The following is a 56454-nucleotide window of genomic DNA, read 5'->3' as shown; positions in this document are numbered from 1 at the left end:
CATGCTTTTTTGACGGAACTCTTCACGGCGATAAATATTGCTGATATGAACTTCGATCGTCGGAAGACTGACGGCACTGATTGCATCGCGAATGGCGATGGAAGTGTGAGTATACGCCGCCGGATTGATGATAATACCGTCCGCATCGCCGTAGCACTCCTGGATGCGGTCTACGATTTCACCTTCCAGATTGCTTTGGTAAAACTCGATATCAACACCGTTTTGTGCTGCAAACTCTTTCATCTGCGCATGGATTTGTTCTAAACGCATCGGTCCGTATACTTGCTGTTCCCGAACCCTTAACATGTTGAGATTCGGCCCTTGGATGACGACTATTTTCATTGATAAACCTTGATTTCTGTTTTAAGGTATAGATTATAAGGGGTTCTATATTATAAGGAACTAAATTTCACGATCGCTTAAAGATATTCAACTCGGTTTCGTCCGTTTTCTTTCGCTTTGTACAGCGATAAATCCGCTCTGTGCATCATGCTCTCCTGCGTATCTCCCGAAGCAAAAATCGTCACGCCGAAGGAAGAGGTGACCGTTCCCACATCAGGAAAATGGAGCTGTTCTACCGCCAACCGGAGTTTTTCAGCGACATAAAGCGCTTTTTCCCGATCGACATCCGGCAAAAGACATACGAATTCTTCCCCGCCCCAGCGTGCCAATATATCTCCCGTCCGTATCGTCTGAGAAAAGATATGCGCAACTTCAATCAAAACCCTATCTCCGCTTTGATGTCCGAATGTATCGTTCACCCGTTTAAAATGGTCGACATCGGCAATAATAAGACCGAAGGTCCGATGCTCATCCCAGTGGCGCCGAAGAACCATATTTTCAAACACTTCATTAAACTTATGGCGATTAAACAGTTTTGTCAACGGATCGGTTATAGAGAGGAGTTCTATCCTTTTTTTATCGCTGATATCGTGAAAAATGACGGTATAAGACAATGTATCGCTCTCATCATCATTCAAAGGGGTTACAACGGTGTCGAACCACACTTCTTCACCCGAAGCCAGGACTGCTTTGACTTCGCCTGAAGATTTCTGATGGCGCGCGATCGCATCGCAAATCTGAATCGTATCAAAATCAACCGAAACTTCCCCGAATATTCGAGGAAGGTAGTTTCCGACTACACTTTCCGGCTGATAACCGAAAAAATCCAAAAATGCTGTCGTCGCTTCAATGATTTTACACTCTTCATCCATTTTGACAATCAAAAGATTGGCATCGATAATCATTTTATCTCTATGCAGTTCGCTGTTGAGTTCAGAGATTTTTTTCATTTGGGATTGGAGGGTTAGCTTCAACTCATGCAAATCGCTGATATCGTAAATTGATACCATCACCATCCCGTCTTCTACGATATACGGAGAGATCGTCACCTGTAGCTGCATATTCATTAGCAGAGAGGTCGTAATTTTCGTCCGGGGTATTTCGATAAAACGGTTTTGTACCGATGCGTCGTAAAAAGTCGGGGACTCTAATCGTAACGTTGTCCGTATTTTTCTCGCAAGTACCTTGTAGTCGATCTGCGGATAAAAATCGCGCAGGTTTTTACCGATCATTTCCGATGCCGAATGCGATGTATTGATCTCCAGCCATTGATTCCAGTAACGGACTTCAAAATTCTCATCAATGATCATAACGCCTATTTCAAGGGCATCAAGGAGAACGTTAGGATAAGGGATCGTAACCATTAGGCGTACAGCTCTTCGAGTTTGCGATCAATTAGGGCTTTTAAACTTTCGATCATCCCGTCTTTCGTAAGGATGAAAATATGTCCGTTAATATTTTGATGTTCAAATTCCATCTGCGTACTGATAATTATGATTCGGTGATAATTCATAATATCTTCTTGACTGATCAGAGCATTGCCGTCAATCAGTTCCGTCGAAGGGACAAAAAACTGTACTTTCGTATTCAGCTCTTCCGTCAAACGGCTGATTATCGTCGCACTGAGGATATTGGTCAGTTCAATTACCGCATCCAGTATGTCCCCATCAGACGGGTTGTCGACGTCATAAAGATGGTGTCCAAGATGCAATGCGGACTCTTCCGAAATCACAAATAAAAACTCTCCGCTGAACATCCCTCCGAACAACTGTTTCGTCACATAATTGCGCTGATCGTCGGATATTGTTTGTTGAATATAACTGGCCAACCCTTCCATATCGCTGATCAGAATCTGAGGAATATGCATTTTGCCGAACGCTTCCAATAAATCGGCGATACTCGCCGTCGCATTCCCCATAGCGATATTCATCAGCTCCCGGAGCATATCGAGATGATCGTCTGTAAACCCGTTTTGCTGCATTATTTACTCTTTATATAGAAAGCTGTTGCAGTATAGACAACATCTTTTCGCTGTTAATCGGTTTTGGAATCATCATTTTTGCACCCGACTCCAAAACTGTAGATTGTGCCTGTGCCTGAATGTCCGCCGATACGATTACAACCTGTGCGTTCGGATCAATTTTAATAATCTCTTTTAACGCTTCGTAACCGTCCATTACCGGCATCGTCAAATCCAAAAAAACAGCACTCGGCTTTTCCGCTTTAAATAATTCAACGGCAATGAGACCGTTTTCCGCTTCTAAAATAGCAGCAGTCGGTTCTAATTCTTTTAATGTTTTAATAAGAAATAAACGTGCTAGTTTAGAGTCATCGACAACAAGTATTTTCAATCTGTACCTTTCTTCTCAACACATATTAAAATATTATAACGCAATACACTTTCAATAGGTTTTATTTGAACCGTTTTTCTGCCTATTTCTTCAGCAATATTAAAAAATTTCATTCTATTTCTGAAAAGTGTAATGGTTATATTCCCTATGATACAATTCTAACGCTCATCAAACTCTGATACTTTTGGAAATATACAATATGAAAATCCTATTGGCTGACGCTATTTTTACCGACGGAACCATTTACCGCAATCACGGTATCGTGTTTGACAAAACCATTATCGAAGTCTCCTCCAACGATGAACTTCGTTCCCGCTACGGCGCACAATGCGTCGAACTAGGCGAAGGCTCCGTAATCCTCCCGGGACTTGTGAATGCCCATGTTCATCTAGAGTTCAGTGCCAACCGCACCACCCTGACCTACGGTGAATTTATGCCGTGGCTCTCCAGCGTTATCGCCTCACGCGATGAATTAATCAATGAATGTGACGATGAATGCACGACACGTGCCGTTGAAATGATGCTTTCCAACGGTATCACGGCATTCGGAGCGGTCAGTTCGTACGGGTTTGATTTGGATCCGTGCTTCAAAGCTAGCCAAAAAGTGGTCTATTTCAACGAACTCATCGGCTCTGATCCCGCCATGGCTGATGCGCTGTACGCCAATTTTCAAGAGCGCCTTTTTGCTTCTCAAGAGCTGAAACGCAGTGGATTTTACCCTTCGATCGCGATCCACTCCCCCTACTCCGTCCACCGGATTCTGATTCAAAAAGCGCTCAAACACGCAAAAGAAAAGGATCTGCGCGTAACGGCACATTTTATGGAGAGTCCGGCTGAGCGGGAATGGCTCGATACCGATAGCGGACCGTTCCGTCCTTTCTTTGAAAACTTTTTAAAACAGACCCGAGCCGCCAATACGGCAGAAGAGTTTTTGAGTTATTTTAAAGAAATTCCTACCCTCTTTACCCATGCGGTTCAAGCATCCCACGATGAGCTCTCTGTAATCGCCCAAAACGGACACAGTATTATCCACTGCCCCATCTCCAACCGCCTGCTCGGAAACGGGGTACTCGATCTGAAACCTCTCGAAGATAAAAATATCCCCTTGCTTTGCGGAACCGACGGGCTTAGCTCCAACTATACCCTCGATCTGTTCGAAGAGATGAAAATTGCCCTCTTTATGCACCCTCACGATGATCTTCTTTCCCTCTCTCAGAAGCTCTGGAGAGGAGTCACATCCCTAGCGGCTGCGGCATTGAAACTCAATTGTGGTAAAATCATGTCAGGTTACGATGCGGATATCCTCGTTATGAGGGTCAATTATCCCATTAACGGGCAACTGCCGCTCCATCTGATCAACCAGAAGGGCATCATCGAATCGATCTATATTGAGGGGGAGAGAGTTAAATGATTGAATTTGTCAAAAAGATCGGTTCATGTCTGGCGAGAGGGCTGAAATTTATTCAAGAACATTTCAAAGCGACGGTACTGGTTCTCATTGTACTGTGGCTTATAATCCCCTCGAGCGAAAACGGAATCACTCCCCACAATCTCCAAAAAATAGCCTTGAGCGGTCCTATTTTGGATGCAACTCCAATCGTCGCACAGATTGACGAAGCACGCGAAAATGACGGTATCAAAGGGGTACTCTTCAGTATCGATTCCCCCGGCGGTGCGGTTGCCCCCTCGGTAGAAATCGCGTACGCGATCAAGCGTCTCAGCGAAACAAAGCCGACGGTCGTTTATGCTGCGGGGATAATGGCTAGCGGCGGCTATTATTCCGGTATCTGGGGAAATGAGATCATCGCCAATCCCGGCAGTATGATCGGATCCATCGGTGTCATTATGGAGGGTGCCGATATCTCGGGACTGATGGAAAAAGTGGGGGTTAAAACCCAAGTCGTTCATGCGGGAACCTACAAACAGGTAGGGACGTTTGACAGGGAGTGGAGTGCGGCTGAGCGTGCGGAACTCAATAAAGTGATCGACGGAACCTATTCTATGTTCGTCGTGGATGTCGCACGTGCACGAAAACTGGATCCGCTGAGAAGCGGAGAATACGCCGATGCCCACATTTTTACCGCATTGCAAGCTAAAAAAGCAGGACTGGTCGATAGTATCGGCGTCGAATACGATGCCAAAAAACGGGTAGAAGAACTCAGTAAAGTAAAAGATCCGACTTGGAACAAAGAAGACCCGATGGACCGATTTTTCAAGCGCTTTGCGGCAGAGGGAGCCACACTGGCTCACCTCTATTTTCCGCCCATTACATTGAAATAATTTTCTTCGTCACATCCAAAGGGTACAAGAACCTCTTATGAAATTCCCGCCTACGCGGGAATCCAGCTATTTAATCCAAATACTTTTTCGCTATTTCTTCAACGACCTCTTCAAACATAATAAAATCATCAGCCAGAGTATCCCAAAGCACTTTATCATCCAATCCAAAATAATGGTGCGTTAACACATCTCTCATTTTGGCAATTTCGCTCCACGGCACACTGCTATACTCATCTTGTATCTCTTTGGGTATCTGCTTGACCGCTTCACCGATATTTTCAAATGCTTTTGCCGTCGCATACACTTTTTCAGTATTCTCTGTAAATTCTTCAAACGTGATGTTGGCCGTAAACTTTCGGATATTCTGACACTCGGCGAGAATATCTCTGAGATAAAATTTCCAATCCCTAGACATAAATCATGTCCTTGTAGATATAAGGTTTTAAATCACTTTTGATGGTTTCGGCTCTGACTAAATCTACTTTGTGATTGAGATATTTTTCAAGATCAGCGAGGTATTTGAGATATTTAAACATTGAAAAGGTTTTCCCTTTTTCAATCTCATAGACAATATCGACATCGCTATCACTCTTCTCTTCACCGCGCGAGAAACTGCCGAATAAGCCGACGAGGATCAAGCCGTCTTGTTCATAACGGGGCTTTAGAGTTTTGAGTATTTCAAGAATTTCGTTTTTTGTCATCTCATTCAATTGTATTGATTTTATAGTGATATTGTACACTCAAAATAGTCAAATCGAGAGGGTTGTATCAATCCACATTAATTGACACAATCTCCACCACTTCAGCCCGCACAACCCGCTTATCATTCATCGCTTCAAACCGATCCCCGACACTGAGCGCGTCCAAATCGATCACTTTCCCCTCACGGGCAATTTGGGCGAATCCGCTTTTGTTTTTATTCTTCGGATGATTGGCATTAAATCCTTCGCTGAGCTGAGTAATCATAAACTGTTTTTGCCGCAGTATTGATTCGATGTTTTGGCTCAACCTCTCCATCAGCGGAATAATCTCCCGTCTGCTTTGCTCTAACCGTTGCGTCATTTGTCGATTTAACCGCTCTCTTAGCTCTTTGATCAGCTCTTGCTGAACTTCCAATCGATGCTCTACCCCGTGACGTTTAAACGCTTCCTGCATCGATAGGAGCTGTTCACGTTTGCGCTCCAGCCTCTGAGTTATCATCCCGTATGCACCGTATCGGATCTCATCGATACTTTGAGAGAGCTCGTTTTGATCGGGAAGAAGCATCTGCATCGCCGCACTCGGTGTCGGAGCACGCATATCGGCCACGTAATCGCTGATCACCCAGTCGATCTCATGTCCCACTGCCGAAATTGTCGGAGTTTTCATTGCATACAACGCATCCGCAACGATCTCTTCGTTAAACGCCCACAAATCCTCGATACTTCCGCCGCCCCGACCGACGACGACCGCATCCGCATGTAATGTATCGGCAGTGCGGAGAGCATCGGCTATTTGCCCTGAAGCGCTTGGCCCCTGAACCAGAACGTCCAAAACGATAAGTTTGACCAGCGGCCATCGCTGCGTCGCGACGCGCTGCATATCCTGCAATGCCGCCCCCGTTGCCGAAGTGACCAATACAACTGTTTGAGGAAATTTCGGGAAAGGTTTTTTACGTGTCGGGTCAAAGTACCCTTTTGCTTCCAATTTTTGCTTCAGCTGCTCGAATGCCACCGCCAATGCCCCCGCACCGTAAGGTTCGGCACTAAAGGCGTTGATCTGATACTCGCCGCGCGGCTTGTAGAGTGAAAGTGCCCCGTGCAAAATAACATGCGCCCCCTCTTCGAGGGAGAACTTTAGCCGGCTAGCGTTGCCTTTGAACATGACACATTTGATCGCTGATTCGTTGTCTTTGAGGGTAAAATAGATGTGTCCGCTGCCGTGTTTGGTGACGCGGGAGAGTTCCCCCTCGACGCTGACAAATTCAAAGGAGGTCTCTAAAAGGGTCTTGATCTGCTCGTTTAAAGAGGAGACACTGAGTGTAGAGGCCATGGTATTACTTTTTACGGGCAATCATCAAGGTCGAAATATCCATCGAGAAACTTTTGCTATAGAGCATCTCAAACCCCGCTTCTTCGAGTTCCTGTTTCATTTTAGCCACCGTCAAGAACCCTTCGATCGAATCGGGAAGGTAACGGTATGCCTCGTAATTGTTCGAGATCAATCCGCCGATGCGGGGAAGGACGTTGTTCATGTACCAATCACGCACTTTTCCGAGCATAGAGGGATTTTCATTTTTCATAAATTCCAAAATGACGACCAATCCTCCCGGTTTGAGAACACGGTTAAATTCGCGTAATCCCGCTTGACGTTCAACGACGTTGCGGATTCCGTAGGAAATACTGATGATATCAGCCGTCGTATCGGGCTTTGGAAGCTCGGTCGCCGGAGCGATATAAAACGACATCTGCGGAAATTTCTCCCGTCCGACACCGACCATCCCCTCGGAAGGATCAACGCCCTCGATGTTTGAGACATGCACCCCGTTCTTTTCGGCCTGACGTCTCCAGTATCCCATCATATCTCCCGTCCCGCATGCTACGTCCACGATCGAATCGATTTTCTCAGAAGGGCAATATCCGAATGCCAAATCACACGCTTTACGGCGCCAAAAAGTATCGACTCCCATGCTGAGTACACGATTTGCCCGATCATACGTCGGAGCAATATCGTTAAACATCGATACGATTTTTTCTTGTTTGGTCATAATCATTCCTATTTTTTCTTCATCCAAAGAAGTATGTTATCGGTGATTTTAGCGTGCAGTACCTCAAAATCCTCTTGTATCGGTCCCATGTTCTGTAATCCGCCTCCCAACTTAGGTGCAAGGTAACACAGATACCAGTCGCACGTGTTCTGGCTCGCTTGGAACATGGATGTGCCCCCTTCGATCATAACCAGTGAATACTCCTTAAGACGCTCCAATGACGACTCAACATATACTTTTCTATCCGGTACACTGAACAAAGGGATGCTCTGATCAAATTCCCCCATCTGCGAATAGATCAATACATCCGGCGCTTTTCCGTCCACCAGCCTTGCATCCAACGTGGGGCGATCGTGTCGTACCGTATTGCCGCCGATAACGATCAAATCGCACCGATCACGCAGTGCATGCATATGTTCCCTAGAACTTTGCGAGCTGATCGTTCCGTTATCGATGGTACCGTCGAGACGCTGAGCCCATTTGAAAAAGACAAAAGGGCTCTTCTGCCACCGGATAAACGGCTCAAGGAGTTTTTCCCCCTCTTCTTCCATAATGCCGAAAACACATTCGGCACCGGCGTCGCTTAAGAGTGAAGCTCCGCCAGCAGCGGCAGGATTTGGGTCTTTAACGCTGATATAGACTCTCTTGATTCCCAGATCTCGGATCAACAATGCGCATGAGGGGGTTTTTCCGCTGTGAGAACACGGCTCCAGCGTTACCGCCATCGAAACAGTGTGAAAGATACCGTTGTGACGGGTGCGAAGATAATCGTGTATGCGGTGTGAATCATCACAACCCGCTATCGTCGTATCGCCGGAGAGAAGCGTATACGCATCGCGCAAAGCGTATACTTCCGCATGCGGTCCCCCGGCGCGCTTATGAGTGCCTACAGAGACGACAGTACCGTTATCACTCAGACATACGGCACCGACGGCGGGATTGGGAAAAGTGAGGAGTTGATATTCCCACGCCGCATTTAAAGCGAGGGTCATAGCGTGAATGGCAGCGGTGGTATTCATTACCACTCGAAGTAGGTTTTAGCCTTGCTGATAGAGCGGAAAGGGACGGTGTGCGTCTCTCCCTCTTTGGTTTTTATCGTGATCTCTTCGTTTTCGACCGACACCACTTCACCGTCGAATTTTTCTTTGTTCACGGTCGAAAAAACGACTTTCTCGCCGACCGATTGGGCAAAATGATCGAGTGTTTTGAGTTTGCGTTCGATCCCAGGGGAGCTTACTTCCAAACGGTATTCGCCGCCGACAGGAGGGGTAACGTCGAGTAACGGAGAGATAAGATGGGTCGCTTCGACGCACTGATCCAGACTCACTCCGCCCGGTGCGGTAACGCTCACACGAAAAATCGTATTCTCGTTTTCATTGAAAACAGCCGTATCGTATAAAGAGAGGCCGATCGATTCGACCATTTTTTTGATATCGCTCTCAAGACTCATCTTTCTTCTCCTTGGCGATTTGGGCGAATAACGCCTCAATATTTTGACTTCGTTTGAGGGTATCGTCAAATACGAAGGTCATACGGGGGCTGCGAAACCACCCCTGATCTTTCATGCAGTGCTCTTCGATAATAGGGCGCGCTTTTTCAAGCAGCTTTAGAAATGCCGCCTGCTCTTGCGGCGTATAATCATGCGGGTCAAGATAGACTTTCGCATCGCTTCGTCCGCGGGAGCAATGGACATCAATGACGTCCACTTCACGCACACGCGCATCCGACAACTGAGAAATAGCTTCGGGAATCAACTCTTTGAGAATCGACTCCGTCCGTTTGACTTTGATTTGTGCCGGTGTCACAGGGATACTTTTTTCTCGATTTTGGTAAAGGTTTCGATAACGTCGCCCACTTTGACATCAGTGTATCCGTTAAGGACAACCCCACAATCAAACCCTTTGGTAACCTCTTTGACATCGTCTTTGAAACGGCGAAGCGAAGTAAGGTCACCCTCATGGATAACGACACCTTCACGGATAACGCGAACCATTCCGCCGCGTACAAGTTTACCGTCAACAACCACACATCCGGCGATTGTCCCGCCGCCTTTCGGCATAGGGAACGTGTCACGTACTTCGGCTTGTCCTGTGTTCTCTTCACGGAATTGAGGAGCCATCATACCGGTCAACATCGCCGTAACATCATCGATCAATTGGTAAATGATCGAATAGGTATTGATTTTGATCCCCATCTGTTTTGCCATGGCATTGACGTTCCCCGTAGGGCGTACGTTAAATCCGACCAACATACAGTTTTCGCTGTTGTTTACCAATGCAACGTCATTCTCGGTAATACCGCCGACGCCGCTGGAGATCACTTCAACTTTGACCTCTTCGTTACGAAGTTCTGCAAGAGCGGAGCGGATCGCTTCAAGAGAACCGTGAACGTCCGTTTTAAGAACCACTTTAAGAGCTTTCAAACGCCCCTCTGCGATCAATGAGCTAAGCTCGTCAAGTGTTGTTTTCGTACTGTGTGAAAGTTCGCGGTGACGATCGTACTCGTAGCGTTTTTGAGCAAATTCACGTGCTTCTTTATCGCTCTCCATAACCATCAATATTTCACCGGACGGCGGTACATCGCTAAGACCGACAACGACCGCTGTTTCACTCGGTCCGATTTTTTGGAGCTGTGCTTTACGATCGCTGATCAACGCACGGACACGTCCGTATGCGCTTCCGCACACGATGTTGTCGCCGATTTTCAACGTACCGTTTTGAACGATGACGGTAGCAACCGGTCCGCGCCCTTTTTCCAATGTAGACTCAACAACGACGGCTTTTGCCATGTTGTTAGGGTTCGCTTTAAGCTCCATGATCTCCGCTTGAAGCAAGATCGCCTCTAACAATTCGTCGATCCCGGTCATCGCTTTTGCCGATACGCCGACAAACTCGACATCTCCGCCCCAATCGACAGGATTGAGACCGAGCTCCGCCATCTGAGCTTTTACCATATCCGGATTGGCACCCGGTTTGTCCATTTTGTTGATTGCAACGATAACCGGAACTTTTGCTTCTTGGGCATGTTTGACCGATTCGCGTGTTTGAGGTTTAACCCCGTCATCCGCAGCCACAACGATAACGATAATGTCGGTGAGCTGTGCACCGCGTGCACGCATCGAGCTAAACGCTTCATGCCCCGGAGTATCGAGGAATGTAATCAGTTTCCCGTGCTGCTCTACCGAATACGCACCGATATGCTGGGTAATTCCCCCCGCTTCGCCGTGAGCGACTTTTGCATTGCGGATCGCATCAAGGAGAGACGTTTTACCGTGGTCAACGTGCCCCATGATAGTGATAACCGGAGGCCGTTCTTCAAGGTCCGCACTGTCTTCGTTGTCTTCTTCGTATGAATCTTCGTAATTGAATGCGTCTTTCGGATCGATCGTCGTTACTTCGACACCGAATTCACTTGCCAAAATTTCGATTTCGTCTTTTCCGAGGAAATCATTTTTGGTAACCATCATTCCGAGATTGAAAAGAATTTTGATGACTTCGGAGAGCGGCTGGCGTACTTTATCGGCAAATTCATACACACGGATATCTTCAGGAATTTCGACGTGAGTGATAACTTCGTCTTCTTTCGCGTCACGGGTATATTTTTTACGCGCTTCACGGGAAACCTGACGCGGTTTATTGCGGTTAGCTCCCTGTTTTTTGCCCGCATTGCGACCGATCGGTTTTTTCTCTTTCGGCTTTTGTTCTTCTTCAGGCTCTACTTTGCCACCCAAATCGTTGAAGTCCATCAGTACAACCTGATCTTCTTCGTAGTCCATTGAGATATCGGAAATTCCGCCGCCGAAGATATCAAGGCGAACCCCTTGATCTTTTTTCTGAACCGGGGCATTACTGCTTTGCGCTTTTTTCGCACGTTTGGCTTCCAATTCGCGTTGTGCCTGCTCGCTTAATTTTCCGTAGCTCGACACAGCAATACTCTCTTGGCGTACCGGAGCGACAAATTCCTCTTCTTGAGGACGTTTTTTCTTGACAATCTTCAATCCTGAACGCTTCGGTGCTTCAATATCTGCCGGCGCTTCTTCCGACGGTTCATCTTTAACTTCGGAAACCGCTGCCGCTACAGGTGCATGCTCTGTTTTAGGAGGAACGGTAACAGCCGGAGTTTCTTCAGCCGGGGCAGCTTTAGAGGTAGGCTTTGGCGCTGCGGTTTCTGTAGATGCTCCGCTCATGATATAGTTCATGATTTGCTCGGCTTCTTCGATCGAAACCGAACTCGAGGCAGTTTTCACATTAAGCCCCATTGCAGCCGCTTTGTCCACTACCTCTTTTGAATTAATACCAAGCTCTTTGGCTATTTCATGAACTCTAACTTTATCCATCATTAACGATGATCTCCTTTAACCGATTCATTAGCTCTACCGTCGCACCGCTCTTGCATTGACGGGACAACTGCCCCGGAGTTTTCTTATGCTCGATACAAGACCTGCACATATAAAAACTTCTTCCTTCCTTGCCGTAGGGCTCTAACTTCCCGTTTCGGCATTGAAGTCGCAAAAGTCCGACTTGCGCAAAGCGCTCGCGACAAACCACGCACATGCGTATAGGCTGATGTAACTTTTGCGCCATTATATCCAATACTTTCTTAGTTATCGTTCGACAACCAAACCGTCATTGTCAAAGCCTAAAATTTTAATCTCGAAATCACTAAATTCCGCTTTGAATTTATCGGCCAACATTTTGGCATCCTGGTCATACACCATATTGAAAAAAGTCGATCCGCTCCCTGAGAGAGTAGACATCAAAGCACCGTTGTCGTACGCCATTTTTTGAACGGCAAACAGTTCAGGCAACATTTTCATCCGTACTTTTTGATGGAACCGGTCTTGGGTAGCCAAACGGAGCATCTCCCAGTCTTCGTTAAAAAATGCTCCAACCGTTACCGCAGTGTGGGAAAGGTTGAATACCGCATTCTCTTTGCTGTACGACTTTGGAAGGGTTGTACGTGATTTCGCGGTTGAGATCGGCTTATTCGGGATAACGACGACCGCCTTGAGATAATCGGGAAGGTGTTTTTGCTGTGAAAATACCTTTTGTTTCTCTACCATTGCCGCATTAAATCCCCCCATGACCGCCGGAGTAATATTATCGGGATGGGACTCATAAACCAAAGCATGATTGAGGATACGGCGTTTTGAGACTTTGACCCCTGCGGCTTCATGAGCACAGCTTATGGCACTGACGATGACGGCAGATGAGCTTCCTAGCCCGCGAGACATCGGTATTTGGTTGTAAAACGTAAATTTGAAATTTTGCCGTTTTTGGGTGAGGCGGCGATAATGTTCGTTGAAGATACTGACGAACAGATTGTTCCCTTTGAGACGGGGATTATTCTCCCCCTCCCCTTTAATGGAAACGGCAAAAAATCGTGACGGAACCAATTCTACCTGGTTACGAAGATCAACGGCAAGTCCCAATGAATCAAATCCGGGTCCTAAATTAGCACTCGTTGCGGGTACACTAACGAACAAATAATTTCCTTATCCTACGGCATCTATCCCATAATAAGGGAGAGTGTCCGAATCAAATTTTTTTAAATCGATATTTTCGGGAAGACTAAAAGCGATCAACTCAGGTGATTCGATCGGTTCCAGCTCAATTGTTGTCCTATTTTTAACAAAATAGAGCTTTCCAACTGCTTTGATGGGGCTATTTTGGTTAAAAAAGAAAGCATCTGTTGCCAAAAGGGGGATTTTTAACGTAATGCTTAACGTTTTGAGGAACAAGTAAGTAACTTTGATCCCCATAAAACTTCCGGGACCTTTGGCGTATATAAACGTTCTAAACGTATAACGTTTCAGCAATGACTCGAAAATCTCCGCCAGAACATCCGAGCTCATTCCGTCCTCTCTAATCTCTTCGACCAAAACGCCATCCTTGTAGATGCCGATAAGGATGGGAGAGCTCAGTGCAATGACGAGTGCGTCATGCATACGCTTTTGCCAACTCTTTCGATTCCGCACTGGCGAGTTCGACAACTTCGTAATTTGCCGGATCTTTGAGCAATGCAAGGGTCAATTTATGATTAAGGTCGTGACTGCCGGCATACGCTTCGTAATTACCGATAAAATTCATCCCGATCAACGACATATCGCCGATTGCATCTAGGATTTTATGACGGACAAACTCATCACCGAACCGGAGCCCTTCAGGATTGAGGACTTTTTTATCATCCAATACGACCGCATTTTCCAAACTTCCGCCCAATGCGAGTCCTTTGGATCGAAGGTATTGTACTTCATGGACAAACCCGAATGTTCGCGCGCGCGCAATCTCTTTTTTGTAATTCTCTTTCGTAAATGCGAGTACGTAACTTTGTTTATCGATAACCGGATGCGAAAACTTAATCGTAAAATCGTAATTCATGCCGTTGGAGGGGATCAATTTTACGTATTTATCCCCCTCTTGGACAATCACCTCTTTTTTGATCCGCATAATTTTTTTCGGTGTATCCTGAGCAACGACTCCCGCTTCTTCGAGAAGCATACAAAAACTCATAGAAGAACCGTCCATTACGGGAATTTCATCCGCATCCACGATCACCCGGAGATTATCGATACCGTACGCATAAATCGCCGAGAGCATGTGCTCAATCGTCGAAATGGTAACTCCCTCACGTCCGATGACGGTCGCCATTTTCGTATCAACGACATTCGCGGGGATTAACGGAATCGATACCCCCGCGTCGCTGCGGTAAAAAACGATACCGCTGTTGACCCCCAAGGGTTCAAGGCGCAATTTTACAGGGGAGCCCCGGTGCAAACCGATACCTACGAGTTCAACACTTTTTCCAATCGTTGTCTGCATCATATGAGTGCTTCCCTCGCTCTTCTACATTATCCTGAAATTATACCGAATTTCAGTGTTGGTTAATAATAGCCTTGGCGTTATCGATAACGCTGGTGATGTTATCGGCTATCCACTTGCTGTCCATCCACTCTTCGGGACGTACTTCAATCCCCTGAACCAAAATTCCGAAATGAAGGTGATCTCCCATCGCGTAACCGCTTAATCCGGTTTTTGCTATTTCTTGTGCTATTGCGGCGGTATCCCCCTCCTGCACATGAACTTCCGAACAGTGGCCATAAAGGGTATACAATCCGAATCCGTGATCAATGATCGGCAGATTTCCGTAAATCCCGTTAGGTTGTGAAAACACCACTTTCCCGCCGTTGGACGATGTTATCGGCCCCATCGCGACACTTGCGAGATCCAATCCCATATGGTAGGCTTGAGAGACGTTTTCCTGCCCTTTATAGCTATAAATACGGTGATCTCCGAAATCGGCTACTTTTTGGCCGTTTACCAACGGATAAAACGGTACGGGATTAAAGTCCGTAATCATGTTCTTGGATACTTTCGAGGTAATCCCATGGATAATTTTTTCATTATCGGCACGTACTTTTTCGTTGATAATTCGAAACTGTTCCAACCGGTCATCCACCCCCGCCGTCTGTTCATAGGTGTTTGCCAGTTCGGCAATTTTACCGTCCAAGAACTGATCGCTGAGTTCGATATTGGAAACACGGTAAACATGGTCTTTGAGGCGTAAAGGAATAGCATTTCGCACTTCATTTCCCGCTTTATCACGTGCTACGACCGTTGCGGAAAACGAAGCTTCCTGTACCGGCCATGCAACCAGTGAAGCGTAATATCCCTCTTTCATAAACGGTTGGGCAATAAACGTTTTCCCAAAATTGGTTTGAATTTTCAGGCTCTCCAAATTGGCGTCTTCCGCTTTAAAAATGACAATTGCCGATCCCCCTTTTTGAATTTTATACGAGTTTGCAATGATAGAGAGGACCGGACGGCGCTGATCGATCACAAGGGTATACTCTTGTTTAAAAGTGTTCCCCATAAAAAGGCCCCACAAGCTGTTATCCGTTGCTTCGATTTTTAAAACAATCGAATTTGAATCTACTCTGCGTACCCCTTTTGGCGGACGGATATCAAATGATTTTTTTATCTCATGCGACGGATTATTTTCATCCACAACGACCCACTCGTCGTGAGGCGTTGAAATCGTCGCTTTGTAAGATTTTAATCCGCTTACATCTTCCACATTGACATGAATAGGATCTTGAAAATTCCAATACCCCTCTTGACTAAGGGTCACTTTCGGATCATCCCGTTCAAACACCGGCGAAAATGCCATAAATCCTAAAGCGGCCAAAACCGCTGCTACTAATATCCATCCGACTATTCCCGAATTCTTTCGGCCTCTTCTCACACCAACTCCTTTGTTATCTTCACCATCATCGTTTGGATCAGCTCATCATAATTTTCTTGTTTTAGATACGTTCCGGCACGCTTAACATGCCCGCCTCCGCCGAATTCCGCCATAATTGCCGCAGCATTTACGGTACCGTTGGTTCGTAGCGAGAGCTTTATCCCCTTGCCGGGAAAATGGACAACCATCAATGCGGCTTTAACACTGCGCATTCCCAGTGCTTCATCCATAGCACTCTTGCACTCGGCTACACTGGCTCCAGTCTCTTCCAATAATACAAAAGGGATTTCAAATACAGCCAATTGCCCATCAAGCACAAGTTTCATCTGCTTAAAGAGACTTCCGCGTACCCGCAATGAAGCAAGCGAACCTCGACGATACAGCCATTCCGTACATACCGCATGGTCAGCACCCAGCTCTATCAAAGCGTGTGCCATCGAAAATGTTTTGGCACTGCATTCGGAAGCGCTAAAACATTTAGAATCATCGAGCAGTCCCGCGTAAAGCGAAAGTGCCATTTTACCATTGATTTTTATACCGTTGGCAACAAAATAATCGTACAGTACTTCGGTGGTACTTATCGCATGTGTATTAACAAGATTGTGGGTACCGTAAAAATCGTTACTCGCATGGTGGTCAATATTGATAAGCGGCAGCTCTTTCTCAATCCCTAGACGGCCGTAGCTTCCGCAGTCAAAGCTGATGATACAGTCGGCATTGTCAGGAAAACGGTCGGTTATTTTCTCAAACCACGGCAAAAAAGCGAGATTGGGATTGACTGCGGATGAAGCACAAAAAAGGGTTATTTTCTTTTGGCTCCGAAGTAAATAGGAGTAAAAAGCACACGCCGCACCGAGCGAATCGGCATCGGGATTTTTATGTGCTACCAAAACGATATGGTCGGCGGAATCAATCAGGGATAAAGGCATTAGAGACTCATTAATTGCTGCAAATGCCGAAATTATAACACTTATCTCCTGTATTACTCGATGACGCTTTTTAAAACTCCCTCAAAATCTTTCTGAGCCTGAAGTAACGTCTCTTTTGCCTCTAAGTTATCGACACGTGCACTGCTCATCCAGTTATAGACTCCCGGGAAGCCCATTACGATTTCATCGGCATCTTTTTTCTTATATACCATCAATGTACACGGGGCAAATGCCGCTGCTTCCGGACGTGTCTTGGCTACCGTATAAATTACTTTGAGTTTACAGATAGAATAGGTATCGTAAAAATCAAACGGGCTTTTTTGACCGAGCGCAAAGTTGTAATCGGTAAAATTCGACATCACAAATCCTGCCGGTTTAAGGCCGTCTTCGATCATCATCTCCGTCTCTTCTTTGTCGCTTGCCCAACTCTCTTTGCTGCTTGCTTTGACAAATCGGCTTAAAAGTTTCCCCTCAGCAGGGAGAGAGGTTTCACTCTGAGTTATTTTGGCACCCGACAGCGCTTTTTTGAGAGTAGCAATCGCCTCTTTTTCGATCAAAGCAAACTCTTTGGCCTTAAACCCGGCGATTTTTTCCATCGACTTTGCGGTTAGAATAGAGACATGAAGATTTTTGTCTCCGTTACGTTGGTAGATTCCAAATCCCATCGGAACAAAGATCCCGGCATCAGGATTTGCTTTCACTAATGCTTCCGAATGGGCTTTGTGATACGCGGTTAAAAGGTTGAATTGTGAAAAATCACTTTGTCCGAATTGAATTTTAAACGGCCCGTTCATTTCACTGTTAGCCGAAATGACAAAGCCGTTGGCTTCCAATGCTTTTTCTATAACGGATGCATTGTATTTCCCATCCGCATTTGAGACACTAAAAAGATGCAAATCACCGCCGAAAAGGGATAAAAACCCCGCTAAAATAGTTACAAGTAGAATTTTCATGTTTAACTCCTAAGGTTGAATGTAAAATGCGCCTTCAGTGGCGCGTTCGATCACTTCGGCGATTCCCGCACTGACGATTTCGACATCATCATCGAGCTGATCGGGTGTGATTTTTTTGGTCTCCATCGTATTGCCGCACGCGACAAACTCGACACCGTATTGCTGCAAGGCACGTACTCGTACCGCAATCTCTTTTTCGCTTTTCAGTAAAGTGCGTATCCCGTGATAATACGCGACGATCCGTAAATGAATCTTCTCCGGACCATAAAATTTAAGAACATTATTTGCCGTACTAAGACCGTGATGGATCGATTCATCATCGCCATGGCTAATTCCCATCACAACCTCGCGCGGTTTTTCAATAGAAGGTTCGGGCTGTGCAAAACGAATATCCCCATACGCAAGGGTGGAAACCAAACCCAAAACCATTAGCAGTCGTTTCATCTTCACTCCCATTCCAGTACCCGGTACGAAGATTCGACATTATGACGATGCGTCTCCTCATACAGTTTATACTTTTTATACTTATCCATACTGACCTTTTTAATCGTGTCATCTATACCCAATCCATCGGCAATTGCGGCACGAATTTCTGTCCGCATCTGCGTAAAATACTCCCGTGTCATACGAGCCGCATCTTTATCGGTTCGATTGCCATGCCCTCCGACGACATGTACCGCGTCCAGTTTATCCAGATCCTCCAAAGCAGAGAGCCACCCGTTGATATCCCCGCCGCGAACGGAGGGGAGACGGTCGTTAAACACCAAATCGGCGGCAATCAACACTTTGGATTTAGGTAAAAACACCACCATGTCTTTCGCCGTATGGGCTTTGCGTTTGGCAATTTTGAGTTCCAGCGTTTGATTACCGATTTTGAGGGTCGTATCACTGTTGATCATCTCACTCGGCATCGTAGGGACGGTCTTGGAGTAAGCATCAGCCGAAATATGAGTTTGCATACGGCTCGGAACACTCATATCGGCGTTGACTTTGAAATCATCGGTCCCTACAACACGGATTCCCTGCTCGGTAAAATAGTTGTTCCCCAGCCAATGATCATCATGGATATGGGTGTTTATAACAAGTTTAACGGGGAGGGATTTGATTTTTTTCATCGCTTTGTAGGCAGACTCGGCGTATGCGTATGAGGGACCTGTATCGACGACCACGTACCCCTCTTTCGCATCGATGTAACAGCTATTGACGATGTTGCCGTTGTTGGTTTTATCCATAATCTCCGGTTTGCCGAAGAAGCAATGGATATCTTCACTCACGCGTACAGGCTTAAGTGCGTAATCATACGCACTTAAGCTCGTGACAGCAAAGAAAAAAGAGACCAACAACGTTTTCATCACTCAAGCCTTAGAAGAGGTAGTTGATTTCGAAACGGTATTCGTCGTATGAGTTGTAATCGGTTGTAGCACCTACCGCCGGATCAGCATCGATGGTTGCAAAACGGAATTTGAACTCCGTATTCGGAAGTGATTTAAACGTTTGCCATGCATCGAGATGGATAATATCACGATCGGTAAAACCGGTAGTTGCCGCTTTTGAATCATCAAAATTCATGTTTTCATAATCAGCTGAAATTTTCAATCCAGGGACAAGACCCGCTTTGTCGAAATCATATGTTGCTTTTAGCGCCCAGTTTTTAGTGTTCGCGATCCAATCAACCTGTCCCATTGATCGGGTATATCCGCCCGTCGGGAATCCACGCCACGGAGTTATGAGGTCGGCATCATCAGCAATTTTAGAATATCCCACCTGTAGTTCAAGAGGACCTTTTGCCGCTACCAAGCGCGCCGCCCACATACTCGCATCGACACTGCTAGCATCGCTATACGCCGCACGTCCCGCAGTCGTACCACCATTTACGGTCGTTGCCGCTTTTCCGCTCAAAGATGCTCCACCGATCGCACCGGCACCGTCATCCATTTGACGAAGATAGCGAACACCCGGTGTCAACGTCCAATCATTACCTAATCCAATTTTATAATTTGCTTCGGCAATAACCGTGGAGAAATAACCGTTGATTCCGTAATATTCGCCCTCAAGTTTTAATCCCGGAATAGATTTGTTTTCAGCCGTTACAAGTACCATTTCAGGATCTTTATCTTCTCCTGCTCTTGTGATATTGGCAATTTTAAGCCCTTTGTGTGTAGCAGCATCATCATTTTCCGTCAATGACGCATACGCCAAAATACTATGGAATTCTTGGTGGTTTCTCAATTTTTCACTGGTAATGTACCCTGCACGTAATGTCGTATCTTTAATATCTTTCGTTTCCGCAACTGCCGCCGTAAATGTATTCGGAATCATTTTCGTATCATTCGACGAAAGAAGGGTACTTTCGATCATCTGTCGACCCAATTTTATGTTACTTTTCGAGATTTTATATTCCCCGTACGCTTGGGCTACTACACCCATAGCTGCTTCCGTACCGTCACTACGTGTACGATAAATGTCTTTTCCTTGTTTACCGTAGTTTGTTGTTGAGCCTTCCGGAACATTAGGTGATCCTAGCGGAACGCTTCCGTAGAAACCTGCCGTTGCTCCGAAACCATGGAAAAAACCGGTTTTATAAACCAAACTTCCGCCTAGACCCCAAACATTATGATCTTGCAGAGTACTTTTTTCATTATCAGAATTGTACCAAAACGTATTTGAGCGGAGACGTCCGTAAACTTTCCCCTCTGTAAACATCTCTTTGATTGAGTTTACATCACCCGGCGCTTTTGTATACTCGACAATATTATTCCCTTTGAGATCACGATCTTCTGTTTTAAGCGCGTGCGCCGACGTTGCAAGTAGACATGCAGCTGCTGCCGCCATACTGATTTTCATTATGTTCATAACTCTCACTCCTTAAGTTTTGAAATTGAGCAAAGAGGGCTTAGCACCCTTTCGCACCTTTTTTCGGACATCCGCAATCATAATCTACCAACCGGACATTGCTGTTTCCGCTGATATTGACGTTTTTCTGACGACGGATATAGGCTGACGTGACATCATACACGGGACGGGTTAAGTTTTCTTTTAAATTTGACCCGGCGTTTTGCAAATTTCCTCCCCATGATGATACTTTGTACACTTTTGTGTCACTGAGCGGTTTACCGCCTACCATAATATTCGTAATACGTTTACCGCTGGCGGCACCGACACGAATTTCATACGTAACACCGCCCAAACGGCTCATATCGCCTCCTTGTTGATAAAGCGGATTGGCGTTAAATACGTTATCGGCAATATCCTCAAGCAACGTACGGATATGTTTTCCGGTCAACTCGAACGTATAAACGTTCGGATAGGTAATCGCGGTCATATCATAAACATGATCCATCGTAATCGCATCCCCTTCAAGTACCGTAGTTCCCCAGCGGTATCCCGGTGTAAAAGAGATGTCGGAATCCATCGCATCGATAATAGAGTCATTGATCAACTGATCGAACGTTGAATGGAACGTGTCGCGTTTAAACAGCGTATTTTTAGTAATTCCCAAAACTTCGGAAAGTTCGGAATCATATGGTGAATAGAGCTCTTTAACCAAAGCTTCGCCCTCAGGGTCGGCCGGAATCAAGTTCGCCGCAACAGGGATAAGCTTATACTCGTATCCCTTTACCTTATGGTTTTTAATATCGATATCAAGCCGTCCGATATATTTACCGTGGCTTCCGGCAATCACGATCACCGTACCGTTAATAACGGTCGGCTGCGGTGACGGGTCATGCGTATGGCCGCTGAGGATAAAGTCGATCCCTTTGACCTGGCGCGCAACCTCTTGGTCAACGCTGAAACCGTCATGGGAAAGGACAACGACACAGTCCACTTTTTCTTCTTTACGAAGTTTATCGACATACGTTTGAAGGGTATCCAGCCTTAGGCCGAAGCTCCATCCTTGGGTAAACTCTTTCGGGTTCGCCGTAGAGGTGAACGGGAACGACTGACCGATAATACCGATTTTCGCACCGCCGCGCTCCATAATGGTATACGGCTCGAAAATCAGCTCTTCGAAATCATCGGCAAACGAATCGTCACCGATAATATTTTGAGAGACGAATTTAGCATTGAGCATTTCGATAAGCTCTTTGACCCGTGTTTTACCGTAGGTAAATTCCCAGTGACCGACCATTACGTCGACACCGAGGTAATTTTGTGCTTTGACGATCGCTTCACCTTTGGTTTTCAACGCAACGCCGGTCCCCTGCCATGTATCCCCCGAATCGAGGAGCATGACATTATCGGCACCGCGCTCTTTTTTAATGTGGTTGATGAGGGTTTTCATATGGGCGATCCCCCCCATTTTCCCGAATTTGTGCGCCATTGCGTCAAAATTCATATACGTGTCAAAATAGGCATCCAGACTTTTGCCCTTCATCCCGTAATGTTTCAAAAACGACTCACCGCACAAAAATCCCGGTGTTCCGGTCAAATTCGGCGCTGAAATCAATGTCGATGGCTCACGCCAGTAAAGCGGCTTGAGGTGGGCATGCATGTCACAGATATGCAACAATGTCACGTTGCCCCGTGCATTAAAAGAATAAATGTCTTTTAATCCGACCTCATCAACCCTTTTTGGCCCCGAAGCAGCGGATGCCAATGCCGGAGCTCCTAACCCCAAAGCAGCGGCAATGTGAAAAAAATCTCTTCGCGATAAATCCATAACGAGTCCTTAACGTTTCACGCTAGGAACACTGATATTGTTCCCTTTGGTTTTGTTGGTTACGAATACTTCCAAAGCAACAATCTCTTTCGAACCGAGTGGAATTTCAGCCAAAAGAGCATTTTTCATACATTGCTGCATCCGTTTGTCCAACGTTACCATTTGGCTTTGCGTCATACGGTACGCCGGCCATGTTCCTGCTGCTGCCGTCTCTTTCGCTCCCAAATCAGGTAGCGGCTGCATACGTAGACGCTGACCGACGATATCGGCACTGTGGCAGTTGTTACATGATAGTCCGCGACCGCCTCGACGCTCTTCGAACACTTGCTGTCCGAGTTTCATCATCTCAACCATATGTTTGTTCGCTTTTACATCGATATTGGTTTTTTGTCCGTTTGCGATTGATTTCACATACGCAGACATTTTAACCATCTCATTGCTCTCGAGCTTAGGAACCGGTTTGTCATTTGCAGCAGCTGCCATTTGGATACTCTGTGCTATCGTCACTACTCTTTTAGCCGGCTCAAGGTAACGAGGAAATCCTGCGATGAATTTCGGAAGATCTTTCTCTTTGACTCCCAGCATTTTGGCATAGTTCGCATTCCCGATAAGTTCACCGAAGAGTTGCTCCCCCTCGGCTACATCCATTTCAGCTGGGTTGCTTTCCAAAAGCTCGGCATACATTTTTTTGTCCGCATCCGACATGCTAAGCTTTTCTTCCGCATTCGCCGTCGCTAAAAATGCTAAACACACTAATGCAGCCGTGATTGATAACGTACGCATCGCTTATCCTTTTGGATTAATGGCACTGGTCGTTTCGACACTTTGCCCTTTGTTATCTTTTGCAATAACTTTTAGGGTTCCCGCACCCGGTACTTTAAAGCTGATACTCATAAGAGGGTTCACCGAGAGAGATTCCCAGATCACCATTTTGGTAATCAACGTATCGTTGAACATAAATTTTACTTCATCGATATATTCAGCCGGAATCAATGCTCCCGTATCTTTGTTTTTACGCATACCGGTTTCCATCGGGTGCATCGCCATAAAATCGATTTTAACGATATCGCCCGCTTTATAATCTTTCGGTTTGATTTTAATCAGTGTTTTCATATTATTAATCCTTTATCAATTTTTATTAAACGTTATAGGGCTGATCAAATCAACCGCATCCGCCGATGGTGACTTTTACATTTTGCTTTGCACTAAGAAACGTCCCGTCGCTCATCTCGGCAATAGCTACAACATCCTGTGTTCCGCCGAGTTTAATACGAGTACCGAAATAGGCTTCGCCGTTTGCCGGTGTTAGATAGATATTCGCACAACGTACATTTCCGTTTTTCGATGCAAGAATATGAATCGCTTTCACGTACTCTTTTGCGCTCATCGGGCTATCAACGGTTACTTTAACCGGTACAACTGCACCGTTTTCTGCAATTTCAGGTGCTTCCATTTTGACTTTTGCAGAAGGAGTTAACGCTTTACCGCCGGTAATAGCCGCTACTGCCGTCTCAAAATTCATCTCATTCGGACCGCCAGATTTTTTCTCTTCTGCCGCACTAGCCACATGAGGCAATGCAATCGCACATGCTGCCGCTGCTCCAAAACCTTTTAAAAATGATCTTCTTTCCATAGTGTTCTCTCCTTGAAATTTATTTTTTAACTGCTGTGATATAGGATACCAAATCGCACACTTCACGCTCGTTCATCAGGCCATTCGCCAAATTAACCGTCATTGCCGACTTTGGATTATCCAAACGCGGATCTGCGATTTTTTGGTACATAAACTGAGGATTGCGAACGCCGCTATCCATATAAAGTTCTTTGTAGTTTGTCAAATCAGGGCCGATATTTCCGTACCCTTTTGCACCTTCGATATTGTGACAGGCAACACAGTTACCCATTTGTTTCTCTTTACCGTTAGGAAGGAGTCTGGTAAGTCCCTCCGGCGGATTCTCTTTTGCATCTTTTCCGTTTAGGTTATGGAAGATATAGCTTCCACGTGCAATCGCTTTAGGGTCATTGCTGACACACCCCTCAGGCATAACATACGCTTTAGCTGCAGGCAAGGCATCTTTTTTCAAGATAGCCGTCGCATCCGGGCTTTCAATTACCTGCGATAAATCGGCTGCACTTAAAAAAGTAGCAAGTCCGAGCATAATCACTTTTCGCATTGGCTCTCCTAGTATCTATATTTCAAGATGCATTGTAAGGTAGGAATGTAAAATTAATGTAAAAAATAAAATAAAAAGTTAAAGGATGAAGATCGGAGGAAAAAATGTGTAGCTAAAAGTAGTTCCTTTGCCGTAAATAGAATCGATATGAAGTTCAATACCGGCCTTATCGATAATCGATTTTACAATGTTCAGTCCGATTCCGAAGCCTCCCTTATCGCGATTTTCGCGATAATAGCGTTCAAAAATCCGCTCAACGTTCTCAATCCCGACACCGTAATCTTGAAAGCGCATCACACAGATATCACCGATACGCTCTAAAATTACTTCGATTTTCCCCTCTTCATGGGAATATTTAATCGCGTTGGAGAGATTATTATCGATTATTCGCTGCAGCTGCGTCGGATTAAACTGTATAAATATGTCATCTTCAATCCGAGATTCAACAGCAATATTCTTTAAAGCCGCAACTTCATAAAAATAATCGATCCGATCTTGAAGATAGCGGCTTAGATCAATCTCTTCGTATTCAAATGAAAGGCGTTCATTTTTGATCAGATAATCCATATCGTTATAAAGAGTCGCGAGGGTCTTCGTCGCCGCCTTAATCCGCTGAAGATATTTGTTGGGGGGATTGGAGCGGTTATAAAGATCAATGTTGACATTGATGATCGAGAGCGGCGTATTGATTTCGTGCATCGAATCTTTAATGAATCGGTCCAGCCGCTGATTCACCCGCTGAAACGGCAGTGCGAAACGGTCCAAGAAAAAGAGGGATAGGACGAAAATCAATACGGCAATCGAAAGGAGAATTATTACCACATCCTGATAAATCCGTGTATAGGAGAGTTCCCCTCCCACAACGAGATAGGATGCCCCGAAATAACGATGTTCGGGTAACGAGATGACAAGATAGCCGTAGCCGTTATCGACGTAATACCCTACTTTTTGATTCTCGATCGGATATTCGATCAATGAAAACATCGGCTTGAAATGCTCGTCATATAATCCTGACTGGAATGACCGGAAGCGCGGGTAATCAAACACCTGTTTCTCTTTGACGTCAAACTCTTCCATGGAGCGAAGAATCAGATGGGATTCGCGTTTGAGTTTAAACTCGTACTGAATCTCGTAAACGTATTTCATATACGCAACATACACATAGGTGGGTACCAGCAAAAGTACCGCCACGAGCATCGTATAGATAAAAGCGTTTTTAAGTGCGTAGAGTTTATCGTTCAATGATGTATCCCAAGCCCCGACGGTTTTGGATAATGTCGAGAGGCAGTTTTTTACGCAAGTTGTTAATCTGAACCCGAATATTTGCGGGGTCGACGTATTCTCCCCAAATCTCATCCTGGAACATCTCGACGGAGACGATCTGATTCGTATGTTTGAGCAATACGGCAAAAATCTCTTTTTCGGTTTTGGAGAGAGCTATCGCTTTATCGTTGTGGTTCAGGCTGAAATGTTCCGTATCGTACACCAGCCCGCCGCCGAAATCGATGGTATTCTCACCGTCGTGATAATGGCTTTTAAGGGCATGCATGATCCGCAGCTGCAGTTCGGTCAGATCAAACGGTTTTCGGATATAGTCGCAGCACCCCGATTTATACCCCTCTTGCAGATCGTTGACATTAACCATCGAGGTGAGAAATATCGCCGGTGTTTTATTCCCCTCTTTACGCAATGCTCTCAATAGCTCAAACCCGTTCATCCCAGGAACATTCACATCGAGGAGATACAGATCAAACCGGGTTTCGTAAATCGCATCGTACGCTTTTTCGCCGTTGCTGAATCCGGCCACTTCATAGCCCAGTTCTTCCAAAAATTCGGTGATGCTTACACGCAGCATATACTCGTCTTCGAGCAATAATACTCTCATCGTATCTCCCCTTTAATCTCTTTGGTTACCTTGTAATTTAGCATGATTCCGATCAATTCCTCTTTTGAATACGCATCGAGGCGTTCATGGGCCTCTTGCACAAACAGTTCCCGATCTTCAGGGGCAACCGTATCTTTGAGGTAGAGCAGCTCTTTATCGTATACGCTTTGAAACAGTCCGTCATCCAGCGATTTTTTTATCATCACATCATAAAGTTCGTTGCGCGAAAGGTGGATAAGAAACGAAATATCCTCTTCATCGGAGTGGGCATAGGCATTGATCTGCTTCGGGGAGAGGGAAAAAACGAACGCACCGATCGTCTCCCCTTCCCCGTTTTTCATCGGTTCGAAAAATAGATATCGCCCTCCGCTGAAAACAACGTGCGTATGTTTCAGCGTTTTAAAGTCGATCCCGTTTAAAAGTTTCAAATCGCTCTGGGTGTACTTCGGATTGGCAAGAATATACTCTTTTGCGATGGTAGGGTTTTCCTGCATAAACACCGCCGTATCGTAAAATCTCACATCCATCAGGACATACATATCGATCCCGAGACGGTCAAAATACTCCTGCGTCGATTCGAAAAACGATACAACCTCCACAAATCCGAGCATTTTGTCATCTCGATAGACCGGAACCGTCGCTTTAACCCCCAGCTTTCGTCCCACTTCGATAGCGGAGCGGGGGTTTTTATGGTTTTGAAAATAGAGCAGATCGGGACGGTGAAACTCCAGCGGCATCCCGGCATACGAATTATCCCAGCTGCGGGCGAAAATCACGTAGTCGGAGGTAATAACCTGAGAGCGGATCAGTGAGTCGGTATGCACTTTGATCGATTCCATCCCCTCCGAGAGGATTTTAAATCCTTTATCCTCATCGTCTCGTTCCAATGCATCGCTCAGGGCTGTATTTTGAGAAAGGATCAATGCATAACGCAATGCGCTGGAGCGCTCTTTTTCAAGCTGATTGTTAATGGCCAAGGAGAGTTGGTCACTCAAACGTTCCAGTGTCTGCGAAGTTACCTTTTTCTCCAGCTGCCACAATACGATTCCCAATATCGCCATAATGACTAAAAAGACGGAAGCAATGACTTTTTTATTGGAAAGAAGCCCTACCCAGCGTTCCATCAGCTATTTCCTTTCCGTTTTTTGCCCATTTTATAGACATATGCAAGGACCTCGGCAACGGCGGCAAACAACATATCGGGTATCGGATGATCGATATCTACCTCTTTGTAAAGAGATCGTGCCAACGGCGGATTCTGAACGATGTGGACACCGTTTTCTCTCGCTACCTTTTTGATTTGAATCGCCATATTGTCCACCCCTTTGGCTACTACTACCGGAGCATTATGCTTGTTTTCATCATACACGATCGCCACCGCGTAATGGGTCGGGTTGGTAATAACGACATCGGCGGTCGGTACCGAAGTCATCATCCGTTTTCTCGCCGCCTGCATCTGGATCTGACGGATCTTCGCCTTGATATGCGGATCCCCTTCCATATTTTTCATCTCGTCTTTGATCTCTTGAAGCGACATTTTCAATTTGTCAAAATAGTGTTTCCGTACCAAAAAAAGATCGATAACGGCATAAACAAAAATAATGAGAAGCATGACCGAAGCCAGAACGATCGCTTTGTCCCTAAGCCATCCCATCTGATCTTGTAGCGTAAACAGCGCAACGGTGGGAAGTTCTTCAACGAAATACCAAAAATAGAGAAATCCGATCCCGAGTGCCGTAAAAGACTTCAATGTTATTTTGATCGACTCAAGCCCTTTTTGGAGGGTAAAAAGGTTGGCGAATCCTTTGATCGGATCGAGTTTGGAAAAGTTGGGTGTCAGAGGTTTTGTCGTAAAATTAAATCCGATCTGGGCTACCGTTCCGAACACTCCCGCAACGGCTACGATGATTGAAACAGGAAGTGCCATGATGAGGAACTCTTTCATCGTTACTACCGCCAAATCAACCATCAATTCACGGTCCAGAGGCTGACGCATCAAAGAAAAATAATACTGGGAAAGATGAAGCATCCGATCGGCGATAAACGTAAACATCATTAAAACCGCCAAAATGGAGACAAAAAGGACAACGACCCCTACAACATCCTGACTTTTGGGGACGTTCCCTTCGGCTCGGGCATCTTCGAGCTTCTTGGCGGTGGGTTCTTCGGTCTTTTCTTGATCGTCTGCCACGGATTAATCCATTTTCATGGACATATCAATCCAATTCGCTTGATGGATAAGAGCACCCGTACTGATCGCATCGACTCCGCTCGCAGCATACGCTTCGATCGTCTCTAAGGTGATATTTCCGCTCGCTTCGAGTAATACGCCGCTGTGGTGTTCCCATTTGTATTTAACGACTTCAGTAAGCTGTTCGACGGTCATGTTGTCGCACATGACGATATCGGCGCCGCAACGCATCGCATGGGCCGCCATCTCGAAATCTTCGGCCTCGATCTCGATTTTGGAGGTAAAGGGGATTTTTTTACGCGCCTCTTCCATAAAACTTTCCAAATTCGTGATCGTTTTGAGGTGGGTGTCTTTGAGCATCAGCGCATCGTCCAGCCCCATTCTGTGGTTTGTCGCCCCCCCGATACGGGTGGCGTATTTTTCAAAATTGCGCAAGAGCGGACGGGTTTTACGGGTGTCGAGGAGTTTCGTCCCGTACGGTGCGATCAAATCGACGTATTTGCGGGTCAGTGTCGCAATGGAACTGGCATGAAGAAGCATGTTTAGAAGAGTCCGCTCGATCCGAAGAAGGGTATGGGAATCGCCGCTCAACTCCATCAATACCTCCCCTTTTACAAATCGATCGCCATCATGCTTGTGCCATATGATGTTAAATTTCTCGATCTCCGCCAATACCTTCAGATATGCTTCTCCCGCAATCACTCCGTCACTTTTGGCGATAATCTTCGCACTGGCGCTCACCGCATCGGATACCCGTGCGTATAGATCCCCACGCCCTACATCTTCGGCCAAGACTTCACGGATAAATTGTTCGATCATAACGCCATCATCCTCTCTAACGCGATTTTTGCCCAGTGTGCCGTATCTTCGTCCACCTCGATCTCATTGATCGGCGCACCTTCCTCGATCGATTTAAGAACCGCATACAAATCTTCCAACGTCGTCTCGTTCATCGTCGGACACTCCGGTTTCGTCGATGAGAGGATATAGGTATTACTCGGACGGAGGCGATTGACCATATTAAACTCTGTCCCGACTGCCACTTTTTGATTCGCCGGAAGTTCCGTGATGTATTTGATCAGCTGAGAGGTAGAGCCGACAAAATCGGCACGCTCGCAGATAGCGGGATCACACTCGGGGTGGACGGCGATCAAAATCCCCGGATATTTATTGCGATAGAACTCGATGTCCTCTACACTGAAGAGCTGATGAACGGAGCAGAACCCGTCGTAGCAGATGATATCGGCTTCTTTGGGGTCGGTTCCGTCTCCGATGACACACGATTTCAGCCCCATCTGACGAGCGATATTCTGCCCCAGACAGCGATCGGGGACGAATAAAATCTTTTTCCCCTCACCCAGCGCCTTAGTGATAATTATCTTCGCATTGGAACTGGTGCAGACCATCCCCCCCATTTTCCCGACACGGGCTTTGACGGCTGCATCGGAATTGATATAGGTGATCGGTAAAATATCGTCCGCTTTGATTCCTGCTTCTTCTAGCTTAGCGATCGACTGGTCGTAATAGAGTCCGTCGATCATTTTTGCCATCGCACAGCAGGCGACTTTCGGCATCACGACCCGTTTTTCAGGGCTGAGGATTTTGACGCTTTGTCCCATAAATCCCACACCGCAAAATACGACGAACTCTTTATCATCCGCCATAGTGCGCTTGGCAAGCTCAAGCGAATCGCCGGTAATATCCCCCATCTCGAACACTTCGTCGCGTTGATAGAAGTGTGCTACGACCGTTACACTGAGGCGATTTTTTAAATCGATGATTTTTTGTTTCAATTCTTCGGTATTCAAACCCATAATCCTTGTTATGCTGATAAGAGGGTTATTATAACCTACTCAGCCCACCCGCTTCTTGAAGCGCAAATTTCCTTCAGCACTTTTTTAGGCAGTTGTAACCATCGGTGATTTATAATAGCGCTTCGTTTATCCACAACAAGGACTCAAATGGATTTTTTATTTAATCTCAATGTTCAATTTTACCTCGCCGCCTATCTTTTGGGCGGGATCCCGTTCGGACTCATTTTGGCAAAAGTGTTCGCCGGAGTCAATATTACCGAAGCCGGATCACAAAGCATCGGAGCTACGAATGTTTTGCGCGTTGTCAAAGAGACCAACCCCTCTCTCGCGAAAAAACTGGGTGCGGCAACCCTCGCACTCGATGCACTTAAAGGGATTATTGTCGTCCTGGCCGCCAAATACTTCGAACTCAGCGACAGCGCCCAATGGCTTGTTGCCGTCTTGGCGGTTGTCGGACACTGCTTTAGCCCGTATATGTGGTTTGAAGGGGGCAAAGGGGTTGCGACGGGGATGGGCGTTATGGCAGTCATGCTTCCGGTCCCGACGGTAATCGCTCTGGTCGTATGGGCGGTTGCCGCCAAAACAATCCGTATCTCATCACTTTCTTCGATGCTCGGGCTTGCCGCTCTTGTCGTCTCCTCATTTATCCTTTATCCTGCGATGTTTCACGCTCCGGTACTTTTTATCGCTTTTATCCTTTTTTATAAACATATCCCCAACTTTGTCCGCCTTGTCAAAGGGGAAGAGAAACGGGTCGCATGAAAATATTAATCGAGAATCTTACCTTCGATGCGATCATCGGGATTCTCGATTTTGAGCGTACCGACCCACAACAGGTGCAAATCGACTGCACTATCGACTATACCTACACCGGCGACAATTTCATCAATTACGCCGACATAGCCTGCATGATTGAAACAACCGTACAAACGGAGCAATTTGAGCTGATTGAAACTGCTCTTGAGGTTCTCGCAGCAAAATTAAAGCTCTCTTTTCCGTTAATCGATGCCCTTTCACTTACCTTCCGAAAACCGAATATTCTTCCAAATTGCACCGTCGGTGTTCAAAAAAATTTCATTTTTTAAAAAAAATTGAAAAAAAGTTTAAAAAATTCTAAAACTGTGGTATCATTTCGGCAAAATTTCCGTAAATGAGGAATCTGAATGCGTATTCTGATCATTGAAGATGAAGTAACCCTCAACAAAACCCTTGCAGAAGGGCTCAAAGAATTTGGTTACCAAAGCGACGTCGTTGAAACGTTAAAAGACGGCGAATATTATCTCGATATCCGTAATTATGACCTAATCTTGATGGATTGGATGTTGCCTGACGGTAACAGCGTCGATATCATCCCAGACATTAAAAGCAACACGCCTAAAACCGTAGTAGTTGTTCTCTCGGCACGTGATGACAACGAAAGCGAAATCGAAGCACTTAAATCGGGTGCCGATGATTATATCCGCAAACCGTTTGATTTTGACGTCCTTGTCGCCCGTATCGAAGCACGCTTACGTTTCGGTGGAAGCAATATCATCGAAATCGATGATTTGACGATCAATCCTGAAGAGGAAAAAATCATCTATAAAGAAAAAGAGATCGAACTTAAAGGGAAACCTTTCGAAGTATTGACTCACCTTGCCCGTCACCGTGACCAAATCGTCTCTAAAGAGCAATTGCTTGATGCGATCTGGGAAGAGCCTGAACTCGTTACTCCGAACGTTATCGAGGTTGCAATCAACCAAATCCGCCAAAAAATGGATAAACCGCTCGGAATTACTACGATCGAAACTGTACGCCGCCGAGGATACCGCTTTTGTTTTCCAAAAGAAGCATAAGACGACGCTTTCTCTTTCAACTCATTGTCGCTTCGGCGGCATTGGTTATCCTTTTTTCCTCCTTTTTGTATCTTTTTATCAAACAATCGATTTACGACGAAAAACAGGCTGAGCTGATCGGTTACGCCGAAAATATCTCCTCGTATAAATCCCTTTTATCCACCCAGCAGAATAATGCCGATACTATGATGGGACTTACGGTAGAGCTCATAACCCTGAGCCAAAACGATGAACACCTCGATTTTTACGAAACAACCCATAAAGACAAAAGCACGACGCTGACGCTCATCTACCCGTTTGACTTTGAACACTCGTCGTATCTGAAAGTGAGCCGTGACATCACCCCGACCAAGCGGCTGCTCCGAAAAATCATGAACTCGATTTATCTTATCAATGCCGTCGGTTTTGTCGTCATTATCCTCTATGCCATCGCGTTTTCAAAAATGCTGATCGCTCCGATCAGTGCACTGAGCCGCCGGCTAGCCAACATGAACGAGCATTTGATCCGCCCTATCAAAGTCGAACAGCTCCCTGATGAATTTGAACCTCTGGGTGAGACTCTCAACCGTCTCATTGCCCGTATTCAAAACTTCGTCAAATACCAAAAAGAGCTCTTCATCGGTGCGGCACATGAGCTTAAGACCCCTCTCGCCGTCATCAAACTTAAAAATCAGGTCACGCTGATTAAAAAGCGGACTCCCGAAGAGTACATCGAAGCCATCAAGATTACGAATCAAAGTGTCGATGAGATGAATAAAATCGTCGCCGACATCCTCAATATCGGGCGTCAAGAGGGGGCACAACTTGAAATCCCGGTGCAAACCGATATTATCCAAATCCTAAAAAAATGGGAAGGTGATTTCAAGCTCTTGGCAAACAGCGAAAACAAAACGCTCCTCACCCGATTTGAGCCCGATGCTTTCAGTGCCGTATTGCAAGTAACCCTTCTCAATCAAATTTTGCAGAATTTCTTGCAGAATGCTCTCAAATTTACTCCGGAGGGAAAAACTATCCTTTTTCAAAGCCATATGAACGGGGTAGGGATCGTTATCGAAGTGATTGATGAGGGATGCGGTATCGATGAGAGTGTCGATCTATTTGCACCGTTTAAACGCCAAGGAAACAAGTCGGGTGTAGGGTTGGGGCTCTTTTTAGCCAAAAGTGCCGCAGAAGCGATAGGAGCTACTATTACTTTAACAAATAGAGAGGACGGAATCGACGGCACATGTGCCCGCCTTATCCTCCCCTCGAAACTGTGTTGCGTCATTCCGCAACGATAAAAGCAAACCGTTTAAAAATGCTCAAAGGTTCGTTTCGCTATAAATCGCGCAACCACCAATATATAAACACCGAGGTTTAATCTATGCCACTACTAATAGTCGATGAATGTATCGCATGCGACGCATGCCGTGAAGAGTGCCCGATGGATGCAATTGAAGAGGGCGACCCGATTTATATCATCGATCCAGACCGCTGCACCGAATGTGTAGGAACCTACGATGAGCCTGCTTGTATTGCCGTCTGTCCGGTCGATTGTATTATTCCGGATAAAGACAACGTCGAAACGATGCAAGAGCTTCTTTATAAACACAAACAACTGATGGAAGAAGAGGAGTAAATGGCAAAATGTACCGCCGTCATCGATATTGGAAGCAATTCCATGCGCCTGGCGGTATTTCAAAAAACAAGCCGTTTCGCCTTTCATATCCTTCACGAAGTTAAGAGTTCCGTCCGCATCAGTGAAAACGCCTATAAAAACGGCGGATATCTTCAATCTGATGCGATGGACCGTACGGCTCTAGCACTGGGCGAATTTTTATCCATTGCCAAATCTTTCGATGCGAGAAAGATTCTCTGTGTCGCTACTTCGGCCGTTCGCGATGCCCCTAACGCCAATATTTTTCTCTCTCGGATACGTCGGGAATATTCATTGTCGATCAAAGTAATCAGCGGTGAAAAAGAAGCCTATTTCGGCGGTGTAGCCTGTGCCAATCTTCTCCCTCCGACCCTCGAAGCGCTCAGTGTCGACGTCGGCGGCGGATCAAGCGAATTCGCACTGCTGCGTAACGGTAAAGTAGAACAGCTCTACTCTCTTAATATCGGAACGGTACGGATAAAAGAGCTCTTCTTCGATACCGATAATATTCCCGGTGCAATCGCCTATATTGACGAAGCGCTAAAACAGCTCCCTAGCAGCCTCTCAACCGAAGCCCTCATCGGAGTCGGAGGGACCTTTCGTGCCCTCTCCCGTGCGTTAATGAAGAAAGAGTCATATCCTCTCAATAAACTTCATGCCTATACGACCGACAGTACTGCATTTTTGCGTTTTGCAGGCCAAATAATGGAGGCCGCACCCAAAAAACTCAAATCGCTGTTTATCAAACCCGATCGTTTCGACACCATAAAACCCGGAACCCTTATCTTGGATCGTATCATACGCCATATTCAGGCCAAAACATTGATCTGTAGCGGGGTCGGTGTTCGAGAAGGGGTATTTTTGAGTGATATGCTCCGTAATTCCGGGGACACATTTCCGGCTAACTATAACCCGAGTGTCCGATATCTTCTCGATACCTACGCCCAGCACAGTACCCACGCCCAGCAATGTGCCCATTTAAGCAAACGGCTTTTTGCACTGCTGCATATTCCTCTGGAAATCGATCCGTCCTATCGGTATGAGCTTGCCATTGCCGCAAAACTCCTCTCTATCGGAATCGGGATTCGTTACTACGCCTATCAGCGCCATAGCCACTATCTAGCCATGAGCGCACTCGATTACGGTCTCAGCCATCCGCAGTTGGCTTTGATCTCCCATCTTCTGCTATTTAAAAAAGGGGCCAGTTCCTCATCCTTGATTCCCAAAGACGGTTATGGGAAACTTTTGCCCGACAACGCTACGCTCGATACCCTAAGTTCCCTATTGTGGCTCTCGCATATCCTGTTGGCGGCACGGGTCGATGCTTCTGAGATTGAACTCAGCCTAGAGGGCAATCAATTAATTATCGGCGGAAAATCTACCTACCTGGCACGCGAGCAGCTCAAAAATATCGTTCTGCCTAAAAATCTGTCGGTGGTATTTGCTTAAGTTAGAAGGTTATGAAGTAATTGCTTTAAAATCACAAGTGATTTTGGGCCTACTGCCGAAGTCTTAGTGCCACGAAGAGGGTAAAACTTAGCGTTAGCGTACAATCGGAGCTCACGTGCCCTTTATAGGGTATGGCTCCGATGATGTTATAATCTAAAATCTCTGCCCGATTGTAAATTCGAAGTGGGCGATATCATCGTGCTCTTTATCGCCGATCGGATTGGCGAATACAAGCTGAAGCGGTCCGACAGGGCTGAACCATTCTAAAGAAACCCCGTAACCTCCGCGTTTGATCTCGCTTATACTGCTCTCACCGATCATACCGTAATCGATGAATGCCGTTGCCCGCATTTTTGCTTCCGGAACCAGAGGGACACTGAACTCAAGGTTATTGGAAAACGTTTGAGTTCCGCCGATTTTATACGGATCTCCGTTTCTGTCAACCCCTTTTGTCGGTGAAATGGAGTATGCTTGATATCCGCGAACCGAACCGATCCCCCCCATATAGAATTTCTCACCCAGCGGGAGATAACCGCCCCCTTCACTGGCATAGTTAAAGCGGGCTTTATAGCGAAGGATCAGGTCAAAATCGGTCCATTTCTGAAGCCCTTGATAGACGCCGAAAGTGGTACGGCTTTTCCAAAACTCCGCATCCCCGCCGACCCCGGCCATTTCGATACTCTCCGAAAGTGTCATCCCCTCACGCGGAACGTAATAGTCATCGGTATTGTCAAACGTCGCCGAAACGACGACAGAGCTTTTAGAGTAGCTTTCGTAATAGCGTGGATCAAGCGTTGTCGTATTAAGATCAATATCGCTGTAGCTGTTTTGTGAATAGTTGTACCCCACATAGCCGTTTACAAAACGGTTAAAGCGGTGTCCCGTTCCGACACTTATCCCTTTGGAATCGGTGCTATAGCTATCGTATTCGGTCGAACTGTTATAGACGGAAAAATTGCCGCTGAAATCACTGTCGTTGAGACGCGGGTTGGAAATATTGAAAGAGTAGTTGCTGGTACGCTGAGATTTCTCAAGATTGAGCCCGACATTGATCCCGGAACCAAAAATATTGCGATCGCTCACCGCCACACTGACCAAGATACCGCCGAAGCTCCCGTATCCTCCACCGAGCTGAATATTCCCTGTCGGTGCCTCTTTGGTTTGGACGATAAGATCCATCGTCTCATCATCAATCCGTTTCTCTTCAATCGTATTACTCTCAAAATATCCGGTACGCCCGATCGCATTACGGGAGTCTTTGAGGTTTGTCAAGCTATAAAGATCGCCCGGTGCCAAGAAAAGCTCACGCCGGACTACACGGTCCAGCGTTCGGTTATTCCCTGAAATGATCACTTTACGGATATGTACTTTTTTGCCCGGGATAATGCGGTATACGACATCAACGCTTTTCCCTTCTTTATCTTTTTTCAAATCGGGCTGTACCTGAACGTAAGCGTATCCCAAATCGGCAATTTTTGTCTTGATCCGCTCCGCATCCTCACGGAACGTTTTGATATTGAACGGTTTGTTTTTTTCCAAGGTGATGACGTCCAGAAGCGCCTGATCGTCAATCACTTTGGTATCTTGAAACAGCAAAATATCGGATACGCGGTAAACATCCCCTTCAAAGATGTTATAGCTCATCTGGGCCGTATAGTGATCAAAATCGACCGCTACAAACGGCTCGTCGATTTTGGCATCGAGAAAACCGCGCTGCATATAAAAATCGCGGATTCGGAGCGGGTCGTACTGCAACTCGGCCACTTTCATCTTACCGTCGTTACGTCCCCACATCCACCCCATAAACTGCTCTTCTTTATTGGCGATCATGCTGTCGAACTCTTCGGAATCCTGTGTTAAAACTCCCGCGTAAGTGAGCTTTTTAATGATAATTTCCTGCCCTTCATTGGCAATAAAGGTAACACGCATACTGCCGTTTTCAAGCTTTTCGGTCTCGATTTCGACCACCGAATCAATTTTACCGTCCTGGCTCAACGCATCGACAATCCGCTTTTTGGCTTCTTCGACTCTTTTAGGATCATACAGAGAACCTTTATCGATTTGAAGCAAAGCTTTTTTTGCCTCTTCATCGTTCTCTTTATACCCTTTCAGCTCGATTTTAGAGATAGTCGGTTTCTCTTTGAAATGAAAAGTGACTTTCCCCTCTTCTTCCTCTGCCCAAACATCTTCAAAATAGCCTTGCTCGAAAAAGTTTTTAACCGTTTTATCAACGGCGGCAGCATTTAAAGGCTCACCGACTTTAACCTCATTAAGCCGCTTTGCGACAGCTTCGGAAATATGAACCATTCCGTCATAGTGGATCGATTGGACGTTTTGCGCAGATGCGTGCACTAATGCACTTGCGACTATCAAAGAGAGGGTAATTGTTTTCAAGCCAAAATTTCCATTGCGTTAAAATAGTCTCCCATTCTATCACTCTAACGATTAATTGGAGCGTAAATTAAACTTAAAAGGGCTAAAATAGCACTATATTGCACAAAGGGGAATCATGAAGATCGGTATTGTAGGGCTAGGATTAATGGGAGGTTCAATGGCACTGGCGTTGAAACACCTCTCTTTTATCTCTTCTATCGTCGGGTGCGATCATAATGAAGAGCATCAGAAAATAGCGCTGCAACGGAAACTGGTCGAATCGTTTATGAGTTTTGAAGAGCTGAAACAAGAGTGTGATGTCATTTTCCTGGCCATCCCCGTCAACGGTGTTATCGAATTCTTGCAAAAATCGACCGATTTGGCCGGAAGCGATAAAACATTGATCGATTTGGGAAGTACCAAAGCCCTCATTGTCGATGCCATTCCCCCTGTTATCCGTTCAAACGTCGTCGCCGCCCATCCGATGACGGGAACCGAGCAATTCGGTCCGAGCGCCGCATTGGAAGGCCTGTACGCTGAAAAAGTGGTCGTATTGTGTGATCTGGAGCACAGCGGAGCTACTCAGCGCGATACGGCACTTCGTATTTTTCAGGCGATCGGGATGCAGATCCGCACGATGGGTGCCGCGCAGCATGACCGCCATGCCGCCTTTATCAGCCATATGCCCCACGTCATCTCCTATGCACTCGCCAATACCGTATTGGCACAGGAAGAGAAAGAAAACATCCTTACCCTTGCCGCAGGGGGATTTAGATCGATGAGCCGATTGGCAAAAAGTTCTCCGGCGATGTGGGAGGATATCTTTCGCCAAAACCGTGAAAATGTCCTCGAAGCGGTCGAGCTCTTCGAAGTGGAGCTGCAAACGCTAAAAACCGCTCTCAAAAATGAAGATTATGCCGAATTGCGCCGTGAAATGAAAGGTGCCAATAAACTCTATGAAATTTTCACATAGGATAAAGACGCGTCTTTATCTCGTTAGGACTCTTTTTCGGTAGTGGCTGAATTTCGTGTGAAATCGGCTCATCCCGATCCCTTTTTTGGTTTTCACCGCTTTTGCTCCCGATATGGATCTTGGCTTCGCAAAGAGAGAGGTTATAGGCTGCTTTTTGCGCTAAAAGCGGGTTGCTCGTATGAACCTGCCGATACCAATACAGTGCTTCCCGATACGCTCCGGCCTTATAAAGGGCATTGGCAATGTTATAACGTATTTCAGGAGAGTCGTGAGCATTTTGGTATGATTTGAAATAGTGTGCGCTTTGGAGGTAATCGCCTTTTTCGTATGCTCTATATCCGCTATTGAGTATTTGAAAGTCCAATATCCCCGCATGCCCCGAAACATTCCCTATACTAAGCGCCATTAAAATCGCGGCGGCGGGGACGCTACGCCGTTTACTCATCGAAGAGAGGGCTATCCAAATCAGCACCATCGCCAGTCCCAGAGGATAGTAGAAAAGGGGTACATGAACATAAAGGCGCTGAGCGGTTTTGATTTTTTCTATCCTCTCAATAATCCCGGAAAGCCGGGTATTATGCTCATTTGTCGGATCTCCGATAATAATTATCATCCCCTCGTCGGATCGGAATTTATCTAGCGCTGAGCTATCGCTTTTAAACTGCCGCATGACCTCAGAATCCAACCCGCTGACCAATGCCGCCGCCATTTCCGAATCCGTCGTGTAGGGAGTGATACGATAGGGCCGTGTATCATAGCCGAATACGGCGATATTCTCCCCCTTAAGACGTCGGATCGTATTGATCGCCGTTCGTTTCTCTTCTTCAAATGCTTCAAGCGACTTTTTGGAGAGATCCAAAGCGATCAATACGTCTGCCCTCCCCTCCGATGCCGCTTCGTCCTGAAGTATCACAGGCTGTGCCATAGCAGCGATCAGCAAAAGGGCGGCAATCAAAAACAAAATATTTCTGGTTCGCAGCCCCATCGTAATTTCCGGCGCATGCAGGCGGTTAAAAACGGCTTCGCCGAATACGGCGGAATGGGGGGACTTTTGAGTCTGCCAGAAATAAAACAGTACAAGAACCGGCAGAACCATCCAGACAAAAAATTCGGCATGCAAAAAACTCATCGGATCCCTTTTTGATTGCGTCCGTACAAATACGCCAGCATCGAAAGAAATCCTAAAAAGAGGGGATAGACGTAATAGTAATCAAAATATCGATGAGATTGTTTAACCTTATAGGAGGGATAGGTTCGGTTGAGCGTATCTGCCCACTGCGGTTCCTTGAGTGGAGAGATCATTGCCGTTTGAATCCCGATCGGCAAAGTAGTGAGAAAAGATTTCGGATTTTCTGAAAATATTATGGCGACTTTATGCCCCTCCTGCGACGTAGCGAAAAAACGGCTGATATTTAGGGTAGCTTCTCCGGAAGATTCAGGCACAGGAGTCTGCTTGAGGATAGAAATAAGGGCTTTATGCTCATACGTCAAAGGGACAATAGTGTTTTCAGGGACCCAAAGCGCTATCCTCTCGTCCATGCGTCGATTCATAAATGAGATGATTTGCGGAATCGCCGCCGTACCTGTCAATAAAGGATCGACAATCAAAAGTATATCCCAGCCTCTCTCATGACGGGCAGCTTCGCGATCGCGCACGGGAGACATCAATGCAATAACTAAAAACGCAATCATCGCCCATTTGGCGATCCACAACCATATCGGCGGCTTTACCCCAACTTCACCGAATAAGATGGGACGGGGGAAATAGAGGGGATTGGATCGAAGGGGACAAAGCGCTTCACAGGCGAGAAAAAAAAAGAGGAGAAAGGCCAGTTTCGGAAACTGAAAATAGATCCCCTCAAACATCGATGATCTCGAGGTAAAGACGATAGTATCCGACTACCTCTTCGGTAAACGGTTCTACTTTAGGAGCATATTTGTACGGTTCCAGACGTTCAAAAAGATTGTGATAAGCACGCTCGGTACGTTCATTATCGGCAGAAAATATCCTGCCGAGTTCGCTGATTTTATACGCTGCGCGTTTAGAATCGGAGAGATCGATCGATCCTAAAAGGTGATAGAGACGTTTTCGTTCGCTGAGCCGGCGAGCGCGCCATTTTTTGAGAACGAACAGAATAAGGCTCAAGGTTATGACAAATGCAATCGTCACAGAACCGCCGAAAAGGTAAATTGAATAATCGTGAACCTGAACGAGCGGTGCGATGTCATTCACGGGAATGTCTGCCATCTGGCTCATACGCGCCCCTCAAATAATCTTCGCAGTACCACCGAAACCGAAGCATCGGTATAGAGTTTTGCCGCTCGGATTCCATCACGCCGCAGCCGATCAAACAGTCCCGCATCGTGTTCACGGACTTTCTCATGATATTTACGGACACTGCGGGCATTGAAATCCCCCTCCAACACCGCACCGCTTTGCGGGTCAATCAGGGCGCTGAACCCCATCGGGGAGGGTTTCTCTTCGAAACGGTCACGCACGACGACGGCCACGACTTCGTGTTTCTTTGCCAGCAGCCGCAAATCGGGAATCTCGAAAAAATCGCCGATAACGACGATCAAGGAGCGCCGTTTTAATCGGCGGTAGAGCGATGATGCCATCGCATTATAATCAGCACGGTGCTGCAGTATCGGCGTATCCATGATCCCCTCGACGCTCTGCGCTACGGCAAAACGTTTTTTGCTCGCACGCACCTCGTTGCGGAGGGTTTCGGAAAAGTCGATATGGGTAAAAAGATCCCCGTTAGCCAGAGCCGAATAGCCGATCAATGCCACCGCTTCGGCAAGCGCATCAATTTTGAACCGCTCCTGACCGAAATGCAGACTCCCTCCGAGCATCGCCACCGTTACGACGGAGAGTTCACGCTCTTCTCTAAAAACTTTGATAAACGGACGCTGCATTTTGGCCGTAATGTTCCAGTCGATATGGCGGGTATCGTCGCCGCTGACGTATTCGCGCAATTCGATAAAATCGTACCCTTCCCCCCGAAACATGGAGGGGTTATTGCCGATACGATCACCGATAATCTGGCGTCGAGCTTTGAGAAGAATATGGCGGCTGTTTTTCATAGTTACGGAATCGGTACCGCTTTGATGATCTGCTCGATCAAATCATCGACCTTAACCTCTTCGGCTTCCGCCTCATAACTCAATACGATACGGTGCCGCATCAGCTCTTTGATGATGGAGGCAATATCACTCGGGCTGACAAACTCTTTTCCGCGCAAAAAGGCAACGGCTCGCACCGCTTTGAACATATCGATACTTACGCGGGGGCTGGCACCGAACTGCAAATACCGCTTGATCGATTCAAGTCCGAATTTTTCAGGTTCACGGGTTGCCGTTACAAGGGCGATCATGTACCGCTCGACCTCTTCATCGATATGGATCGTCTTCACCCTCTCTTTGAGGGCATGAAGCGTATCCGCGTCGATCACGGCATATATCGCCTCGGCCGTTGAGGATGCGATACGACGTGCGATAGCGAGTTCCTCTTCGGCAGTGTTGTAACCGACGGTAATTTTGAGCATAAAGCGATCCAGCTGCGCTTCGGGAAGGGGGTATACCCCCTCGTTTTCAATCGGGTTTTGGGTCGCCATGACCAAAAATGGCGATTCGAGTTTGAAACTCTCATCCCCCAGCGTCACCTGCCGTTCCTGCATCACTTCGAGCAGTGCCGACTGGACTTTGGCCGGGGCGCGGTTGATCTCATCGGCAAGGAGAAGATTGGTAAAGATAGGCCCTTTTTTAATTTTGAACGCATTGTTTTTCGGATCGTATACCTCAGCTCCCAAAATATCGCTCGGCAGCAAATCGGGGGTAAACTGCACCCGTTTGAATTCCAGACCCAAACTCTGCGAGAGGGCTTTGACCGTCGTCGTTTTTGCCAGTCCCGGAATCCCCTCGATCAGAATATGACCGTCGCACAGCAAGCCGATCAACAGCCCGTCGATCATCTTCTCCTGACCGACAACGACTTTGGAAACCTCGGAACGGATCGTATTAATTGTTTCTATCATGCTATTTCCTCTTTATCTGTTGTGAGTGTACTTAATTTCTTTTTAGCTTCACCTAATCCGACCGCACCCGATTCAAGCAAGCCGATAATCTCGTCATACCGCTTATCACCGCTTAGAGCAAGGAACATCGCCAGCTCTTTCGGGTTTTTAGCCTCATCCCAGAACTGCTTTGATTTTCGACGGGGGCGCAATCTCCATAACCGTCGTGCGATTTCTCCCAACACTGCACCCGCAATCACCAATGCCGCATAGAGGCTGTATCGTGCCAAATTGCTCCAGTCACGCAAGCCCGGAGGATCGAGAAGATCGGAGCGCTCAAACCCCTGAGCGACCTCTATCGCGATACTATCGCTTTGAAGCCGTTTGATTTTTTGCGTTGTCGAATCAAAGACATCGAGGGTAATACTCGGGATGACATAGCTTTTATCGCTCACAATGGCGAACTCCTGACGTATCTCCCCCGCAAACCCGGCCGGATCCGGAGAAATATCACGTATCGGTTCCTCACCAAAAATGTTGACTCCGCTGATGTTGAGTTCATACGGAGTATACTGATCGAGATTTCCGCGTCCCCGAATATAGAGGCTTAGATGAACCGGCTCGTGGGCAAGCGCATTACGCTTATCGACTTTTACCTCCAGTGAAAGTTCTCCGCTGAGCGCCGCACTGTTGGGTTTGGCCTCAATCACTACTTTCGGCAAATGCGCTTTTTCATCGTCGAAATCGTATTTTTTGACGTTATCCCGTCCGATCGACGCGTTCTCGATTGAGGCGAAAGTCGTATGGCGTATCAATGCTTCCAACGATACATCGATATTTCCCTCTTTTTTCGGGGTAATCAGTACGTCAAACGTCTGCACCCGCTTTCCCCCGATGATCTGATCGCGCTGCGTCAATATTGAAACTTTGTAGCTTTCATTGCTTATAGGGTTAAAAGTGATCGTATAATCCGCCGCACTGGTTGAAAAGGTACACTCATAGCGTATGACCCCGCTTTGATTGACATAGAGGCTTTGAGGGGATTTGAGAACGCTCCACTGATACATTGCCCCCCACCCCAGAAGCGGACATAATACCATCAGTATCACCGCCCTACCAAGGCTTCGTCTCATGCACACTCCTTTGATTGATCAGCTCATATTGGCGTGAGCTGAGCGCAGCTTTACCCTGCGACATCGAAAACCTCGGATCGCTTTGCGCCCTCTTCCCCTCATCGCCTCCGCCTCCGGATGCGGTATCGGTTTTCATATTGGAGCCGCCCCCCTCTTTTGAGGTTTTTTTCGCTCCCGTCGGTTTATTCTCCTCGGAAGCGAAGCTGTCATTTTTCTCTTTGCGGACATTCAGTGTCTGATGTTCTTTTACTTCCGTAATTGCACGAAGATTTTGATCGGCGGCTCTGGTATAGCGAAGCGTCAGAGATTTCAAAAACGACTCGCGCGCTTCGCCGAACTCCTGCAGACGTATATGACAATTGCCCATATTGTAAAAAATGTTGGCTTTAAAAGAGGCATTGTTGCTGCGGATTGAGCGGTAAAGTCCCAACGCATCGGCATATTTTCCCGCTTTATAGAGGGCATTCGCACGGTTATAGCGGGCTCTCTCCCCCTCAACATGGCGATACAGCTCGGCGGACCGCTCAAAATTTCCGTGCGTGTAATTTATTTCGGCTAAATAGATATACCCAAAATCGAGCATCCCCCCCTGTGCCGATACGCCGATCAATGCCAGTGCCGGTATAAACAGACGGGAGATTTTTTTGCCGACGGTCGTAAACGCCGCAACAAAAGCGATCAATGACAACATGAGAGGGACGTAAAAAAGTTCTTGATAGCGCATCACCGATGTTTTACCCGTAAAATCGTTTTCGCGGGCGGAATCGATGAGCGAAAGTATTTCTCCCGCTCGTGTATTTCGGATAACCTTTCCCTTATTAACGATCTCTTCAATCGCGTCATTGCGTGCACTGACGACGATATGTCCGTTTTCGTCTTTTAAAGACGATCCCTCGGATGTCGGAAGGGTACTTCCATTGTTTGTTGCCAACATCACGACACTGAGTGCCAGATTGTTATCCCTTACAAAAGAGCTCTCTTTTTCATACGATGCTTCATCTCCCCCATCGGTGAGCAAGATCACTATCGGACGTGCCGAATGGGACATTTTACGGGAGAGTTCCAATGCACTCATCACGTTCGTCCCTTTGGTGATGATCTGCGACTCATCAAGAGAAGAAAAAAGATGCTCAAGCATCTCAGTATCCTTGGTCAGCGGCGAGAGGACGATGGCACTTGTAGTAAATCCGATGACACCGAACCGGTCTTTTTGATCACTCCGAACGACGTCGTACAGCAGTTTTTTTGCCACTTCCAGACGGCTGGGGGCAAGATCGGTTCCCCGCATCGAATACGACAGATCCACCGCAAAGATCACATCCGATCCCGCCTCTTCGGCCGTAACCGGTTTTTGCGGCAATACCGGACGTGCAAGAGAGAGGATTAAAAGGGCTATGGATGCCAAGAGCCACCCCTGTTTGGACCATCCGCTGCGCTTAACCTGCCAAACATACAGCGGAACAATCACAAGGGCGCCAAGCCATAACGGTGTTAAAAACATCATGACCCGATTCTCCTGCGCCACATCAAGATCAGAAGAACGCCCAATGCCGCGGCACCGAACCACTGGTAATAGTGCTCTTCGAAGGTATGCTGCTTGCTTTTGATCTTTGAGCGCTCCAGCATATCGATCTCATCGTAGACGCTCTGAAGCTCTTTTTCGTTCGCAGCGGCAAAAAACTTTCCGTGGCCGTCATGGGCGAGCTGTTTGAGCAGAGCATTGTCAAACTCACCTTTCTGGCCTATTCCGATCGTATAGAGTCGGATATGCTCTTTGCCTACCATCGCCACCGCCTCTTTAGGGGAGATGGAGCCGCTGTTGTGCTCACCGTCGGTAAGGAGGATAATGACCTTGCTTTTGGCTTTTGAGTCCCGCAATGCCCTCACCCCCATCGCGATCCCCTCGCCGATGGCGGTATTCTGCCCCGCCATTCCGTGGCTAAGATACCCGATCATTTCCGAAACGATCTCTTTTTCATAGGTCACCGGCGTTGCGATAAATGCGAAATCGCCGAACAGTACCACACCCACATTGTCTTCGATGCGCTTCATCACAAAATCGGAGGCGATTTTTTGCACCACTTCAAAGCGCGACAATCTCGGTTCCTCTTTCGAAAAGCCGGATGCATTCATCGACCCGCTCCCGTCAAGCGAGAGGACGATATCGATGCCGTTTCGGTTGCGGGGATCGGAATAATCGACCACGACGGGTGTTGCCAGGGCTCCCACCATCAGCGTCACGGCAAGTGCTTTGAAGAGCCACTCTAAATTCCGCCATTTTCCCGGGTTGCCGAAAAATTGCAAATGGGGAAAGTACCGTTTTTGGGGGATGACTTTACAACGGTAGAGGCAATAGAGTATCGGAGGGAGTGCTAAAAATGCCCATGCAAAATCAAATGACCAGATATTCATAGCTGAAATATTACCGATTAGCATATAAATCCTTGGCCTTTATCATAAAAATATCAAATAATAAAATATAAATTTTTCATTTGGTAACAATATGAACCTAGTGCCCGGAAACACTATTTTCATAGCCATAATGTTTGACGAGATAATTAATAATCGTTTGCTGCTCTTCTTTACTGATAGGAGCCTTGAACTCATTCACCATTTTTTGGACCGTTCCACTCCAATAGGGACGACTTTTTTTTCCCTGATTGAGGATATATCCCCATGAATGACAAATGAGACAGTATTGCTGTGCCACTTCATCATGGTCTCCTTTTACCATAGGGTAATCGACATAAGGAATCTCTATCGGCTGTGCAACTTGGGCAAAAGAGATAGAAATCAAAAGTGCACTGAGTAAAATAATTTTTTTCATTTGATCCCCTTATACAATCTGAACGCTAACAGAATCAACGGCGTTGTATTGGTACCCTCCGGCATTCCAGCCGATTTCGTGAGGCATCGGTTGTATATTACCGATTCGGTTGATGGCACGCACCATAATTGTATATTCCCCTTTGGTTTTGGGTTCCCACTCATAACTCCACGGGCGAAATGCAAATTTGCCGTGATCTTCACCCAGTTTAGCCGCACTCCAGTTTTTTCCACTATCAAGAGAAATCATTACCTCTTTGATCCCTTTGCCCTGATCGAAGGCAACTCCTGCAATTTTAACGCGAGACCCTTTTTTGATCGCCGTACCTGGTAAAGGATAACCAATGACCGATTTTACTTTCATCGCGGCAATAGGTTTGCGCTTATACTCGAAATCGTTTCCTGAAATAACACATTCACAATCATTATCAGGAACTGTGTAGGCGACATCCATAAAGAAACTTTCTCGATAGGTATCCATGACCATGACCTCTGAGAGCATTTTGACCCAACTATCTGAAAAATGACCCGGTATGACAAGACGAATCGGAAAACCGTTGAGATAAGGCAGGTCTTCACCATTCATCGCATAGGCAACAATAATCTGATCTTCGAGAGCCTCCTCAATCTCCATTTCACGGAAAAAATCGGGAGTTTCATCCATTGCCGGCTTTTCCAACCCGTTCAAGCCAATCCATTTAGCGGAACTCTTAACTCCTGCACGATTGAGGATATCTTTGAGACGTACTCCCCTCCAGATAGCGCATCCCATTGCGTCGTGATCCCATTGGACACCATGAGTAGCTTGTCCGGTAACCGCGTAATATTTACGGCTGTTACCTCCGCATTGGAGGACGGCGGTTACTTCTGCGGGTTCAAATTTGCTTTTCAAATCATCGATGCTCAAAGAAAGAGGTGTAGAAACAGAACCTTTCACTTCGAGACGAAATTCGTTCAGATTGATATAAGTCGGAATATCAGGGAGATGCCAGCGGACGAAAAATTGATTGTTCGGTGTGATAGCTTGGGTGAACAATTCTCGCCCTCTTGCGGAACCTAATAGAGGAGGACGATCTGAGATAGTTTTCATGGGCATTTTTTCCGGAAACGCAATAACAGGAGGGATGAATTCCTCACCTTGAGGAAGTAAATTTTTGGAGGTTTCTTGACCTAAGAGAGTGGATGCACCGAGAATAAGACCTGCACCTAAAAAATCTCTACGATTAATCTTTTTCATATGCTTTTATTGCTCCATCTTATCAATTTAATGGAACTCTAACCAAAAAGCATTAACGAAGTATTAGCGTAAAAAATGTATCGTTACATGCGTACCTATCCCTTTTTGGCTCTCTATCTCTATCGCAATACCGACTCTATCGGCGAGGGTTTTGACGATATGCAGACCCATCCCAAGCCCTCGTTCAGTCTCTTTATAAAAACGGTGAAAAACTTTGTCGAGATGTTTGATTCCGATCCCTGTATCAATGATCTCTATGGAGGTTTGATCGTATCGCACAGTGACCTGACCGTTCGAACGATTGTATTTGCAGGCATTAGAGAGGAGATTATCAACGATTCTCATCAGAATATCTCTGTTAATGGAAATACTCATTTCACGCTCACCTTCAAGCGTTAGTGAAAGGGAGGGATAAAGGGTTTGAAAATAGCGGATTCGTTCGTGTAAAAAAGTATCCAATCGTACCTCATCTTGCTCGATAGGAAGCTGCCGATACAACACTTCGAGATTTTTATATAGCCCTGTAATCGTTTGTCCACTGATGTATATACGGTCAATCTCCTCATCGGTGTATTTGCGTTTTAAAAGCTGGCTATTAAGGAGTATAGACGATACCGGAGTGTTGAGGTCGTGAATAATGTCTTTGAGAAAATTTTCCATCAGAAGCAAAGATCGGCGCATCGGTGTGAGGGTGTAACGGGCGAAAAAAGCTGATAACAGTACGGTTATGAATCCGAGGGAAAGGAACAGCATCCAAATCTTACGCGATTCGGCATCCATGTATTTCAAATATTCTTGATGGGGATAAGTGACCTTGACCATCTCATTATCCGGATTTCTCACCCATGGGAAAAGGGCATACACCTCAGTATCCTTGACAATCAGTTCATGAATCGGCTGATCCTTATCTAGGTTCATGATTGCGTAGGCAAACTCCTCACCTTGCAGCACATAGCTAAACGCATCCATCTCCGTCAATAATTGGAGTTGATAAAACCGCTGCTGTTCCTCATGATAAAGCCATAGTGCTATAGCCCCCATACTAAATAGGGCAACAAAAAAGAGAGAAAACGACTTGATAAACGACTCTTTTTCACGATAGTTCAAGACGGTATCCTACACTGCGAATATTAGCGATCTGAAGATCGAGTTTTTGTTTGAGATGGGCAATATGAACCCGCAAAGCTGCATCCGATGGTTTTTCCATAATCTCATAAAACGACTCTTTGGGTACAGTCCGATCCATATTCTGTACCAACAATGAAAAAACCATCCGTTCAACGGGTGAGAGATCACATTCTAATCCATTGATAAAAACGTGTTGGGTATTGGGTTCAAACGCAATATCCCTATACAAAATGGTTCGATACTTGCGCTTTAGGGCTGCACGTATACGAATCACAAATTCGTCCAGATCAAACGGCTTTTTAATATAGTCATTAGCTCCCGCTTCAAACCCTTGCGATACGGATTGAATATCGCTCAGGGCAGTAATAAAAAAAGTGGGTGTTTCATCTCCCGATTTTCTCAATTCGCGTAATACTTCAAACCCATTAGACTCCGGGACATTCACATCAAATAAATAGAGATCGAACGGATGTTCAAAGGTCAAATCATATGCTTCACGCCCATTAACCGCTTTATAGACTTCGTACCCTTCACTACGTAAAATCGTCATGATCGTTTGAGACAATATCTCATCATCTTCCAAAAGTAAAATACGTCCCATTGATCTCTCTTATACCAAACTATTTCGCCCATTGTACCATTTTACACAAAGCTGCATACTAATACTTCCTTAACGCTTTTGCGATAGAGTTCTTGCAAATATCTTAAAAGGAATCGTTTATGAAACGCATAGGAATATCAGTCCTCATACTCATAGCCCAACTTCACGCAAATGAACCCCAATCGTATACTCCCGGATTAGGAGATATGATGGGAGCGGTACAAATACGGCATGCAAAACTCTGGTTTGCAGGGCAAAATCAAAACTGGAAACTTGCGACTTATGAGCTGGATGAGATCAAGGAGGGGCTAGAAGATGCCGCTGTCTATCATCCGATTTTTAAAGGCAAACCTATTGCTAAAATGATGAAAATCTCAATAGCTCCGGCTCTTGATCAAGTGGAAGAATCCATCAAGCAAAAGAATTCCTCTCAATTTATCAAAGCCTTTGAGACACTTTCAAATGCGTGTACCTCATGTCATAAAAATAGCGGATACGGCTTTATCGTCATTGAACGTCCAAGTACTCCGCCGTTTAGCAATCAACGATTTAAACCCTAATGATTGAAGAGATAGATAGATGAAAATATGGGAGCTATTTTGGCGATTTTTACTCTTGGGACTGGTCAGTTTCGGAGGGCCTGCAGCTCATATCGGCTATTTTCGTACCACTTTTGTCGATAAACTTCGTTGGCTAGATAATGCTTCTTATGCTCGCCTTGTCGCACTCAGCCAGTTTCTCCCAGGCCCCGGATCGAGTCAAGTAGGCTTTGCAATCGGGATAGAACGAGCAGGACTGCTCGGCGGAATCGCGGCATTTATCGGCTTTACCATCCCCTCGTTTATCTTTATGGCTACTCTTGCCATCGTCCCCTTTGAACCGACTCCGATTTTTACGGGGATGATTCATGGTCTCAAGCTTTTTGCCGTGATCGTCGTCGCCGATGCGGTTCTTTCGATGTACCGCTCGTTTTGCACCTCTACCGCAGCTTCCGCTATCGCAATAGCAAGTGCGGCCTCATTGTGGCTGTTTCCCTCGCTTTCGACACAAATGATCCTATTGATCATTTCCGCAGTAATCGGGTTGATGTTCCTCCATATCCCGATAGCAACTTCTGCAGTCCCCATCCGTATTTCGTATATACCGCTGATCCTCTTCCTCGCCCTTTTCATCCTTGTGCCGTTTTTCGTCGATGTGTCGAAATGGATTGCCCTGTTCAACACCTTTTTTCAAAGCGGTGCACTTGTCTTCGGTGGTGGGCACGTTGTCCTTCCTCTTTTGCAGCACGCTTTGGGTGATTCGATCACGACAGAGCGATTTTTGTTTGGCTACGCAGCGGCGCAGGCAGTTCCGGGACCGATGTTCAGCCTAGCAGCATTTTTGGGGACCGATCTCTCCCCCTCTTCGCCTCTATTAGGCGCATTGGTCGCGACACTATCCATCTTTCTCCCCGGCTTTCTGCTCCTGCTTGGGCTCTATCGGGGATGGGAAATCCTCGCTCAACGTCCGCGCATTGCCGCAGTCGCAGCCGGTCTCAATGCCGCCGTAGTCGGCATCCTCCTTGCAGCTTTATATAATCCAGTCTTTACGAGCGGTGTCACCTCCACCATTGATATGGCATTGGTCGTAACGGGATTTTTTTTACTGAGAATGCTAAAAATCCCTGTCGTGGGACTACTCCCGATCTTTGCGCTATCAGGAGTCATAATTTCAGTTAAATTTGTTTAACGGCACGTCACGTTTGCATCCAAAATCGCCTCTTCTTTTTTAGCATGAGCACATTGAGCTTTGGTTAAAACGGTATCACTAAAACGGGTCTGCCATAACAAGGCACGTTTCATTTTGACCGTACGCAGATCGTTTCGGATAAATTTCGCATCCCCCAGCTCCGCATCGGTAAAATCCGTTTTTGAGAAAGATGCATCGGTAAAATCGGCTTTCCAACTTTTAGTCCCCCGAAGATCAGCCGAATTCAAACGGCTTCGATTCAGATGTACCCCTTTAAAATTAGCCCCTCGTGCATGTATACGGGTAAGATCGGCTCTCTCCATCGTCCCTTTCCAAAAAAGGGCATTTTCGGCATTTGCTCCGCTGAGATTGCAATCACTCAAGTCCCCCATTTCAAAAATACTCTCATGCAAATCGGCCTCGCTGAGATCGCTGCCGTGAAAATCGCCGCCGCTAAAATCGTTTTGGCTGAGATCGGCACCCCGCAAATCACATCCGATACACTCTTTATCTTCCAACGCTTTTTTCAAATGAGCCGCATCGTACGCGCTCAACGAAACACCGATCCAAAAAGCCAACCATGCCAATTTCATTTCATTCCCCGGATACGGTGCAGTTCTGCCAAAAACGGCTGAGCCCTTTTGCTTCCGACCACCGTCTCTTTTCTATTTCCCGCTTTGTCGATAAAAAACATCGTCGGTATTCCGAAAAAATCATACCCGTCCGGGAGTTTGTTCTTATGGACATTTTTTTCTATCACTACAAAATGGCGGTTCATATAGTCTTCAACCCCTTTATCGTGAAATACTTTTTGTTTCATATACGCACATTCGGGACAATCATCCGTTGTATAAATCATTAATACTAATTTATTATCCGCACCCATCGACGCGACGGCAGCTTTAAACTGATCGTCATTGTGAATAGAATGGGCTGAAAGGTTCAAAACCATCATACAAATAAGAATTAAAAGTTTTTTCATTCTCCTACCTCATCGGCTCTGTTTATCACAAATAATATCATTTTTACGATTCTTTTTAGACGCCAAAGTGTACCGATATCTTATTCTTCGGACAAAATGTATATTTTTCTCCCAAAACTATTGACAAAAAAGGTACTAACCGCTATAATTCCCGTCCATAAATTGTGCTGGAACAGTTTATTGTTTTTCACGTCTCGTTAGCTCAGCCGGTAGAGCATCTCACTTTTAATGAGGGGGTCGATGGTTCGAATCCATCACGGGACACCACTTTTTTAGCCGCATTATTGTGGCCCCATCATCTAATGGTTAGGATTCCAGATTTTCATTCTGGCCATAGGGGTTCGAATCCCCTTGGGGTCACCACTTCATTTTTAAAAAATCATGTTACAATTTCATACAACTATCTTACTTATCTGTAAGGAAACCATTATGTCATACGTTATACGTGACGGCAAGGTAGAAACTGCCAAACCGATCAAAAATTTAAACGAAGAACAAAAAAAGGTGCTAAAAGTCACCACCGCCAAGCAAGCCGATAAGATCAAAGCGCTCAAAGCGAAGCTCGCCAGTTAATCCGATTGTGATTATCCCTCTTTCATCCGAAACATTATCCGATTTTTTTACATTTTTTGATTTCACTTGCGAATCCGACGCACTGCAAGCATTTATCGGTTTACTCCGCGAAACGGCTTCACACCATCAAAATATCATCCATGCGGGCTATGCCGATCAAACACCCTTCGGATTCGTCTCTCTTAAAATTACCAACGACGTCGATAATATCCCTGGATTATTGATCGAGTTTTTGTATATTAAGCCCGAGTATCGGCAAAAAATGCTCGGAGGCACTCCACGATACAGTTTCTCAATGCTCGATGATGTTATTATGTTAGCGTTTGAATTACAAAAAATCGTGGCGATCAACCATATTTTTCTCATCCCCGTCGATGAAAACAAACGCGCCATGTATCTCGAATACGGATTTGAAAACATCCCAGGATCGGGAAAGAACCCTTTCGAAGATTTTATGGTGTTTAATCTGCTTTCGGAAGAAATAATATAAATATGTTAAAAGAGCCAAATGAAATTCAAAAATAATTTATACATCGTCGTCACCATATCAGTCATGATGATCGTCCTCTCGATCAGTATCTCTCTCATCAATTTTATGGTTTCGCTCCGCTCCACCGAAACCGATCTAAAAACCCGTTCCCTTCCGCTGACGGTGGACAATATCTACACAGAAATTCAAAAACACGTTATCGAACCGAACCTCGTCGCATCGATGATGGCACACGACACGTTTCTCAAAGACTGGCTTATCAAGGATGAACAAAACAGCGATAAAATCACCCGTTACCTCGATACGATCAAAAACAAATACGGGATGTTCGTCGCCTTTTTGGTTTCTGAGAAAACCCAAAGCTATTACACCCAAAACGGTTTTCTCGAACATCTCAGCCCTACCAAATCCGATAATGAGTGGTATTATAAATTCAAGACACTCCAAGAAGATCATGAGATCAATCTCGATTTCAATAATAACCTCGATAATTCGCTGATTATGTTTATCAACCATAAAATCTACGACAGCGATTATCATTTTGTCGGGGCCACCGGGATCGGTTTGAAAATATCATACATCAACGATATGCTCAAACGGTTCCGGCAAGAGTACAATTTTACGGTTCTGTTCGTGAACGAAGAGGGGAAAATTATTTTATCCGAACGGACAGACGCTAAAATCAAAAGCCTTTACGATGCCCCTGAGCTTCGCAATCTTGCGGATCAGATCATTATCAAAGATTCCAAAATCCTCGAATATCAAAAAGACGGCGTAAATTATCTCCTCAAAACCAAATATATCCCCGAACTCGACCTCTACCTCCTGGTCGAGGCAAAGTTGGATGATTTTACCCAAAACGTACGCCGAACGTTTTATCTGAACCTCGCCGCTTCGCTGCTGGTAACCGTAATCATTACATTCATCATCATTATGATGATCCGAGGATACAATGAAAAGCTCGAGTTTATGGCTCGCAACGATGCTCTAACAGGGCTGATGAATAGACATGCTTTCGATGATTCTTTCAATGATTTTCTCCTTCTCTCGCAACGAAACAATGATCCTCTCAGCCTTATCTTTTTCGATATCGACAACTTTAAAACTATCAACGATACGCTCGGCCATCAGGCGGGAGACAACGTGCTTATCCGAATCTCTGAGCTCCTCAAAACCCGTCTGCGCCGTACCGACATCATCGGACGTTGGGGAGGTGAAGAATTTATCATCGGGTTGATTAATACCGATTATAAAAATGCCGAAGTCATTGCCGAAACCCTGCGCAAAGCAATCGAAGAAGACTCCCGTCTCATTCACCTCGCACCGTTTCCTGTAACCGCAAGCTTTGGGGTTGCCACTGTACGCACCGGCGATACGATAGAGACTATCCTGACGCGAGCCGATTCGGCTATGTACCGTGCGAAAGAGCTCGGGAAAAACCGGATTGAAACAGAGTTGGGAACGTAAAACGTCACCTCTCATCTTCCCGATCAAATGCCTCGTATTTGATTACATCTCTACCGATCGGTTGATTACCGAAAGTGTATTCATCCCTTTCAAAAATTCATTAAAAATTCACACTCTTCTTGTAATCTTCTATATCGTGTAAAAACAAGGAGTCGAAAATGTCACTTGAAATAACTGAATGGCAACGGATCCAACATACGTTAAATAATATAGTTAATTTGACATCGATAGAAGCCCTTATCATGGCTCATAAAGCAAAAATAACCGTTAACGAAATGTTAAAATGCCAAACGATCAGTGAACTCAAAAAAATACCTATCGAACATGTCTTTAAAAAGATGGCTCATTTTAAAGAATCCAGTGCATATCTTATCTATAAACAAGAGTTCACATACTAATTAAATCGCATCGTTTGTAGTGTCGCATTTATGCAGTTACGCTACAATAATTCCAAATTTCACAAAAGAGTTCCTATGAAATACATACTGCTTATAGCTACTGTTTTAACGGTATTTTCCGGTTGCTCCGCCACATGGAGCGGAGTTAAAGAGGATACGTCCAAAGCGGCTGATTGGACGAAAGAAAAAGTGAATCAGGGGGCTGCTTACGTCAAGGAGAAGACGGAGTAACCAATTCGGTCGGTTCTCCGAAATAATACCCCTGGGAATAGTCCACTCCCAATTCGTTTATTTTTTCAAAAACGTTTTTGGAATGGACAAATTCCGCCACCGTTTTAATATTCATATTTTTGGCGAAACTGACAATCGATGTCGTAATCATCTGGGAGTTTTTATCGCTGTCGATGTTTTTAATCATCGAACCGTCAATTTTGATGTAATCGACCTTCAGCTTCATAAGATACTCGAAATTTGAATACCCCGTTCCGAAATCGTCGATCGAGATTTTAGCCCCGTATTGTTTGACTTCATTGATAAACTCTAAAACCTGATCGAAATTTTCAATCCCCTCTGATTCAATGATTTCAAATACGATTTGATGCCCGATTCCGGACTCTTCCAACGTTTTTACGATAAAGTGGTTTATCTCTTTGTTTAAAATATCTTCCACCGATATATTGATCGAGACGAAATAGGTCAGGCTCTGGAATTTTTCAAACGTTTTTTGAATCATGATTTTTGTCAACTGATGATAGAGCTTATTTTTCTTGGCAAGCTCTAAAAAATGGACGGGAGCGATGTAGAATCCTTGATCATCCACCATCCGCATCAATGCTTCGTATTTAACGATTACCTGCGTTTTAGTATCGACGATCGGCTGAAACAGCGGAACGATTTTATCCTCTTCGATCGCTTTTTTGAGCCGCTTCGTCCAGTCAAAATTTTTCTCATACTCTTTTGTCATCGCCATCGTATTATCATAAATCAAAAAGTTCTTTTTGGTTTTCTTTGCCAGTTTCAGTGCGATATCCGCATTCACC

The 56454-nt window shown here is 45.8% G+C and carries 65 protein-coding genes and 2 tRNA genes (2 of these 67 cut by a window edge); 18 read left to right on the top strand and 49 right to left on the bottom strand.

Annotated elements, in window-relative coordinates:
• The 4 genes from aroQ to SULKU_RS02390 all read right to left on the bottom strand — a co-directional run.
• On the bottom strand, positions 1–342 hold the 5' portion of the coding sequence (gene aroQ / locus SULKU_RS02405) for a type II 3-dehydroquinate dehydratase (RefSeq protein WP_013459337.1). The gene continues 135 nt to the left of window position 1, outside the view; 342 of the gene's 477 nt are visible here — the first part of the coding sequence; the start codon lies at positions 340–342; its stop codon lies beyond the left edge, outside the window.
• Positions 343–419: 77 nt separating this feature from the next.
• A complete protein-coding gene (locus tag SULKU_RS02400) occupies positions 420–1706 on the bottom strand; it encodes a sensor domain-containing diguanylate cyclase (RefSeq protein ID WP_013459336.1) in 1287 nt (428 codons plus the stop codon).
• A complete protein-coding gene (locus SULKU_RS02395) occupies positions 1706–2323 on the bottom strand; it encodes a chemotaxis protein CheX (protein ID WP_013459335.1) in 618 nt (205 codons plus the stop codon). The genes SULKU_RS02400 and SULKU_RS02395 overlap by 1 nt, the downstream gene beginning before the upstream one ends.
• Positions 2324–2333: 10 nt before the next feature.
• On the bottom strand, positions 2334–2693 hold the full coding sequence (locus SULKU_RS02390; protein ID WP_013459334.1) for a response regulator: 360 nt from the start codon (positions 2691–2693) through the stop codon (positions 2334–2336).
• A 199-nt stretch (positions 2694–2892) separates the two neighbouring features.
• On the opposite strand from SULKU_RS02390, the gene mqnF reads away from it, so the two are divergent.
• Entirely contained in the window at positions 2893–4104 is a 1212-nt protein-coding gene (mqnF, locus tag SULKU_RS02385) for an aminofutalosine deaminase family hydrolase (RefSeq protein WP_013459333.1), read from the top strand.
• Positions 4101–4973 (top strand): signal peptide peptidase SppA, encoded by an 873-nt coding sequence (sppA, locus tag SULKU_RS02380; RefSeq protein WP_013459332.1) that lies wholly within the window; start codon positions 4101–4103, stop codon positions 4971–4973. The genes mqnF and sppA overlap by 4 nt, the downstream gene beginning before the upstream one ends.
• A gap of 70 nt (positions 4974–5043) precedes the next feature.
• On the opposite strand, the gene SULKU_RS02375 is transcribed toward sppA, so the two are convergent.
• The 29 genes from SULKU_RS02375 to nadA all read right to left on the bottom strand — a co-directional run bounded on the left by SULKU_RS02375 (position 5044) and on the right by nadA (position 30569).
• Complete coding sequence (locus SULKU_RS02375) at positions 5044–5388, bottom strand: HepT-like ribonuclease domain-containing protein (RefSeq protein WP_013459331.1); 345 nt, start codon at positions 5386–5388, stop codon at positions 5044–5046.
• The gene (locus SULKU_RS02370) at positions 5381–5674 is read right to left on the bottom strand and encodes a nucleotidyltransferase family protein (protein ID WP_013459330.1); all 294 of its coding nucleotides are present in this window, start codon (positions 5672–5674) and stop codon (positions 5381–5383) included. Before SULKU_RS02370 ends, SULKU_RS02375 begins: the two co-directional genes overlap by 8 nt.
• 67 nt (positions 5675–5741) lie before the next feature.
• A complete protein-coding gene (xseA, locus tag SULKU_RS02365; RefSeq protein WP_013459329.1) occupies positions 5742–7004 on the bottom strand; it encodes an exodeoxyribonuclease VII large subunit in 1263 nt (420 codons plus the stop codon).
• Positions 7005–7008: 4 nt separating this feature from the next.
• Positions 7009–7719 carry a bifunctional demethylmenaquinone methyltransferase/2-methoxy-6-polyprenyl-1,4-benzoquinol methylase UbiE gene (ubiE, locus tag SULKU_RS02360; RefSeq protein WP_013459328.1) on the bottom strand — a complete coding sequence of 237 codons (711 nt, stop codon included), beginning with the start codon at positions 7717–7719 and terminating at the stop codon, positions 7009–7011.
• An 8-nt stretch (positions 7720–7727) separates the two neighbouring features.
• On the bottom strand, positions 7728–8738 hold the full coding sequence (ribD, locus tag SULKU_RS02355) for a bifunctional diaminohydroxyphosphoribosylaminopyrimidine deaminase/5-amino-6-(5-phosphoribosylamino)uracil reductase RibD (RefSeq protein ID WP_013459327.1): 1011 nt from the start codon (positions 8736–8738) through the stop codon (positions 7728–7730).
• On the bottom strand, positions 8738–9169 hold the full coding sequence (locus SULKU_RS02350; protein ID WP_013459326.1) for an LSm family protein: 432 nt from the start codon (positions 9167–9169) through the stop codon (positions 8738–8740). Before SULKU_RS02350 ends, ribD begins: the two co-directional genes overlap by 1 nt.
• Positions 9159–9524: a 30S ribosome-binding factor RbfA gene (rbfA, locus tag SULKU_RS02345; RefSeq protein ID WP_013459325.1), complete on the bottom strand. Its 366-nt coding sequence runs from the start codon at positions 9522–9524 to the stop codon at positions 9159–9161. The genes SULKU_RS02350 and rbfA overlap by 11 nt, the downstream gene beginning before the upstream one ends.
• Positions 9521–12055: a translation initiation factor IF-2 gene (infB, locus tag SULKU_RS02340; protein ID WP_172633613.1), complete on the bottom strand. Its 2535-nt coding sequence runs from the start codon at positions 12053–12055 to the stop codon at positions 9521–9523. The genes rbfA and infB overlap by 4 nt, the downstream gene beginning before the upstream one ends.
• Entirely contained in the window at positions 12048–12272 is a 225-nt protein-coding gene (locus tag SULKU_RS14680) for a DUF448 domain-containing protein (RefSeq protein ID WP_245535158.1), read from the bottom strand. Before SULKU_RS14680 ends, infB begins: the two co-directional genes overlap by 8 nt.
• Before the next feature lie 50 nt (positions 12273–12322).
• Positions 12323–13204 carry a homoserine kinase gene (thrB, locus tag SULKU_RS02335; RefSeq protein ID WP_013459322.1) on the bottom strand — a complete coding sequence of 294 codons (882 nt, stop codon included), beginning with the start codon at positions 13202–13204 and terminating at the stop codon, positions 12323–12325.
• A 9-nt stretch (positions 13205–13213) separates the two neighbouring features.
• Positions 13214–13666 (bottom strand): hypothetical protein, encoded by a 453-nt coding sequence (locus SULKU_RS02330; RefSeq protein ID WP_013459321.1) that lies wholly within the window; start codon positions 13664–13666, stop codon positions 13214–13216.
• Positions 13659–14543, bottom strand: a complete 885-nt coding sequence (gene lpxC, locus SULKU_RS02325) for a UDP-3-O-acyl-N-acetylglucosamine deacetylase (RefSeq protein WP_013459320.1) — start codon at positions 14541–14543, stop codon at positions 13659–13661. Before lpxC ends, SULKU_RS02330 begins: the two co-directional genes overlap by 8 nt.
• 49 nt (positions 14544–14592) lie before the next feature.
• The gene (pgp6, locus tag SULKU_RS02320; RefSeq protein WP_013459319.1) at positions 14593–15963 is read right to left on the bottom strand and encodes a peptidoglycan metallopeptidase Pgp6; all 1371 of its coding nucleotides are present in this window, start codon (positions 15961–15963) and stop codon (positions 14593–14595) included.
• Positions 15960–16892 carry a DHH family phosphoesterase gene (locus SULKU_RS02315; RefSeq protein WP_013459318.1) on the bottom strand — a complete coding sequence of 311 codons (933 nt, stop codon included), beginning with the start codon at positions 16890–16892 and terminating at the stop codon, positions 15960–15962. The genes pgp6 and SULKU_RS02315 overlap by 4 nt, the downstream gene beginning before the upstream one ends.
• A gap of 53 nt (positions 16893–16945) precedes the next feature.
• Entirely contained in the window at positions 16946–17845 is a 900-nt protein-coding gene (locus SULKU_RS02310) for a hypothetical protein (protein WP_013459317.1), read from the bottom strand.
• A 9-nt stretch (positions 17846–17854) separates the two neighbouring features.
• Complete coding sequence (locus SULKU_RS02305; RefSeq protein WP_013459316.1) at positions 17855–18289, bottom strand: DsrE family protein; 435 nt, start codon at positions 18287–18289, stop codon at positions 17855–17857.
• Between the two features lie 2 nt (positions 18290–18291).
• Positions 18292–19197 (bottom strand): MBL fold metallo-hydrolase, encoded by a 906-nt coding sequence (locus SULKU_RS02300; protein ID WP_013459315.1) that lies wholly within the window; start codon positions 19195–19197, stop codon positions 18292–18294.
• 10 nt (positions 19198–19207) lie between these two features.
• Positions 19208–20698 carry an OprD family outer membrane porin gene (locus SULKU_RS02295; protein ID WP_013459314.1) on the bottom strand — a complete coding sequence of 497 codons (1491 nt, stop codon included), beginning with the start codon at positions 20696–20698 and terminating at the stop codon, positions 19208–19210.
• 40 nt (positions 20699–20738) lie between these two features.
• Entirely contained in the window at positions 20739–22505 is a 1767-nt protein-coding gene (soxB, locus tag SULKU_RS02290; RefSeq protein WP_013459313.1) for a thiosulfohydrolase SoxB, read from the bottom strand.
• Positions 22506–22514: 9 nt separating this feature from the next.
• Positions 22515–23288, bottom strand: a complete 774-nt coding sequence (gene soxA / locus SULKU_RS02285; RefSeq protein ID WP_013459312.1) for a sulfur oxidation c-type cytochrome SoxA — start codon at positions 23286–23288, stop codon at positions 22515–22517.
• 3 nt (positions 23289–23291) lie between these two features.
• A complete protein-coding gene (gene soxZ / locus SULKU_RS02280; RefSeq protein WP_013459311.1) occupies positions 23292–23618 on the bottom strand; it encodes a thiosulfate oxidation carrier complex protein SoxZ in 327 nt (108 codons plus the stop codon).
• A gap of 49 nt (positions 23619–23667) precedes the next feature.
• The gene (soxY, locus tag SULKU_RS02275) at positions 23668–24138 is read right to left on the bottom strand and encodes a thiosulfate oxidation carrier protein SoxY (protein WP_013459310.1); all 471 of its coding nucleotides are present in this window, start codon (positions 24136–24138) and stop codon (positions 23668–23670) included.
• Between the two features lie 19 nt (positions 24139–24157).
• On the bottom strand, positions 24158–24679 hold the full coding sequence (gene soxX / locus SULKU_RS02270) for a sulfur oxidation c-type cytochrome SoxX (RefSeq protein ID WP_013459309.1): 522 nt from the start codon (positions 24677–24679) through the stop codon (positions 24158–24160).
• A gap of 78 nt (positions 24680–24757) precedes the next feature.
• Positions 24758–25921 (bottom strand): sensor histidine kinase, encoded by a 1164-nt coding sequence (locus tag SULKU_RS02265; protein WP_013459308.1) that lies wholly within the window; start codon positions 25919–25921, stop codon positions 24758–24760.
• The gene (locus tag SULKU_RS02260; RefSeq protein WP_013459307.1) at positions 25911–26564 is read right to left on the bottom strand and encodes a response regulator transcription factor; all 654 of its coding nucleotides are present in this window, start codon (positions 26562–26564) and stop codon (positions 25911–25913) included. The genes SULKU_RS02265 and SULKU_RS02260 overlap by 11 nt, the downstream gene beginning before the upstream one ends.
• Positions 26561–27688, bottom strand: coding sequence for a cache domain-containing protein (locus SULKU_RS02255; RefSeq protein WP_013459306.1), 1128 nt, complete (start codon positions 27686–27688; stop codon positions 26561–26563). The genes SULKU_RS02260 and SULKU_RS02255 overlap by 4 nt, the downstream gene beginning before the upstream one ends.
• Positions 27688–28755, bottom strand: coding sequence for a flagellar biosynthesis protein FlhB (gene flhB / locus SULKU_RS02250; protein WP_013459305.1), 1068 nt, complete (start codon positions 28753–28755; stop codon positions 27688–27690). The genes SULKU_RS02255 and flhB overlap by 1 nt, the downstream gene beginning before the upstream one ends.
• A 3-nt stretch (positions 28756–28758) precedes the next feature.
• A complete protein-coding gene (nadC, locus tag SULKU_RS02245; RefSeq protein ID WP_013459304.1) occupies positions 28759–29574 on the bottom strand; it encodes a carboxylating nicotinate-nucleotide diphosphorylase in 816 nt (271 codons plus the stop codon).
• On the bottom strand, positions 29571–30569 hold the full coding sequence (nadA, locus tag SULKU_RS02240; protein WP_041666719.1) for a quinolinate synthase NadA: 999 nt from the start codon (positions 30567–30569) through the stop codon (positions 29571–29573). Before nadA ends, nadC begins: the two co-directional genes overlap by 4 nt.
• A gap of 147 nt (positions 30570–30716) precedes the next feature.
• Between nadA and plsY the strand changes: the two genes are divergently transcribed.
• The 6 genes from plsY (at position 30717) to SULKU_RS02210 (ending at position 35489) form a co-directional block, all read left to right on the top strand.
• Positions 30717–31331, top strand: a complete 615-nt coding sequence (gene plsY, locus SULKU_RS02235) for a glycerol-3-phosphate 1-O-acyltransferase PlsY (protein ID WP_013459302.1) — start codon at positions 30717–30719, stop codon at positions 31329–31331.
• Positions 31328–31654: a dihydroneopterin aldolase gene (locus SULKU_RS02230; RefSeq protein WP_013459301.1), complete on the top strand. Its 327-nt coding sequence runs from the start codon at positions 31328–31330 to the stop codon at positions 31652–31654. Before plsY ends, SULKU_RS02230 begins: the two co-directional genes overlap by 4 nt.
• A 78-nt stretch (positions 31655–31732) precedes the next feature.
• Positions 31733–32404, top strand: coding sequence for a homeostatic response regulator transcription factor HsrA (gene hsrA, locus SULKU_RS02225; protein ID WP_013459300.1), 672 nt, complete (start codon positions 31733–31735; stop codon positions 32402–32404).
• On the top strand, positions 32383–33684 hold the full coding sequence (locus tag SULKU_RS02220) for a sensor histidine kinase (RefSeq protein ID WP_013459299.1): 1302 nt from the start codon (positions 32383–32385) through the stop codon (positions 33682–33684). The genes hsrA and SULKU_RS02220 overlap by 22 nt, the downstream gene beginning before the upstream one ends.
• Positions 33685–33767: 83 nt before the next feature.
• Positions 33768–34022: a YfhL family 4Fe-4S dicluster ferredoxin gene (locus SULKU_RS02215; RefSeq protein ID WP_013459298.1), complete on the top strand. Its 255-nt coding sequence runs from the start codon at positions 33768–33770 to the stop codon at positions 34020–34022.
• Positions 34023–35489, top strand: a complete 1467-nt coding sequence (locus tag SULKU_RS02210) for a Ppx/GppA phosphatase family protein (protein ID WP_013459297.1) — start codon at positions 34023–34025, stop codon at positions 35487–35489.
• A gap of 153 nt (positions 35490–35642) precedes the next feature.
• On the opposite strand, the gene bamA is transcribed toward SULKU_RS02210, so the two are convergent.
• Positions 35643–37883, bottom strand: a complete 2241-nt coding sequence (gene bamA / locus SULKU_RS02205) for an outer membrane protein assembly factor BamA (RefSeq protein ID WP_013459296.1) — start codon at positions 37881–37883, stop codon at positions 35643–35645.
• A 115-nt stretch (positions 37884–37998) separates the two neighbouring features.
• Here bamA and SULKU_RS02200 point away from each other — a divergent pair, with 115 nt between their 5' ends.
• A complete protein-coding gene (locus SULKU_RS02200; RefSeq protein WP_013459295.1) occupies positions 37999–38835 on the top strand; it encodes a prephenate dehydrogenase in 837 nt (278 codons plus the stop codon).
• On the opposite strand, the gene SULKU_RS02195 is transcribed toward SULKU_RS02200, so the two are convergent.
• The 12 genes from SULKU_RS02195 to SULKU_RS02140 all read right to left on the bottom strand — a co-directional run bounded on the left by SULKU_RS02195 (position 38828) and on the right by SULKU_RS02140 (position 49776).
• Positions 38828–39964, bottom strand: a complete 1137-nt coding sequence (locus SULKU_RS02195; RefSeq protein WP_013459294.1) for a tetratricopeptide repeat protein — start codon at positions 39962–39964, stop codon at positions 38828–38830. The two genes, SULKU_RS02200 and SULKU_RS02195, sit on opposite strands and share 8 nt — an antisense overlap.
• The gene (locus tag SULKU_RS02190; RefSeq protein ID WP_013459293.1) at positions 39961–40701 is read right to left on the bottom strand and encodes a hypothetical protein; all 741 of its coding nucleotides are present in this window, start codon (positions 40699–40701) and stop codon (positions 39961–39963) included. The genes SULKU_RS02195 and SULKU_RS02190 overlap by 4 nt, the downstream gene beginning before the upstream one ends.
• On the bottom strand, positions 40694–41092 hold the full coding sequence (locus tag SULKU_RS02185; RefSeq protein ID WP_013459292.1) for a hypothetical protein: 399 nt from the start codon (positions 41090–41092) through the stop codon (positions 40694–40696). The genes SULKU_RS02190 and SULKU_RS02185 overlap by 8 nt, the downstream gene beginning before the upstream one ends.
• Positions 41089–41922, bottom strand: a complete 834-nt coding sequence (locus SULKU_RS02180; RefSeq protein WP_013459291.1) for a DUF58 domain-containing protein — start codon at positions 41920–41922, stop codon at positions 41089–41091. Before SULKU_RS02180 ends, SULKU_RS02185 begins: the two co-directional genes overlap by 4 nt.
• 2 nt (positions 41923–41924) lie before the next feature.
• Positions 41925–42872 (bottom strand): AAA family ATPase, encoded by a 948-nt coding sequence (locus tag SULKU_RS02175; protein ID WP_013459290.1) that lies wholly within the window; start codon positions 42870–42872, stop codon positions 41925–41927.
• Entirely contained in the window at positions 42869–43984 is a 1116-nt protein-coding gene (locus SULKU_RS02170) for a BatD family protein (protein ID WP_013459289.1), read from the bottom strand. Before SULKU_RS02170 ends, SULKU_RS02175 begins: the two co-directional genes overlap by 4 nt.
• Positions 43965–45488: a vWA domain-containing protein gene (locus tag SULKU_RS02165; protein ID WP_013459288.1), complete on the bottom strand. Its 1524-nt coding sequence runs from the start codon at positions 45486–45488 to the stop codon at positions 43965–43967. The genes SULKU_RS02170 and SULKU_RS02165 overlap by 20 nt, the downstream gene beginning before the upstream one ends.
• Positions 45485–46420: a vWA domain-containing protein gene (locus tag SULKU_RS02160; protein ID WP_013459287.1), complete on the bottom strand. Its 936-nt coding sequence runs from the start codon at positions 46418–46420 to the stop codon at positions 45485–45487. The genes SULKU_RS02165 and SULKU_RS02160 overlap by 4 nt, the downstream gene beginning before the upstream one ends.
• A 73-nt stretch (positions 46421–46493) precedes the next feature.
• Entirely contained in the window at positions 46494–46811 is a 318-nt protein-coding gene (locus tag SULKU_RS02155; protein ID WP_013459286.1) for a hypothetical protein, read from the bottom strand.
• Between the two features lie 9 nt (positions 46812–46820).
• Positions 46821–47900, bottom strand: coding sequence for a molybdopterin-dependent oxidoreductase (locus tag SULKU_RS02150; protein WP_245535157.1), 1080 nt, complete (start codon positions 47898–47900; stop codon positions 46821–46823).
• A 210-nt stretch (positions 47901–48110) separates the two neighbouring features.
• On the bottom strand, positions 48111–49154 hold the full coding sequence (locus tag SULKU_RS02145) for a sensor histidine kinase (RefSeq protein ID WP_013459284.1): 1044 nt from the start codon (positions 49152–49154) through the stop codon (positions 48111–48113).
• Positions 49141–49776 (bottom strand): response regulator transcription factor, encoded by a 636-nt coding sequence (locus SULKU_RS02140; protein ID WP_013459283.1) that lies wholly within the window; start codon positions 49774–49776, stop codon positions 49141–49143. Before SULKU_RS02140 ends, SULKU_RS02145 begins: the two co-directional genes overlap by 14 nt.
• Positions 49777–49895: 119 nt before the next feature.
• Here SULKU_RS02140 and SULKU_RS02135 point away from each other — a divergent pair, with 119 nt between their 5' ends.
• Both SULKU_RS02135 and chrA read left to right on the top strand, forming a co-directional pair.
• On the top strand, positions 49896–50336 hold the full coding sequence (locus tag SULKU_RS02135; RefSeq protein ID WP_013459282.1) for a hypothetical protein: 441 nt from the start codon (positions 49896–49898) through the stop codon (positions 50334–50336).
• A 19-nt stretch (positions 50337–50355) separates the two neighbouring features.
• Positions 50356–51504: a chromate efflux transporter gene (gene chrA / locus SULKU_RS02130; protein WP_013459281.1), complete on the top strand. Its 1149-nt coding sequence runs from the start codon at positions 50356–50358 to the stop codon at positions 51502–51504.
• Here the strand turns inward: chrA and SULKU_RS02125 are convergent.
• Together SULKU_RS02125 and SULKU_RS02120 are read right to left on the bottom strand one after the other, a co-directional pair.
• Positions 51501–52097 (bottom strand): pentapeptide repeat-containing protein, encoded by a 597-nt coding sequence (locus tag SULKU_RS02125; RefSeq protein WP_013459280.1) that lies wholly within the window; start codon positions 52095–52097, stop codon positions 51501–51503. The two genes, chrA and SULKU_RS02125, sit on opposite strands and share 4 nt — an antisense overlap.
• A complete protein-coding gene (locus tag SULKU_RS02120; protein ID WP_013459279.1) occupies positions 52094–52486 on the bottom strand; it encodes a thioredoxin family protein in 393 nt (130 codons plus the stop codon). Before SULKU_RS02120 ends, SULKU_RS02125 begins: the two co-directional genes overlap by 4 nt.
• Before the next feature lie 191 nt (positions 52487–52677).
• On the opposite strand from SULKU_RS02120, the gene SULKU_RS02115 reads away from it, so the two are divergent.
• From SULKU_RS02115 to SULKU_RS14960, 7 genes are all read left to right on the top strand, one after another.
• Positions 52678–52753: transfer RNA gene (locus SULKU_RS02115), tRNA-Lys, on the top strand.
• Between the two features lie 21 nt (positions 52754–52774).
• Positions 52775–52849, top strand: a tRNA-Glu gene (locus SULKU_RS02110).
• Between the two features lie 66 nt (positions 52850–52915).
• Positions 52916–53059: a hypothetical protein gene (locus tag SULKU_RS14965; protein WP_013459278.1), complete on the top strand. Its 144-nt coding sequence runs from the start codon at positions 52916–52918 to the stop codon at positions 53057–53059.
• A 7-nt stretch (positions 53060–53066) separates the two neighbouring features.
• Complete coding sequence (locus SULKU_RS02105; RefSeq protein WP_013459277.1) at positions 53067–53549, top strand: GNAT family protein; 483 nt, start codon at positions 53067–53069, stop codon at positions 53547–53549.
• A gap of 18 nt (positions 53550–53567) precedes the next feature.
• A complete protein-coding gene (locus SULKU_RS02100) occupies positions 53568–55016 on the top strand; it encodes a sensor domain-containing diguanylate cyclase (RefSeq protein WP_013459276.1) in 1449 nt (482 codons plus the stop codon).
• Between the two features lie 158 nt (positions 55017–55174).
• Positions 55175–55414 carry a hypothetical protein gene (locus tag SULKU_RS02095; RefSeq protein WP_013459275.1) on the top strand — a complete coding sequence of 80 codons (240 nt, stop codon included), beginning with the start codon at positions 55175–55177 and terminating at the stop codon, positions 55412–55414.
• 75 nt (positions 55415–55489) lie between these two features.
• Positions 55490–55645: a hypothetical protein gene (locus SULKU_RS14960; protein WP_013459274.1), complete on the top strand. Its 156-nt coding sequence runs from the start codon at positions 55490–55492 to the stop codon at positions 55643–55645.
• Here SULKU_RS14960 and SULKU_RS02090 read toward each other — a convergent pair.
• Positions 55626–56454 carry the end of an EAL domain-containing protein gene (locus SULKU_RS02090; RefSeq protein ID WP_013459273.1) on the bottom strand. It continues 1145 nt past the right edge of the window, so the window shows 829 of its 1974 coding nt (coding positions 1146–1974); the start codon falls outside the window, past its right edge; its stop codon occupies positions 55626–55628. The genes SULKU_RS14960 and SULKU_RS02090 overlap by 20 nt on opposite strands.

The sequence above is a fragment of the Sulfuricurvum kujiense DSM 16994 genome (genome assembly GCF_000183725.1).
Taxonomy (GTDB): domain Bacteria; phylum Campylobacterota; class Campylobacteria; order Campylobacterales; family Sulfurimonadaceae; genus Sulfuricurvum; species Sulfuricurvum kujiense.
Note: the sequence above shows the minus strand (reverse complement) of the source record. Positions and strands in the feature narration are given on the sequence as shown.

Bases quoted from the DNA above. Each gene is read 5' to 3' on its own strand.
- SULKU_RS02400 (WP_013459336.1), bottom strand. From the start codon at position 1,706: ATGGTTACGATCCCTTATCCTAACGTTCTCCTTGATGCCCTTGAAATA.
- SULKU_RS02395 (WP_013459335.1), bottom strand. From the start codon at position 2,323: ATGCAGCAAAACGGGTTTACAGACGATCATCTCGATATGCTCCGGGAG.
- mqnF (WP_013459333.1), top strand. From the start codon at position 2,893: ATGAAAATCCTATTGGCTGACGCTATTTTTACCGACGGAACCATTTAC.
- sppA (WP_013459332.1), top strand. From the start codon at position 4,101: ATGATTGAATTTGTCAAAAAGATCGGTTCATGTCTGGCGAGAGGGCTG.
- SULKU_RS02375 (WP_013459331.1), bottom strand. From the start codon at position 5,388: ATGTCTAGGGATTGGAAATTTTATCTCAGAGATATTCTCGCCGAGTGT.
- SULKU_RS02370 (WP_013459330.1), bottom strand. From the start codon at position 5,674: ATGACAAAAAACGAAATTCTTGAAATACTCAAAACTCTAAAGCCCCGT.
- xseA (WP_013459329.1), bottom strand. From the start codon at position 7,004: ATGGCCTCTACACTCAGTGTCTCCTCTTTAAACGAGCAGATCAAGACC.
- ubiE (WP_013459328.1), bottom strand. From the start codon at position 7,719: ATGACCAAACAAGAAAAAATCGTATCGATGTTTAACGATATTGCTCCG.
- ribD (WP_013459327.1), bottom strand. From the start codon at position 8,738: ATGAATACCACCGCTGCCATTCACGCTATGACCCTCGCTTTAAATGCG.
- SULKU_RS02350 (WP_013459326.1), bottom strand. From the start codon at position 9,169: ATGAGTCTTGAGAGCGATATCAAAAAAATGGTCGAATCGATCGGCCTC.
- infB (WP_172633613.1), bottom strand. From the start codon at position 12,055: ATGGATAAAGTTAGAGTTCATGAAATAGCCAAAGAGCTTGGTATTAAT.
- SULKU_RS14680 (WP_245535158.1), bottom strand. From the start codon at position 12,272: ATGTGCGTGGTTTGTCGCGAGCGCTTTGCGCAAGTCGGACTTTTGCGA.
- SULKU_RS02330 (WP_013459321.1), bottom strand. From the start codon at position 13,666: ATGCATGACGCACTCGTCATTGCACTGAGCTCTCCCATCCTTATCGGC.
- lpxC (WP_013459320.1), bottom strand. From the start codon at position 14,543: ATGATGCAGACAACGATTGGAAAAAGTGTTGAACTCGTAGGTATCGGT.
- SULKU_RS02315 (WP_013459318.1), bottom strand. From the start codon at position 16,892: ATGCCTTTATCCCTGATTGATTCCGCCGACCATATCGTTTTGGTAGCA.
- SULKU_RS02310 (WP_013459317.1), bottom strand. From the start codon at position 17,845: ATGAAAATTCTACTTGTAACTATTTTAGCGGGGTTTTTATCCCTTTTC.
- SULKU_RS02305 (WP_013459316.1), bottom strand. From the start codon at position 18,289: ATGAAACGACTGCTAATGGTTTTGGGTTTGGTTTCCACCCTTGCGTAT.
- SULKU_RS02300 (WP_013459315.1), bottom strand. From the start codon at position 19,197: ATGAAAACGTTGTTGGTCTCTTTTTTCTTTGCTGTCACGAGCTTAAGT.
- SULKU_RS02295 (WP_013459314.1), bottom strand. From the start codon at position 20,698: ATGAACATAATGAAAATCAGTATGGCGGCAGCAGCTGCATGTCTACTT.
- soxB (WP_013459313.1), bottom strand. From the start codon at position 22,505: ATGGATTTATCGCGAAGAGATTTTTTTCACATTGCCGCTGCTTTGGGG.
- soxA (WP_013459312.1), bottom strand. From the start codon at position 23,288: ATGCGTACGTTATCAATCACGGCTGCATTAGTGTGTTTAGCATTTTTA.
- soxZ (WP_013459311.1), bottom strand. From the start codon at position 23,618: ATGAAAACACTGATTAAAATCAAACCGAAAGATTATAAAGCGGGCGAT.
- soxY (WP_013459310.1), bottom strand. From the start codon at position 24,138: ATGGAAAGAAGATCATTTTTAAAAGGTTTTGGAGCAGCGGCAGCATGT.
- soxX (WP_013459309.1), bottom strand. From the start codon at position 24,679: ATGCGAAAAGTGATTATGCTCGGACTTGCTACTTTTTTAAGTGCAGCC.
- SULKU_RS02260 (WP_013459307.1), bottom strand. From the start codon at position 26,564: ATGAGAGTATTATTGCTCGAAGACGAGTATATGCTGCGTGTAAGCATC.
- SULKU_RS02255 (WP_013459306.1), bottom strand. From the start codon at position 27,688: ATGGAACGCTGGGTAGGGCTTCTTTCCAATAAAAAAGTCATTGCTTCC.
- nadC (WP_013459304.1), bottom strand. From the start codon at position 29,574: ATGATCGAACAATTTATCCGTGAAGTCTTGGCCGAAGATGTAGGGCGT.
- nadA (WP_041666719.1), bottom strand. From the start codon at position 30,569: ATGGGTTTGAATACCGAAGAATTGAAACAAAAAATCATCGATTTAAAA.
- plsY (WP_013459302.1), top strand. From the start codon at position 30,717: ATGGATTTTTTATTTAATCTCAATGTTCAATTTTACCTCGCCGCCTAT.
- SULKU_RS02230 (WP_013459301.1), top strand. From the start codon at position 31,328: ATGAAAATATTAATCGAGAATCTTACCTTCGATGCGATCATCGGGATT.
- hsrA (WP_013459300.1), top strand. From the start codon at position 31,733: ATGCGTATTCTGATCATTGAAGATGAAGTAACCCTCAACAAAACCCTT.
- SULKU_RS02215 (WP_013459298.1), top strand. From the start codon at position 33,768: ATGCCACTACTAATAGTCGATGAATGTATCGCATGCGACGCATGCCGT.
- SULKU_RS02210 (WP_013459297.1), top strand. From the start codon at position 34,023: ATGGCAAAATGTACCGCCGTCATCGATATTGGAAGCAATTCCATGCGC.
- SULKU_RS02200 (WP_013459295.1), top strand. From the start codon at position 37,999: ATGAAGATCGGTATTGTAGGGCTAGGATTAATGGGAGGTTCAATGGCA.
- SULKU_RS02195 (WP_013459294.1), bottom strand. From the start codon at position 39,964: ATGAGTTTTTTGCATGCCGAATTTTTTGTCTGGATGGTTCTGCCGGTT.
- SULKU_RS02190 (WP_013459293.1), bottom strand. From the start codon at position 40,701: ATGTTTGAGGGGATCTATTTTCAGTTTCCGAAACTGGCCTTTCTCCTC.
- SULKU_RS02185 (WP_013459292.1), bottom strand. From the start codon at position 41,092: ATGAGCCAGATGGCAGACATTCCCGTGAATGACATCGCACCGCTCGTT.
- SULKU_RS02180 (WP_013459291.1), bottom strand. From the start codon at position 41,922: ATGAAAAACAGCCGCCATATTCTTCTCAAAGCTCGACGCCAGATTATC.
- SULKU_RS02175 (WP_013459290.1), bottom strand. From the start codon at position 42,872: ATGATAGAAACAATTAATACGATCCGTTCCGAGGTTTCCAAAGTCGTT.
- SULKU_RS02170 (WP_013459289.1), bottom strand. From the start codon at position 43,984: ATGAGACGAAGCCTTGGTAGGGCGGTGATACTGATGGTATTATGTCCG.
- SULKU_RS02165 (WP_013459288.1), bottom strand. From the start codon at position 45,488: ATGATGTTTTTAACACCGTTATGGCTTGGCGCCCTTGTGATTGTTCCG.
- SULKU_RS02160 (WP_013459287.1), bottom strand. From the start codon at position 46,420: ATGCTAATCGGTAATATTTCAGCTATGAATATCTGGTCATTTGATTTT.
- SULKU_RS02155 (WP_013459286.1), bottom strand. From the start codon at position 46,811: ATGAAAAAAATTATTTTACTCAGTGCACTTTTGATTTCTATCTCTTTT.
- SULKU_RS02150 (WP_245535157.1), bottom strand. From the start codon at position 47,900: ATGAAAACTATCTCAGATCGTCCTCCTCTATTAGGTTCCGCAAGAGGG.
- SULKU_RS02140 (WP_013459283.1), bottom strand. From the start codon at position 49,776: ATGGGACGTATTTTACTTTTGGAAGATGATGAGATATTGTCTCAAACG.
- SULKU_RS02135 (WP_013459282.1), top strand. From the start codon at position 49,896: ATGAAACGCATAGGAATATCAGTCCTCATACTCATAGCCCAACTTCAC.
- chrA (WP_013459281.1), top strand. From the start codon at position 50,356: ATGAAAATATGGGAGCTATTTTGGCGATTTTTACTCTTGGGACTGGTC.
- SULKU_RS02125 (WP_013459280.1), bottom strand. From the start codon at position 52,097: ATGAAATTGGCATGGTTGGCTTTTTGGATCGGTGTTTCGTTGAGCGCG.
- SULKU_RS02120 (WP_013459279.1), bottom strand. From the start codon at position 52,486: ATGAAAAAACTTTTAATTCTTATTTGTATGATGGTTTTGAACCTTTCA.
- SULKU_RS14965 (WP_013459278.1), top strand. From the start codon at position 52,916: ATGTCATACGTTATACGTGACGGCAAGGTAGAAACTGCCAAACCGATC.
- SULKU_RS02100 (WP_013459276.1), top strand. From the start codon at position 53,568: ATGAAATTCAAAAATAATTTATACATCGTCGTCACCATATCAGTCATG.
- SULKU_RS02095 (WP_013459275.1), top strand. From the start codon at position 55,175: ATGTCACTTGAAATAACTGAATGGCAACGGATCCAACATACGTTAAAT.
- SULKU_RS14960 (WP_013459274.1), top strand. From the start codon at position 55,490: ATGAAATACATACTGCTTATAGCTACTGTTTTAACGGTATTTTCCGGT.